This is a genomic window from Vibrio sp. 10N.286.52.C3 (genome assembly GCF_041468865.1).
Lineage (GTDB): Bacteria > Pseudomonadota > Gammaproteobacteria > Enterobacterales > Vibrionaceae > Vibrio > Vibrio crassostreae_C.
Genome location: NZ_JBFRJM010000034.1, coordinates 1 through 43,178, shown reverse-complemented (window position 1 = coordinate 43,178; position 43,178 = coordinate 1). Strand labels below are relative to the sequence as shown.

Annotated in this window: 25 protein-coding genes and 1 pseudogene; 14 read left to right on the top strand and 12 right to left on the bottom strand. The window is 45.1% G+C overall.

The genetic code is table 11. The features are described from left to right. Both AB4138_RS14315 and AB4138_RS14310 read left to right on the top strand, forming a co-directional pair. Nucleotides 1–15,249: tandem-95 repeat protein (locus AB4138_RS14315; RefSeq protein ID WP_372306514.1), on the top strand; the 15,249-nt coding region annotated here is incomplete at its 5' end. A 206-nt stretch (nt 15,250–15,455) separates the two neighbouring features. Continuing rightward, on the top strand, nt 15,456–15,809 hold the full coding sequence (locus AB4138_RS14310) for a hypothetical protein (protein ID WP_017060510.1): 354 nt from the start codon (nt 15,456–15,458) through the stop codon (nt 15,807–15,809). Nucleotides 15,810–16,002: 193 nt separating this feature from the next. On the opposite strand, the gene AB4138_RS14305 is transcribed toward AB4138_RS14310, so the two are convergent. The 5 genes from AB4138_RS14305 to AB4138_RS14285 all read right to left on the bottom strand — a co-directional run bounded on the left by AB4138_RS14305 (nt 16,003) and on the right by AB4138_RS14285 (nt 22,137). Beyond that, a complete protein-coding gene (locus AB4138_RS14305; RefSeq protein ID WP_017060509.1) occupies nt 16,003–16,899 on the bottom strand; it encodes an RNA polymerase sigma factor RpoD/SigA in 897 nt (298 codons plus the stop codon). Nucleotides 16,900–17,313: 414 nt separating this feature from the next. Then, nucleotides 17,314–17,646, bottom strand: a complete 333-nt coding sequence (locus AB4138_RS14300) for an Hpt domain-containing protein (protein ID WP_017060508.1) — start codon at nt 17,644–17,646, stop codon at nt 17,314–17,316. Beyond that, a complete protein-coding gene (locus AB4138_RS14295) occupies nt 17,640–19,229 on the bottom strand; it encodes a response regulator (RefSeq protein WP_017064673.1) in 1,590 nt (529 codons plus the stop codon). Before AB4138_RS14295 ends, AB4138_RS14300 begins: the two co-directional genes overlap by 7 nt. Before the next feature lie 289 nt (nt 19,230–19,518). Then, complete coding sequence (locus tag AB4138_RS14290; protein WP_017060506.1) at nt 19,519–21,069, bottom strand: DHA2 family efflux MFS transporter permease subunit; 1,551 nt, start codon at nt 21,067–21,069, stop codon at nt 19,519–19,521. Between the two features lie 3 nt (nt 21,070–21,072). Further along, a complete protein-coding gene (locus AB4138_RS14285; protein WP_372051745.1) occupies nt 21,073–22,137 on the bottom strand; it encodes an HlyD family secretion protein in 1,065 nt (354 codons plus the stop codon). 128 nt (nt 22,138–22,265) lie between these two features. On the opposite strand from AB4138_RS14285, the gene AB4138_RS14280 reads away from it, so the two are divergent. Further along, nucleotides 22,266–23,168 carry a LysR substrate-binding domain-containing protein gene (locus AB4138_RS14280; RefSeq protein ID WP_372306511.1) on the top strand — a complete coding sequence of 301 codons (903 nt, stop codon included), beginning with the start codon at nt 22,266–22,268 and terminating at the stop codon, nt 23,166–23,168. Nucleotides 23,169–23,236: 68 nt separating this feature from the next. Here AB4138_RS14280 and AB4138_RS14275 read toward each other — a convergent pair whose 3' ends face one another. The 4 genes from AB4138_RS14275 to AB4138_RS14260 all read right to left on the bottom strand — a co-directional run bounded on the left by AB4138_RS14275 (nt 23,237) and on the right by AB4138_RS14260 (nt 28,535). Then, nucleotides 23,237–25,585 (bottom strand): glycoside hydrolase, encoded by a 2,349-nt coding sequence (locus AB4138_RS14275; RefSeq protein ID WP_372306508.1) that lies wholly within the window; start codon nt 25,583–25,585, stop codon nt 23,237–23,239. Nucleotides 25,586–25,688: 103 nt separating this feature from the next. Then, nucleotides 25,689–26,501, bottom strand: coding sequence for a DUF2861 family protein (locus tag AB4138_RS14270; protein WP_017060501.1), 813 nt, complete (start codon nt 26,499–26,501; stop codon nt 25,689–25,691). Next, entirely contained in the window at nt 26,501–27,148 is a 648-nt protein-coding gene (locus AB4138_RS14265) for a response regulator transcription factor (protein ID WP_017066451.1), read from the bottom strand. Before AB4138_RS14265 ends, AB4138_RS14270 begins: the two co-directional genes overlap by 1 nt. Next, nucleotides 27,126–28,535 carry a DUF3404 domain-containing protein gene (locus AB4138_RS14260; RefSeq protein WP_017066450.1) on the bottom strand — a complete coding sequence of 470 codons (1,410 nt, stop codon included), beginning with the start codon at nt 28,533–28,535 and terminating at the stop codon, nt 27,126–27,128. Before AB4138_RS14260 ends, AB4138_RS14265 begins: the two co-directional genes overlap by 23 nt. A 243-nt stretch (nt 28,536–28,778) precedes the next feature. Between AB4138_RS14260 and AB4138_RS14255 the strand changes: the two genes are divergently transcribed. Next, nucleotides 28,779–29,312, top strand: coding sequence for a YbhB/YbcL family Raf kinase inhibitor-like protein (locus AB4138_RS14255; RefSeq protein WP_017060498.1), 534 nt, complete (start codon nt 28,779–28,781; stop codon nt 29,310–29,312). A gap of 56 nt (nt 29,313–29,368) precedes the next feature. Next, complete coding sequence (locus tag AB4138_RS14250) at nt 29,369–30,166, top strand: helix-turn-helix transcriptional regulator (protein WP_372306504.1); 798 nt, start codon at nt 29,369–29,371, stop codon at nt 30,164–30,166. 14 nt (nt 30,167–30,180) lie between these two features. Here the strand turns inward: AB4138_RS14250 and AB4138_RS14245 are convergent, their stop codons facing one another. Continuing rightward, nucleotides 30,181–31,374: a CynX/NimT family MFS transporter gene (locus AB4138_RS14245; protein WP_372306501.1), complete on the bottom strand. Its 1,194-nt coding sequence runs from the start codon at nt 31,372–31,374 to the stop codon at nt 30,181–30,183. Nucleotides 31,375–31,506: 132 nt separating this feature from the next. Here AB4138_RS14245 and AB4138_RS14240 point away from each other — a divergent pair. The 8 genes and pseudogenes from AB4138_RS14240 to AB4138_RS14205 form a co-directional block, all read left to right on the top strand. Further along, nucleotides 31,507–32,136, top strand: a pseudogene (locus AB4138_RS14240) (D-serine ammonia-lyase); the annotation flags it as partial. Between the two features lie 209 nt (nt 32,137–32,345). Next, nucleotides 32,346–33,146: a hypothetical protein gene (locus tag AB4138_RS14235; protein ID WP_065583740.1), complete on the top strand. Its 801-nt coding sequence runs from the start codon at nt 32,346–32,348 to the stop codon at nt 33,144–33,146. A 226-nt stretch (nt 33,147–33,372) separates the two neighbouring features. Then, a complete protein-coding gene (locus tag AB4138_RS14230) occupies nt 33,373–33,834 on the top strand; it encodes a hypothetical protein (RefSeq protein WP_372306499.1) in 462 nt (153 codons plus the stop codon). A gap of 357 nt (nt 33,835–34,191) precedes the next feature. Next, nucleotides 34,192–35,055, top strand: coding sequence for a delta-class carbonic anhydrase (locus tag AB4138_RS14225; RefSeq protein ID WP_372306496.1), 864 nt, complete (start codon nt 34,192–34,194; stop codon nt 35,053–35,055). A gap of 235 nt (nt 35,056–35,290) precedes the next feature. Then, nucleotides 35,291–35,917 (top strand): LysE family translocator, encoded by a 627-nt coding sequence (locus tag AB4138_RS14220; protein ID WP_372306494.1) that lies wholly within the window; start codon nt 35,291–35,293, stop codon nt 35,915–35,917. A 141-nt stretch (nt 35,918–36,058) separates the two neighbouring features. Beyond that, entirely contained in the window at nt 36,059–37,009 is a 951-nt protein-coding gene (locus AB4138_RS14215; protein ID WP_372075023.1) for a LysR family transcriptional regulator, read from the top strand. A 439-nt stretch (nt 37,010–37,448) separates the two neighbouring features. After that, nucleotides 37,449–38,504 (top strand): DUF1254 domain-containing protein, encoded by a 1,056-nt coding sequence (locus AB4138_RS14210; protein ID WP_136973497.1) that lies wholly within the window; start codon nt 37,449–37,451, stop codon nt 38,502–38,504. 413 nt (nt 38,505–38,917) lie between these two features. Continuing rightward, a complete protein-coding gene (locus tag AB4138_RS14205; protein ID WP_372306490.1) occupies nt 38,918–39,481 on the top strand; it encodes a type II secretion system protein in 564 nt (187 codons plus the stop codon). Nucleotides 39,482–39,578: 97 nt separating this feature from the next. Here the strand turns inward: AB4138_RS14205 and AB4138_RS14200 are convergent, their stop codons facing one another. Further along, on the bottom strand, nt 39,579–40,961 hold the full coding sequence (locus tag AB4138_RS14200; RefSeq protein ID WP_372306487.1) for an MATE family efflux transporter: 1,383 nt from the start codon (nt 40,959–40,961) through the stop codon (nt 39,579–39,581). Between the two features lie 460 nt (nt 40,962–41,421). Between AB4138_RS14200 and AB4138_RS14195 the strand changes: the two genes are divergently transcribed. Continuing rightward, entirely contained in the window at nt 41,422–42,255 is an 834-nt protein-coding gene (locus AB4138_RS14195; protein WP_017071757.1) for an alpha/beta fold hydrolase, read from the top strand. Nucleotides 42,256–42,515: 260 nt separating this feature from the next. Here AB4138_RS14195 and AB4138_RS14190 read toward each other — a convergent pair whose 3' ends face one another. Next, entirely contained in the window at nt 42,516–43,106 is a 591-nt protein-coding gene (locus tag AB4138_RS14190; protein WP_372306484.1) for a WYL domain-containing protein, read from the bottom strand. Between the last annotated feature and the right edge of the window lie 72 nt (nt 43,107–43,178).

The following is a 43,178-nucleotide window of genomic DNA, read 5'->3' as shown; positions in this document are numbered from 1 at the left end:
GAAAACTTCAACGGTGACATTGATATTCAATTCAACATCACTGACGGTACTGACACGGTTCAAGCAACCGCCGATCTTACTGTTAACCCAGTTAATGACTTGCCGGTTCCTCAAGACCAACAATTCAGTATCGCAGAAGACGGTACGCTTCAATTTACAGACGCCGACTTACTTACCGGTGCCACCGATATTGATGGCGACGACTTAACCGTTGAAGGTATTAGCTATACAGGTGGTGATGGCGTACTGACCGACCACGGTGATGGTACTTATACCTTTGCGCCAAATGAAAACTTCAATGGCGATGTGAACTTCAGTTTCGATGTGTCTGATGGCACAGAAACAGTCAGCGCTAACATTGATGTGAGTGTGACTCCTGAGAACGATCCGCCAGTTGCGGGTTCAACCTCATACATGGTCAATGAAGACAATGCCATCACAATTTCTGATGAACAGTTGCTAGCTAACTCTTCGGATATTGAAGGTGCGGTGTCGGTTGATACTGTGACTTACAGTGGCACTGATGGTGTGTTCCAAGATAACGGCGATGGCAGCTATACCTTCCTTCCTAATGAAAACTTCAGCGGTGATATCAGCCTTGATGTGATTGTTGCAGATGAAGAAGGTGCAATTGATGAAACCACAGCAGGTATTACCGTTCTTGAAGTGAACGATCCACCAGTTGCGGGTCCAACGTCATACACCATTGACGAAGATTCGGTTCTGACGTTCAGTGAATCTCAGATTCTTGTGAATGCTTCGGATATCGAAGGCGATGTAGAACTTGTTGGCATTAACTACGATGGCTCTGACGGTATCTTCACTGTAAATGGTGATGGTACATGCAGCTTTGCACCCAACGAAAACTTCAATGGTCAGGTTCAACTGGGTGTGACCATTCAAGATGAAGATGGCGCAACGGTTGAAACACACATTAACGTTGATGTATTGCCAATCAATGATGCGCCAGTATCGGGCGATTTGGCTTACACCATCAATGAAGATAGCTCCATCACGCTAAGCCAAGAGCAATTGCTAGCAAGAGCAGGTGATATCGATAGCGATAACTTAGAAGCTATCAATCTATCTACTGATGAAAATGCGACCATCCAACACAATGATGATGGCAGCTACACCATCACACCGAACGCAGATTACAACGGTGACCTAGATCTGAACTTCGATATCATCGATAACGATGGTGGTTCAGTTCAAGTTGGCCTAGACATTACCGTGAATCCGGTTAATGACTTGCCACAAGCGCAAGATCAACAGTTCACGATTGAAGAAGACGGTACGTTACTCTTCACCGATGCAGACCTGCTTGCAGGCGCGTCGGATATTGATGGTGATGAACTGTCGATTGAAAACGTGCTCTACACAGGTGCAGATGGTGTTCTTAGCGATAATGGCGACGGCACATACAGCTTTGCTCCAAACGAGAACTTCAATGGTGATGTTCAATTCTCATTCGATGTCTCTGACGGTACTGATTCAACATCAGCTGTTATTGATGTCAGCGTAACGCCTGAGAATGATCCACCGGTAGCGGGCTCGACATCTTACACAGTTCAAGAAGATGGGCAAATCACGATCAGTGATGAGCAATTATTGGCAAACTCTTCCGATGTAGAAGGCGATGTTTCACTGTCTGGAGTATCGTACTCCGGTGATGACGGCTCATTTGTTGATAATGGCAATGGTACTTACACCTTTACGCCAAATGAAAACTTCGATGGTGATATTTCACTAGACGTTGTTGTCGTTGACGAAGACGGTGCAACCGCAACCACAACCGCTGGCATCGATGTTATCGCTGTGAATGACGGACCTGAAACTTCGGGCATTCAGGCTGAAGTCGATGAAGATAATTCAATCACCATTACTCAAGAGCAGTTACTCGCTAATGCGACCGATGTTGAAGGTGATGAGTTAACGGCATCTAACCTACAAACCAACGATCCAGATGCGACAATTGTTACTAATGACGATGGTTCATTCACTATTACGCACACAGAAAACTTCAATGGCGAGTTGGACTTCACATACAGCATCAGTGATGGTGAGAATGAAGTTCTGACGACACTCGACTTGACGGTTAACCCTGTCAACGATGCGCCAGAAGCGGGCGATGAAATCTTCATCCAAGCGCAAGAAGACCAAACAGTTGGTGTGACACTTCGTGAAGAACCAGCACTACGTTTAGACCAAGCGCCAGAAAACGGCATCATTGAAGCAAATGTGAATGACGAATGGGTGGTACTGGAAGTAGGACAAGAAGTTCCTGCAGATACCGAAGTGCGCTTTGTTCCAAGTGAAGATGCTCTTGCTGAAGGTACACACACCACACAAATCGGTACGTTTGACGATAACGCGAGTGTGGATGATTGGGGTACAGAAGTTGACCCTTATACGCGTGAGTTCTCAGATGGTGACTTAACGGTAACTGTTCAAAGTAACGATGACCCTCTTGGTGCCTGGAATGGCAACACCCACATTGGTCATGGTATCGGTGATACTGACCGCCAAGGCTTAAGTGGTGATGAGAAACTGACGGTTTCAGTTGAAGGTCAAGACATCAATGAAATCAGTTTCCACCTAGATGGTTTGGGTGGCTGGTTCATGGAAGAGTCTCGTCACTTTACAGAAGTAGAAATCAAAGCGTTCAATGAGGATGGCGACCTAATTGACTCGATGACTTACCACAAAGAAGACCGTGGTACTTTCGAGACAGATTACACGCTAACGGTTGATCAACCAGTGTCCTACTTTGAGCTTGGTACCGTGCAAGGTAATGGTACTTACGTGGTTCAAAACATGACAGTGTCACAAACTTGTCATGATGAAGCGGTGTTTACATCGATTGGTGTAGATGGTTCAGAGATTACTGAAACGGTTGAGTTGAATATCCATGCGGGTGACAACGAAATCGAGTTAACGGCTGATCTTCCGAATATTACTGTCGATACCGATGGTTCTGCCCAGTTTGCTTCGGTTGTGATTACCGAAGAGCAACTACTGGCGCAAGCATCTGATATTGATGGCGACGACCTTGATATTGAAAATCTAGAGCTAGTGGGTGAAAACTCAGAGCATGCAACACTCACCGATAATGGTGATGGCACTTGGACGGTAACACCGGATGAAAACTTCCATGGTGAAATCGAACTTGGTTACCAAGTTACCGATGGTGAGCTGACAGACAGCAATATCATCAATATCAATTTCGAATCAGTAAATGATGCGCCAATCGTTTCTGGCCCGATTGTTCTATCGACAGATGAAGATGAAGGTATCACGTTCAGTGCAGATGACTTGCTAGCGAACACCACAGATGTGGAAGGCGATACGCTGTCTATTTCTGACATCACTTACGGTGGTGATAACGGTGAGCTAGTTGATAACGGCGATGGTACGTTTACCTTCATGCCGAATGAAAACTTCAATGGTGAAATCGACATCGACTACAAGGTGTTTGATGGAACTGATGAAGTTGCAACGCATCTAGACCTAACGGTCGTACCAGTCAATGATGTGCCTGTTCCGGGTGAACCATTGCACACCCAAATGCTTGAAAACGGCTCCATGATCATCGAAGCGAAAGACCTATTGTCTGGTGCTACCGATGTTGATGGCGACATTCTTCATGTCGAAAACCTATTACTTGCAGACCAAACGCAAGGTACGTTAACGGATAACGGTGATAATACCTTTACCTTCGAACCTGCAGAAGACTTCTACGGTGAAGTGAATCTGACTTTCGATATCAGTGATGGCCAAGCAAGCGCACCAAGTACAGCAAGAGTTGACGTTGAAATTGTCAATGAAGGCCCAGAGGTTGGTGGTCCAATTGAAGCCGCTGTTGATGAAGATGGTTCAATCACTATCACTCAAGAGGATCTGTTAGCGAATGCGACGGATGTCGATGGCGACAACCTTGAAGCCGTTAACTTAGCGACCAACGATCCAAATGCGGTTGTTGTAGAAAACCCAGACGGTAGCTTCACTATTACACCAAGTGCAGATTTCTTTGGTGAGATTGAGTTTACTTATGATGTCACTGACGCGATCGAAACTGTTGCGGCTGACCTCAACCTAACCGTAAACCCTATCAACGATGCTCCAGACGTGCCTGACATGTCTTTCACTACGGAAGACGGTCAAGCGATTACCATTACCGAAGCTGAACTATTAGCACAAGCGACAGACATTGAAGGCGACGAACTGTCAGTTGTGAATGTGACGAGTGCAAGCGACACGGTAGAAGTCACAGACAATGGCGATGGAACATACACATTAACACCAGAGCAGGGCTTCTTCGGTAACGTTGACTTAGCGTTTGATGTGAGCGATGGCACTGATGTGGTTGCCGCAAACATCGACCTAAAAGTTGAGTTCGTCAACGATGCGCCAGAAGCGACGCCAATGGTGGCAGATGTCGACGAAGATGGTTCAATCCTCGTTACACAAGAAATGTTGTTGGAGAACGCGAGCGACCAAGATGGCGATGAGTTGTTTGCAAGCGCGCTTGAAACTAACGATCCAAATGCCAGCATTGTAGACAATGGTGATGGCACGTACACAGTGACACCTTCAGAGAACTTCAATGGCGATATTGCATTCACTTATGAGGTGAGCGACGGTGAGCTGAGCACGTCTAATGATATGACATTGACCGTTAATCCGGTGAATGACATTCCAATTGTTGCTCCAGGAATGTACCACATCGAAGAGGATGGCAGCATCCTGTTCACTCAAGAAGATCTATTGAGTGCTGCAATTGATATTGATGGCGACGACCTAAGCGTTACCAGCATCAATTACTCTGGTGATGAAGGCACAGTAACCGACAACGGCGATGGCACGTTCAGCTTCGTTCCTGAAGAGCACTTCAGTGGTGATCTGCAGTTCAGCTTTACTGTGACAGACGGTACGGATGAAGTTGAACAAGACATTAATGTTCACATTGAAGCAGTTGCTGATGCGCCTGACTTAGTTATCACGGATGGTGATGGTGTTAACGTCGACGACCAGGCGATTTTGGTTGAGCCAGGCGGTATTGTTGAACTGAACATTGCTGCGGCACTTGTCGACCAAGACTTGTCTGAAACACTCACTGTTACAGTAGATGGTGTGCCAGAAGGTTCGGTTATTCAATACGATAACGAAGGCGTTCTGAATGACCAAGAGAACGGTATCACCAGTTACAACGACACTGAAATCACAGTAACGTTTGAAGGTGAGACGGCTGGCTACCAAAACGCTGCGGGTTACTACAAAGTAGACGAAGACGGCAACATCACAGGTGTTGAAGTTGTTTACGAAAACGCATCACAAGTTGGTGGTGGCGGCGACCTTGTTCCAGGGCAAGATCAATTCAGCTTCCAAGTCGAGGAAGGCGAAAGCTTTAACCTGTTCTTAATTCCAAACGGACATCAGCACAACGACTTTGATGCGATGCAAGACGGTCAGTACGAGTTCCGTGCTGAGGATGGTTCGCCTGCGAACATGGATACGGTTGATCCTCAACTTGTCTTTGTGGCTGCTGATGGAACCGAGACAGTGATTCAAGGCCAGAATGGTGACGCGATCTTCCATGGTGGTTCAAGCTCTCAGCTAAACCAAGATGGTATCGAACATACTCGTACTACGGTTAATGAAGACGGCGAGCTGGTTTACGGATTTGAAGATTTGTATGGCGGCGGAGATGCTGACTATTCTGACTTCAACTTCACAATCGATGTCGGTGAAGTGAACAGCCAAATCTACAGCGGTGAAGTAACGGTTGGCCCTGATGGTACGGTGAACTTACCAACAACGGCTATCGAAAATGCGTTACAAATCCAGTTACCAGAAGACTTCAATGAGCAGCTTGAAGTTCATGTAACCGCAACCGCAACAGAGCTATCGAATGATGATTCTGAAACGGTCTCTCAAACCATCTACATTAACGCGACAGGCGCGCACATTGAGCACGCACCTGAAGCGCTGCCTGTTGCAGCAACGGTTGAAGAAGATGGTTCAATCATCATTACGCAAGAAGACTTATTGGCTAATGCGCGTGATTTAGATGGCGATCAGTTGACGGCTCTGAATTTAGCAACCGATGATGAGAGCGTTACGATTACCGATAACGGTGATGGTACGTACACATTAACGCCAGATGCTGATTTCAATGGCGATGTGAGCTTTACGTTTGATGTGTCTGATGGTGATGATGTTGTCTCTACCAACCTTGAGTTAACAGTTTCACCAGTAAATGACGGTCCAGAAGCACAAGACCACGCATTCACAGTCGGCGAAGATGGCGTGTTAACGTTCAATGACCAAGACCTATTAACAGGTGCAACGGACATTGAAGGGGACGACCTAAGTGTTGAAGGTGTAACTTACACTGGCGCAGATGGTGTCCTAACCGATAATGGCGATGGCACCTACAGTTTCGCGCCGAATGAAAACTTCAATGGCGATGTGAACTTCTCGTTCAATGTATCAGATGGAACCGATACGGTAACCGCTAACATTGATGTGAGCGTGACGCCAGAGAATGATCCTCCGGTTGCGGGTAGCACGTCTTACACGGTTCATGAAGACAACTCTATTACGATCAGTAACGAACAATTGCTAGCGAACTCTTCGGATATCGAAGGCGAAGTCGCAATTGATAACGTGACTTACAGTGGTAGCGACGGTGTTCTGGAAATCAACGGTGACGGCACATATACCTTCTCTCCAAACGAGAACTTCAATGGCGAAGTTAGCCTAGATGTTGTCGTGACGGATGAAGATGGCGCGACTGAAGCAACAACGGCGGGTATTACAGTCCTTGAGGTGAACGATCCGCCAGTTGCTGGCCCAACGTCATACACCATCGATGAAGATTCAGTACTGACTTTCAATGAGTCTCAAGTTCTGTTGAACGCTTCTGATATTGAAGGTGATGTTGAGCTTGTTGAGATCAACTACGACGGTCCAGACGGTATCTTCTCTATCAATGGTGACGGTACATGTAGCTTCGCTCCGAATGAAAACTTCAACGGCCAAGTGCAGTTGGATGTGACCATTCAAGATGAAGACGGCGCTCAATTTGATACGTTTATTACGGTTGATGTATTACCAATCAACGACGTACCAGTATCAGGCGACCTTGCATACAGTGTTGAGGAAGACGGTTCGATTACCTTGAGCCAAGAGCAACTTCTTTCGCAAGCGAGTGATGTAGATGGCGACGACCTTACTGCTTCTAACTTGATTGTTGATGGAGACGCGACGGTTGTTGCTAACGATGACGGCAGCTTTACCGTTACGCCAGATGCGAACTTCAATGGTGACATTGACCTAACGTTCGACATTAGCGATGGTACAGATACGCTGGTTGCGACGGCTGACCTAACCGTTAACCCAGTCAATGACCTTCCACAACCACAAGATCAAACGTTCAGCATCGGCGAAGACGGCATCTTGAACTTCACTGATGAAGACTTGCTGACAGGTGCGACTGACATTGATGGGGATGACCTGTCGGTTGAAGGCGTTACTTACACAGGTGCGGATGGTGTTTTTACTGATAATGGCGATGGAAGCTACAGCTTTGCGCCAAACGAGAACTTCAATGGTGATGTGAACTTCAGTTTTGATGTGTCAGATGGCACGGATACAGTTCAAGCCAACATTGATGTCAGCGTGACACCAGAGAACGATCCACCGGTTGCAGGTAGCACGTCTTACACCGTTCATGAAGACAACTCAATTACCATCAGTGACGAACAGTTACTTGCTAACTCTTCTGACATTGAAGGTGATGTGGCAGTCGATAGCGTGACTTACACTGGCGCTGACGGTGTCTTTGAAGACAACGGTGACGGTACTTACACCTTCTCACCAAACGAAAACTTCAACGGCGAAGTTAGCCTTGATGTTGTCGTAACTGATGAAGAGGGCGCAACTGAAGCGACCACCGCGGGTATTACTGTACTTGAGGTGAACGATCCACCAATCGCAGGCTCAACGAGCTACTCAGTCAACGAGGACGAAGTTATCACCATCAGTTCAGAGCAACTGTTGGCGAACGCTTCTGATATCGAAGGTGAAGTGGCGATTGATAGCGTTAACTACACAGGCTCAGATGGTATATTTACCGACAATGGTGACGGAACATTCAGCTTCGCACCTAACGCTAACTTCGATGGCGACGTAAGCCTTGATGTTGTCGTTACTGATGAAGAAGGCGCAACCGTAGCGACCAACGCAAGCATTGATGTTCTGCCTGTTAACGATGCTCCGGTATCGGGCGACTTGGCGTACAGCGTGGACGAAGATGGCTCAATTACCTTGAGCCAAGAGCAATTACTTGCTCAAGCGAGTGATGTTGATGGCGATGACTTAACAGCGGCTAACCTAACCGTTGGTGGTGATGCGACAGTTACAGCAAACGATGATGGTAGTTTCACTATCACGCCAGATGCTAACTTCAATGGCGACATTGATTTGAACTTCGACATTACCGATGGCGATGCGACGCTTCAAGCAACGGCTGACCTAACGGTTAACCCAGTTAATGACCTGCCAACAGTCGGTGAGCCACAATTTGTGACTCAAGAAGACACCAGCTTTACCTTCACAGAAGAACAACTGCTGCAAAATGCGGGCGACATTGATGGTGATAACCTATCGGTTGAAAATGTGGCTTCAGATAGCGGTACTTTGGTTGATAACGGCGACGGCACTTACACATTCGCACCGAATGAAAACTTCGACGGCAATGTGAATGTGACGTTCGACGTGAATGACGGTACCGCGACAGTACCAGCAGAAGCGACGATTGATGTTCAATCTGTGGTTGATATGCCAGAGCTGTCGATTGCTTCTGACCTAGTGATTGCTTCAGACAACTTCGAGTCTGGCTCAAACGGTTGGAATACAGGCACAGAAAGCTCTCAAGGCTTCGAGTCGGGTGACATGCTAGGTCGTATTGGTGGAACGGGCGGTGATGAAGCCGTCAGCAAAACTTACGACATTCCAAGTGATGTGAGCGAAGTTAATATCTCGTTCAACTTCTACGAAATTGATTCTTGGGATGGTGAGTCGTTCCAAATCTTTGTCGGCGGCGAAGAGCTAACGACATTAGATAATTCTGCGTTCCGTACTCAAGATGGCACAACAACGCTTTACGATTCAGAAGGAAATGAAGTCGGCGAAGTGGTTCACGGCGTATCGCAAGGTGAAGGTTTCAGTGGTTGGAACGACCAAGCGCACCAAATCAACCTAACGGTACCCGTTGAAGACGGCCAACTTGAGTTAGGCTTCGGTTCAACCTTGAACCAAGGTGTGAGTGATGAGTCGTTTGGCATCGATAACATTGAAATCACAGTGTCTGACGCGGATTACCAAATCATTGGTACCGAAGATACACCTGTACCACTTGATATTGATGCGGCGCTTACTGATACCGATGGTTCAGAAAACCTTGCTATTTTGATTGAAGATGTGCCGGAAGGCAGCTCGCTTTCTGCAGGTACCGATAACGGTGATGGCACATGGTCATTGCAACCAGGCGAGCTAGAAGGGCTAGAGTTTATCCCTTCAGGTGACTTCAATGGTGATGTGGTTCTAACTGTAAATGCGACATCGACTGATGTTGATACGGGCACCACCGCGACGGCAACTCAAGATGTGACGATTCACATCTCACCTGCGAACGATGCTCCAGAAGTTGACGGTGATATTAGTGCCGTTACAGCCGAAGATAACAGCATCACGCTAACTCAAGAGCAGTTGCTAGAGCACGCTGTCGACATTGATGGTGATGACCTATCAGCAATCAACCTAACCACCAATGATGAAAATGCGACCGTTCAAATGAACGACGATGGCAGTTTCACCATTACACCGAGTGAAAACTTCAACGGTAATATCGAATTTAGTTACGATGTCACCGATGGAGAGGACATGGTCGCTGCTGGCCTAGACTTGACGGTAACACCTGTCAATGATGCGCCAGAGCCACAAGATCAAGCATTCACTATTGGTGAAGATGGGGTTCTTAACTTCAGTGACGCAGACCTGTTAACGGGTGCAACGGATGTTGAAGGTGACGACCTAACAGTCGAAGGTGTGACATACACTGGTGCTGATGGTGTGCTTACCGACAATGGTGACGGAAGCTACAGCTTTGCGCCAAACGAGAACTTCAATGGTGATGTGAACTTCAGCTTTGATGTGTCAGATGGCACGGATACGGTTCAAGCCAACATTGATGTGAGCGTGACGCCTGAGAACGATCCACCAGTGGCGGGTAGCACGTCTTACACTGTGCATGAAGACAACTCAATCACGATCAGTAACGAACAGCTATTAGCCAACTCTTCAGATATTGAAGGTGAGGTTGCGATTGATAGCGTGACTTACACTGGCAGTGACGGTGTGTTCGAAGACAACGGTGACGGCACTTACACCTTCTCGCCAAACGAGAACTTCAATGGTGATGTGAGCTTAGCGGTTGTTGTTACCGATGAAGAAGGGGCAACAGAAGCGACCACCGCGGGAATCACTGTACTTGAGGTGAACGATCCGCCAATCGCAGGCTCAACCAGCTACTCAGTCAACGAAGATGAAGTTATCACCATCAGTGCAGAGCAACTGTTGGCGAACTCTTCTGATATTGAAGGTGAAGTGGCGATTGATAGTGTTACTTACACAGGCGCTGACGGTATCTTTACTGACAACGGCAACGGCACATTCAGCTTTGCACCGAACGCAAACTTCGATGGCGATGTTAGCCTCGATGTAGTGGTGACAGATGAAGACGGTGCGACAGTAGCCACCAGCGCAAGTATTGATGTTCTTCCAATTAATGATCCACCAGTATCGGGTGACTTGGCATACAGCATTGATGAAGATGGTTCGATTACTCTGACTCAAGAGCAGTTGCTGTCTCAAGCATCGGATGTGGACGGCGATGATCTTAGCGCTGCCAACCTAACCGCGGGTGATAACGCTACAGTTACGGCAAACGATGATGGTTCATTTACCATTACTCCGGATGCCGACTTCAATGGCGATATTGACCTAAGCTTCGACCTTTCTGATGGTACTGAAACAGTTGTTGCAACGGCCGACCTTACTGTGAATCCAGTGAATGACATCGCGGTTGTAGAAGATGTCGCTTACACCATTGAAGAAGACGGTTCACTTACCTTTACAGACGAGCAACTGCTAGCAGGTGCTTCTGATATTGATGGTGATGAGCTTTCAGTTGCCGACGTGTCTTACACTGGCGCAGAGGGTGTGTTTACCGACAATGGCGATGGAACCTACACCTTTGCACCGAACGAGAACTTCAACGGTGACGTAAGCCTAGACTTCTCAGTATCTGACGGTACAGAGACGGTCGATGCTAACATCGACGTCACGGTAACAGACGTTAACGATGCACCAGTGGCAGGCGCAACGTCTTACCAAATGAACGAAGATGGCACCATCACATTGAGCCCTGAGCAGTTGATTGCTAATAGCTCCGATGTGGACGGTGAAGTGTCGCTTGATAGCGTGAGCTACTCAGGCGCAGACGGTATCTTGGTTCAAAATGAAGATGGGTCGGTAACGTTCGCACCAAACGAAAACTTTAACGGCGACATCAACCTTGATGTGACGGTTATTGATGACGACGGTGCAACGGCTCAGACTACCGCTGGTATTGAAGTTATTGCAGTTAATGACGCACCAGTGGCCGGAAACGTGGCTTACTCGGTTGATGAAGACGGTTCAATTACGCTATCTCAAGAGCAGTTGCTGGCTAACGCATCCGATGTTGATGGTGATGCACTAACCGCAAGCAACCTATCTGCAGGTGACAATGCGACCGTAACAGCGAACGAAGATGGTTCATTTACTATCACTCCGGATGCTGATTTCAACGGTGACATTGATTTGAGCTTCGATGTGTCAGATGGCCTTGAAACTGTTCAAGCTGGAGTCGACCTAACGGTTAACCCAGTCAATGACCTACCAACAGCAGAAGACCAAAACTTTACTGTTGAGGAAGATGGAACGCTAATCTTCACGGATGCAGACCTACTAGCAGGTGCTGCAGACATTGACGGCGATGACTTGTCTATCGTTGACGTGTCTTACACGGGCGCAGAAGGTGTGTTCACTGATAACGGTGACGGCACTTATAGCTTTGCTCCGAACGAGAACTTCAATGGCGATGTCAACCTAGGCTTCACAGTGACTGATGGCACTGAGACCGTCGATGCCAATATTGGTGTGACGGTAACGGATGTTAACGATGCGCCGGTAGCGGGTTCTACGTCTTACCAAATGAACGAAGATGGCACCATCACAATCAGCCCTGAGCAGTTAATTGCTAATAGCTCTGACGTTGATGGTGAAGTGTCACTTGAAAGCGTGACTTACTCAGGCTCTGACGGCACCTTGGTTCAAAACGATAATGGGTCTGTGACCTTCACGCCAAACGAGAACTTTAATGGTGATATCAGCCTAGATGTGGTCGTGACCGATGATGACGGTGCAACGGCAACAACAACGGCAGGTATCGAAGTTCTGGCTGTGAACGATGGACCTGAATCTGAGGATGTGAAACTAACCACAGCCGAAGACAGCACCATTCTTATCACACAAGACATGTTGTTAGCTCAAGCTACCGACATCGATAACACCGCAGACGAGCTGTCGGCTTCTGGTCTACAAATCGACCCTAGCTTGGGTGAGTTGCTAGATAACGAAGATGGTACTTGGTCATTTACACCAAACGAAAACTTCAATGGCGATGTGCCAATGACGTTTAACGTTAGCGATGGCCAAGAGACAATTTCAGTCGACGGCAACATCGATGTTACGCCAGTGAATGATGCACCTGAAGCGCCAACCATTGAGATGCAAGGCGAAGAAGATGTGGTCATGGTGATTGACCCTGCTTACATCGCGGGTCAAGTGACAGACCTTGATGGCGACGAGATCAGCATTGAGAGCATCACAGTACGAGCACCAGCGAATGCGACCTTAACTCAGCAACCAGACGGCATGTATCACTTAGTGACTACTCAAGACTTTAATGGCTTAGTAGAACTCGGTTATCAAGCGACTGACGGTGAAGAAGTGGTTGATGGCTCGCTGAATGTGGATGTCATTCCGGTTAACGACGCACCATTCAATGTCGGCAACGCAATGATGACCACAGACGAAGATGGCGCGTTCACCTTCGATGCTGGCGACTTGATGAACTTGTTCGGTGACATTGATACCGCAGACCTTGTTGTTTCTCGCATTATCACCGCAGACGGTGAAGATGGCGGAGAAGTTACAGACAACGGTGATGGTACTTGGACATTCACACCAACAGGCGACTTTGCGGGTGTTTCTGACCTACAAGTTGTCGTGAGTGACGGTGAGTTCGAAACGGTTCTCGATGTTCCTGTGTACGTACGTCCTGTCGCAGATGGCGCGGTTATTTCAACTGACCATGACGGTCCATTAGTCTTCGGCGAAGATGAAACGGGTCACTTGGGACTGAACGTTGGCCTAGTCGATGATTCAGAAACACTAAGTAACTTGGTGATGACAGGTTTCCCTGTTGGATTCGAGGTAACAGATGGTGTGAATACCGTGATGATCACCGAGCCGGGTCAATACATCGACCTGTTCGACTGGGATATCTCAAACATTCAAATGACGCCGCCTGAAGACTTCCATGGTGAGTTCTTCGTAACCGTAAGCGCAACAACGGTTGATTACGGAGATGAGCCGGAAGCGTTTGATGATGGTATCGATTCAGGTGATTTCGAAACTGTGGCGGGTGATTCCATCATCCTAACGGCGGACGACCTAATTGGTTTGGCTGAGAATGTGGATGCAGACAGCGATGATGAAGTGAAACTGGTTCATCTTGCCGACCGCAGCCAAGGTGAGATTGTCGATAATGGCGATGGCACTTGGACCTTCACACCAGCACCAGGCTTCACTGGCGAAGCAGATATAGCTTACGTGGTTGATAAAGATGGCGTGCTTCATGATGAGCAAACTGGCGTGGTCGTGAAAGAAGGCGACTCGCAAGAGAATGCAGCACCAGAAGTTAACAGCATCACAACGACGGAAATCGCAGCGGATGCAACCTTGTCGTTCACTGATGAAGACATGTTAGCGAATCTGAGCGATGCAGAAGGCGATAGCTTGAGCATTGAGTCAGTAAGCTTGATGGAAGGTCAGGGCGTAATTGAGAGCGATAACCAAGGTAACTATCAATTCACACCTGCTGAAGACTACACCGGTGATGTTCAAGTTGGATTTATAGCGACCGATGGCGAAAATCGCATCGAAAGCTTCTTCAATGTGGATATCCAAGGCGGAGATGAAGCAGCGGCGAGTGAAGGTTATGCCTTAGCTGATGATGGTTCACTAACTATCACGGATGCACAGCTGGTGGATGAGTTAGGCGTCAGTGATTCTGCACAAGTTGTTGATGTTGCAGACGCGAACGATGCTGGCTTCTTTGCCGAATCAGGTGAAGGTGAGTGGACTTACTGGCCGAACGAAGACTTCGATGGCAATTTAGCGATGAATGTTGAAGTTAACGACGGCGGTGAAGTATCAAGTCACAGCTTAAGCATCCAAGTTGAAGATGATTCAGTACAAAGTGATGAACCACAAGTCCAAGCTGCTCAAGCAACAGAAGAGCAACAAGTGGAAGTGGCTCAACAAGCTGATGACCAAGCTCAAGATGCTGAAACTGAAGACAGCGCAGCAGATGTAACTGCGGCGCCGGGCGATACTATCTCTATCTCGATTCCAGATGAGGTGAGTGGTAACGAATCGGTTGATTACGCTGATATGTCTGGCTTACCTGAGGGCGCTACTGTAAGTAACGCACTGGATAACGGTGATGGTAGCTTCACAATCAGTGGCAACTTAGAGCAGCCTGTATCTGTTGAACTTCCAGAAGGTTACGAAGGTACTAGCGAGATCCAATTCCAAGGTTACGACGAATTGGGTAGCTCAATAGACGGTGCTAGCGGTTCTGTTGAAGTTGAGGTCGATGATCAATACACCATGCAAGGCTCTACGCAAGAACAGCAACCGGACATGGCAGGTATGGAATCTGGTGGCAGCGACTGGACAAGTGCGGGAGGTCAAGACCAAGGTGTCGACTTCACGGACGACTCTGGAAGCTTCGATTCAGATTCTCAAACTGGAACCGATCAAGGCAACGACTTCGACCAAAGCTCGATTTAATCGAGAGGACTTGGTTTTAGTCTGAACCGACATTTAGTCTAAACCGACAAGTAGATAGGGCAGCGTAAAGTTGCCCTCATTAAAGCCATGTAGAGTTATTGATACATGGCTTTTTTTTATTTATTTTTTTGTTTCGCTAAATAAACTTGAGAACAGGTAAATATGTCCTTAATTATTAGAAGGGTCCGTTAGACAGGAGGGACGACATGTATCGTTATGTCAGTTCACCGCAAGCGTCGAAGTACATAGTGCCACCGCCTCAACATCGAGAGTTGTCGAGTGTGGATGTGCCTGAGTCTGAATTAGAGATGCGAGAAATATTGAATAATTGGTTTGCTGATGGTTTAGCGCCCATTATTGAAAGTGACGATGACTACATCTCTGCGAGCGATCACGTTCGATTTGAAAAGCTTAGCCGCACCGTTGGGATGTTGTTGAGAAACAAAGATTATTATTTTGCGGCTAAACGGATTTTATCAGTGTGGGAACAAGATTGTCTTGAAACCACTTATATCAATTATCTCATTTTGCGCAGTGAGCGAGTCACTTCTTTAAGGTAAGTTAATGGTGTGGCATTTGTGATTTTTCATTAGGCATTAGGCATTAGGCATTAGCGACTTAGGGTTCGTGTGCTTACGATTTTTTATTTTTCTAACGAATCAGCAAACAAAAAGGGCAAGCTTGGAGGCTCACCCTAAAGGTCTTTGTTTTGGCTTAACGTTATTTTCAACTAATTCTCAACTGGGCTACGACTTACACCCAACCATCAAATTTGAGTCGTTTTTGAATTCTTTCGACCGCTTCTTTCTGCATTTGTCTAACACGTTCATTAGAAACATTCACATCCAACATTTGTCCGACCTCAGACAGCGTTTTCACCTTGTTATCAAAGAAACCAAAACGGTGGATGAGCACCTTTTGTAATTTTGGAGGAAGTGTATAGATGATTTGTTCTAGAGCTTGGGTAAAGGATTGATCCTCACAATCTTGTTGAGGGTCTGGGATATATTCACTTTCGCATTGATCAAGCACCATAGGCGCATGGCTAGTTCCAACCGTTGTCGTCACGTCAATAAACCCGCTTAACGCCACCAGTTGATCGACGCGTTCGGCCTTTACACCTGAACTGTCTGATAGCTCAGAAATTGAAACCTCTTTACTCATTTTTTTGCTTGCATCGAGCTTTTTTGAGGCGAGGCTGTTTATTTCTTTACACACGTGGGCTGGCAATCGAACGGTTCGACCCGTGTTCATGAGTGCGGCTTCAATGTTTTCGCGGATCCACCAAACAGCATAGGTTGAAAAACGATAGCCTGGTTCTGGATCGTATTTGTCGATGGCCTTAATCAAGCCAATGTTGCCTTCCTCGATCAGGTCGAGCAGGGTGAAATTATTGCCTTTACGTTTTAGGTAACTCTTTGCGATTTTCACAACAAGGCGCAGGTTTGATTCGATCATGACATCACGCGCTTTTTTATCACCCGCGCGATTCAATTTTGCGTAATACACCTCATCTTCACGCGACAGCAGATCAATGCCAACAATATCTTTCAGATAATGAGCATAAGGGTCTGCACTGGTAGAAAATGATTCGGTAATGGGTGTTTCATCCGTGAGCCCCTGAAACGCAGCAAAACTATCGTTGTTCATTTCCTTGTCCTTATCTAGCCGACTGAACGTTTTAGTTTTTTTTATTATGCCACCAAGTGATTAACGCTTGGTTTCATTAGAGTGTAGATAACAATTTCTTCTTTACCAATAAATAAAATGCAATTTCGTATGTTTATGTCACAAAAAGATCTACAAATATTTAACTATTTTGCATCTCATCAAGTGTGTTGGTTTTTCGTTTAAAACATTAAGACGGATAGTTTATAAAGCATGTGTTATACATCGGTTTATCTAGATAAATGAAGTGAATTTATAGGTGTGGGTTAGAACTATAATTGAGAGGAGAAATGATGAGAAAAATGTTAAGAGTCGAGGTTCAATGTTTCCAAGCACCTCAACTCTTTTAGCTGTGTCGGCTGTTAAGTATCGCCATACACGTTTTAATTCTATCGACTAATAAGTGCTAAGAACCTCATCGATTTGCTGATTAATGATCTTCATTTCGCTGTAGATAACCGAAAGATCATCATCTTGCGGCGCAAGCTTATTGAGTGTGTTTTGTTCTACTCTTTCCAATGCAACTGTGGCCGTTTCTTCACCAAAGCTGGCTAAAATGCCTTTTAAGGTGTGCACGGTAAAATGAAGCTTGCCCCAATCTTGTTGTTGAACCAACTCTTCGATCTCTTGTAGCGAATTGCCATGGTCTTCTTGATATGTAGACAAAACGGCGTAAATGACGTCTCTGTCATTGTCTAAATAGGCGTTTAAAGCATCAAAGTCTAGCATGTGGACTCCTGTCGGCTGAATGTTGAAAATGGGCTAGGCGGCTTAGTGGAAAAACCATACCTTGATGAATCACTAATCCATTGATTCCATTTTGGAGGAAGTTCTAACTGTAAGATTTCTTCTAGATAGTCGTCGCTAAGTTTCTCATCTATATGAGCTTTATTGACAGCGTATATATAGTCAAGTTTGGCGGCAACTGAATATGGGTAACTGTGAATGTAGTCCTTTATTTCTTGGATCGAACCCAAATTTTCAATGTTTATACACGTTGAAGGGTCGACATTTTTGGACTCAAGTTGGTGATTTATGGCTTCTCCACGAGATTTGAGACATTCCACTGTTAAATGATAAAGAGAGTACTCACCAAAGTGGGCGAGCATGGGTAATAACTGAGTGAGCAAATAAGTCGGTTGGCTGTGGAAATTGTTCGCTAACAGTGTCGAAGCTCTAATCACTTTTTTGTGGGCAATCTGAGGGCTATTTTCGATGAGCAATATGCTGCTCTGAAATAGGGCAAGGCTGGCCAAAACTTGCTGCTGTTGTTTTACCGGAAGTTTCAGGTTTACCAACTCGGTGAATTGGTTGGCGTGCTCAAGCAAAATACGTTTGTACTTTAGTTGCGTCTCGCGCTGATACGTTGCTTTTAAGGAATTAAAGTGCGCACCAATGGAATGGATGACATCAATGTCAGCAGCTGAAATGTGGGTTGCATACATCTCACCTAACTTTATGATCATATGTGTGTTATCTGCGTTCTCAGCTAAGTCGATGGCCCTGATTGCACGATGGCTGATGCTGGGAGTCATCTCAAATGCACGAATCGCTAATTTAAGAGCAGGCAGCAGCATTTTATGTTTTTCATAGATACAGCTTAAGCAGTCAATCACGCTCAATGAGAGTGGCTGTGCTATTAGAAAATTGTGGAGCTTATCTATGGCTAAATTTGGCTTGCCTAAGCTGTCGAGAATCAGCGCCTCAGCCACCAATTTGGTTGGGTGCATGTTGGTTTTGGAGTTGTTAATGACGCTAGAGAGTAACTGCCATTTCTTACCTGCAATTAAATGTTCAATCAATGTCGCTTCGAACTGAACGCTAGTACCATTAGGGGAGATCGCCAAAGCTTGAGCTAATCTCTCTTGACTGGCAATGGGATACAAATCATTCAGTTGGGTGAGTTTCTTTGAAACGGACACGGCACTTTGGATCTTTTTACCCAACGTTTGAGTATTAATCGGTTTAGAAACGAAGTGGTGTGCTTCACCTGAAAGGGCGGTTAATACTGTTTCCTGACGCATATCCCCAGAGAGCAAGATTGTCGCCACAGTATGATCGATGAGGCGGTTTCGATACAGAATGCCCAACAGCTCAAAGCCAGTAAAAGACTGTTCTAAGTGGTAGTCAATGAGGAGTACATGAAAAGAGTGTGTCTCGACCGCTTTAATGGCTTTTCGATAGTCGGTCGCAATAAAAATACAGTCGCGCGAAACTCCCAAACTAGCCAGTTGCTGCTTAATAAGTATTGTTGCGCTTTTAGAGTCGTCGACGATCAAAATTCGAAGGTCTGTTGGTAAGGTCAAATCCATTTTCCTTAATACCAAATGTTATTTTTTAATTTAGGTGTCAAGTTGCACAATGTCAAGGTGCCTATATCACATACAAACACTCAATAAACTATTGGTAATTAAAGAGTATTAGATAACATTTATGAAAGCCTTCAAACGCAGGTGACTTTTACCTGATTTTAGTGGGGTTATACGTGTTTTAGAAATAAAAAAGAGGCAAGCCGATAAGCTCACCTCTCTGTTTTATTGTTCGAGTTTTTATTCGAAATGTTGTTCTTTGCTTGAAGCTTTATTTACCGAAACTCTAGCGTTAATCACGCATGTTTAGAATCAATACTGCCGCTAGAGCCAAGAACGCCGTCATCATTAAGAACACATCGTTGTAAGCCATGATGGCTGCGTCACGTTGCATTGTGCCGAGCAAACTTGCTTGTGCTTGTTGCATCGCAGTTGCGGCATCACTTCCTGACTGAATGAAAAACGCTTGTTGTTGCTGAAGCGTCTGCCAACCAAGTTGACTCACTGAAGGTAGCGACTCCTTGATGTGTGCTAAGTGCTCACGGGTTTTGTTATCCAATAGCGTAGCGATAATCGCGATGCTGAAAGCGCCCCCTAAGTTCCGCATTACGTTGGTTAACGTTGATGCGTCTGGCGTGTCCATTTTGCTGATGTTCTTCATGGCAACCAAAGACAGCGGAACCATGATGAACGGACTACCAATAGCACGCAGAACCATAGATAAAATCAGCTGTTGCCCGCCAAAATCGATTGTCATGTGTGTATTTACGTAACAACTAAAACCGAACATCGCGAAGCCAAAGGTAACCAAGTACTTAGGCTTAATGATCTGTGTTAGCTTTGGCACAATTGGGAATATCAGAAGCTGTGGGAAACCCATCCACATTAGCACTTCACCAATTTCCATCGCGTTATATTGCTGAATTTGAGTGAGATACATCGGTAGAACATAGATAGAGCCGAGCAATGCCATTCCTAGAATCAAATAGGCGATACAAGACATCGCAAATTGCCCATCCCGCAATAGCCGCAGGTTAACCAATGGCTTCTTGTGTTGGAGTTCGTTTATCACGAAGTAAACCAAACTCACCGCCGACACGATACTCAAGCCAATAATAAAGCTCGAACTGAACCACTCTTCACGGTTACCTTCTTCTAACACCACTTCCAAACAACCTAGCCCTAATGCCATGGTGGCGATACCAAACCAATCGGCTTTTTTCAGCGTGCCAAGGTCGAGCTTTTCATCGTCCAAGCCATATCGGATCATGGTGATCACAAGCAAAGCTGGCGGAATATTGATGTAGAAAATATAGTGCCACGAGAAGTTCTCCGTCAGCCAGCCACCAAAGGTAGGGCCAATCGATGGAGCAAAGGTCGCGGTTACACCAAACAGTGCCATACCCACAGCACGCTTGTTGACCGGCAATAACTGAATCACCAGCGAGAAAGCAAGCGGGATTAGAGCACCACCACTGAAGCCTTGCATCGCGCGGAAAACGATCATCGAGGTCATGTTCCAAGAGAACGAACACAACAAAGATGAAATGGTGAAAATGGCTGTCGTCCACGTGATATAACGGCGTTTACCGAGCGCTTTAGAAAGCCAACCACTGAGTGGGATAGCGATCATCTCTGCGACTAGGTAAGACGTAGAGATCCACGAGCTTTCATCCAAGGTGGCTGATAGCGCACCTTGAATATCTTTGAGAGACGAGTTGGTGATCTGAATATCCAAGATCGCCATAAACGCGCCAATCAAGCCGCCAAATAGGGCGATCCAATGGCGTCTCGAAACCTCGTCATCATCATTTGTTTGGGTGACAACACCAGCGTTACTCATGGTCTAGCCTCGTTTATCGATGGTCGCTACCACAGACAAACCAGGAAGCAGTCGACCTTTCAACTCTTGCTGATCTGGAATAGTAATTTTAACCGGTACACGTTGAACGATTTTAGTGAAGTTACCGGTCGCGTTTTCTGGTGGTAGGAGCGCAAATTTAGCGCCAGTCGCAGGGGAGAAACTGTCTACCACACCTTCAAGAGGCTGCCCCGGGAACGCATCCAGCTCTACTTCAACCGTCTGACCTTTGTGAATACCACTTAGCTGTGTCTCTTTGAAGTTGGCTTCAATCCACACTTGGTTGTTTGGTACCAAGCTCATCAGTGGTGCGCCTGCTTGAATCAGCAAGCCTTCACGTACGCTGCGTTTACCAATCACGCCATCTGCTGGCGCGTAAATTTTGGTGTAATCAAGGTTAAGCTGTGCTTGATCTCTTTGTGCTTGAGCTTCAGTCACGGATGCGTTTGCTTGTTCGATTTCACTCGCAATCACGATTAGCTGATCATTACTTGCGACGAGGTTTGCTTTTGCTTCTTCAAGTTCTGCTTGGGTGACTTTTTGTTGTGCAACCATGCTATCGACTTCATCTTGAGACGCGTAGTTACGCTTTAGTAAGCTACGAGAACGTACCACTTGTTGAATCGCGCGTTCGTATTCAGCTTGTGCAGAATCAACGCGGCTTTCTGCTTGATTGATCTTGCTACGTTGTAACGTTTGTTGTGCCACTAGATTTTTGACGTCTGATTGCACGACGCTTAAATGGGCGTTTGCTTGAGCGAGTGCTGACTGGTAATCACGGTCATCGATTTGAACCAGCAAATCACCTTCTTTAACCGATTGGTTATCACTCACATAAGACTTAACAATATAGCCAGAGACCTTAGGGCTAATATTCGTGATGTCGCCTTGTAGGTAGGCATTGTCGGTAGATTCAAAGTACTGGCCATAGCCGTACCAGTATCCAGCACCGGCTAAACCCAATGACAGCATGATCGCAGTAGCAATAAGCGGAGCTTTTTTACGTTTTTTTGTGCTTACTGTTTGCGAAGCGTTGTTGTTCTCTGTCATTTTTTCTTTCTCATTTTGTTTTTATTTAGATGTAACGAATTGTAAATGAATTCGATTGATTGATAAGATAGGAAAAAAGGGAAACACTGTTGCAAAAATCTAACTAATGGCGCTTTGGGAGAAGTACGATGGACTTAAATGCTGTGACTGTTTTTACACAAGTTGTTGATTGTGGGAGTTTCACGCACGCAGCTGAAGCATTGAACATGACCAAGTCGACCGTCAGCCGAAAGCTAGACGAGCTGGAACAGCATCTAGGTGTGAGGTTGATCACTCGTTCGACACGAAGTTTAGTCTTAACGCCAGAGGGTGAGCGCTTTTATCAGTCGAGCATGCAGATGCAAGAGATCATGAACCAAGCTGAGCTAGAGGTTTCAGCCAATCAGGATTTGATCCGAGGGCAGTTAAATGTTGTGTTGCCTGTCGAATTGGGGCATCAAGTATTAGCTAAATACATCCACAGCTTCCTAAAAGAGCACCCAAACGTGACTTTGAACTTAGAACTGTCGAATCGAGAAGTCGACATCATTGCGGAGGGGATCGATCTTTACGCACAAATTGGTGAGCTAGTGGACTCGAGCTTGGTTTCTCGCTACCTCACAACATCAAAGCGTGTATTGGCAGCCAGCCCTGAGTATTTAGAGCAGTTCGATGACGTCTCTTCACCCGATGATCTTGAACCGCCATTCAGAATGATTGAGGTGGTGAACAAGGCCGCGCGTCTACCCAAGTGGCATTTACAATTAGAAGGCGGAGAGTCGATTTTGATCGATCTGCCGTGTCAGTTGCGGGTGAATACCATCACGGCATGCCTAACAGCGTGTGTGGATGGGCTCGGCTTGGCGGTGCTTCCCGAATTCATTTGTCGGGAACACTTCAAGACAGGTAAGCTGATTCGTTTGTTACCTAAATATGAGATGCCGGAAGTTTCAGTAAGCCTAGTGTATGCAGACAGGCAGTTGATGCCGAAACGTAAGAAGGTCTTTATCGACTATCTACTGACTGCCTTTCAAAATAGGAAGCAAAAGTAACGGGGTAAACCTTAGTGGTAAAGTGCTTAGGCTTCCTATTATTCGTTATTGTCTAAACTGTATCGAAGCTAACTATGATTGGGCTGCCAGTCGACGACTTGTCCATTCGCTAATATAGCTTTGACTGATAGGCCAGCAATATCGATACCGTTGTGACGAAATGCCTTGTTAGAGAAGTTGGCAATGATCTTACTCCCGTCACTGAACTCGGTTTGTTGAACGTCTCCGCTTTTGTCTAACCATTCGAAATCGACTAACTGTTTATCCCATAACTGTTCGTGCATCGGTTCAAAGCCATCTTGATAGTGTTTGAGTGCTTTGATTCTCTGGCTTGAACTTGATAAAGCTTCATCTCTGGTCAAGTGAACCATCGGTGGTGTGTTGTATAGCATGGCGGTTAAGTCACGTTCTGCTTGTACATTAGTGAACTTGAGGCTGTCTGAATGCCAATGGTGCGTATTTATTACTTCATCATGGAAAACGGCTTGGTAAAGTGGAATTCGATATTGTGGCGAAAACAGTAGCGACTTATAGGGCTCTTTAACCTCGGCCGGCTTAAAGAAGAAGTCAGGCTTGTGGTCTGGGTACCAACGACCTAAGTAATAGGGAGATTGGCGGTTCTCTTTCATGTCTTTGTCTGTCCATCCAAAACCAACCGTTTCTAAGCCGTGTGCAAACGCGATGCCTTTTGTTGTTAGGCTGTTGCCGTCTTCAGAGCCTAATACTAACGAAGGTTGCTCGCTAAGCCACTTCATTCGGTTGTTGAACGCAGAAAGCATGTCTGATTCGTCGTTTGTATTGCCATTACTGTCTATAGAGACGCGGTAATCTTCACGTGCCATGGCGGTTGCATCAACATCTAAGAACAAGCTGTTGAAGTTGCCGAATCTCATAATGTCTTGAGCACGCTGTTTTACGTATTCTAAATGGCAGTTCGGGTTTAAGTAAAAGCCGTTTCCACGAAATCCTTTTTTCAAACTCCCATCCGCTAGTTCAATCGCACAACTTTGACGCATCGGCTCTGGTAATTGAGCGGTTAGCCAGTTGTCATTGAGCTTCGCAGGAATTGCGGTGTTGTAGGAATCGTAAGTACCGACCAGATATCCGGACTGTTTTGCCAGACCCACAGCGTTAGGTTGATAGAATGCTGGCATCCAATTGTCGAATCCTAGCCACAGTTTTTTTAAACCTGCCTTATTTAGATTAGCGACCATGTCTGAAGACAACGCTTGTCCCCAAGTATCTGACGAGTTTAGGTACGGGGAAGCGTGCTTTAGCAACCAGTTCTTCTTATCCTGTGCTGCTTTGTATTGCGCTTTAATCGTGTTGTCTTCGAGTGTCGGATTACCAACAGGATATAACACCTGCAATGACTGGATAATAGAGTCCAACAATAGTTGTTTGTGATACTGACTGAACCAACCTTTACCCTTAGATAGTGACGACAGTTCTCTTTTCGCTTCCGCAGAAACGCTTAGTTTAGAGCCCTCTAGATACCATGTTTTCAATCCCCACCAGTCACTCACATCTTGGATGCTTAATGGGTCTTTGCCAAATAGGTAAACGTGGCTCGCGCCGATCAACTTAGTCACATCTGGATTGCGCTTTTGCTTTGCTACAAGCGTATCAGACTGGTCATTATTGATGCGCCAATCTCGGTATTGTTTGGCACCATCTAACCACGAGTCTCCGAGGGTGATACGAACAAGAAAAGGTTGTGACTGATTGAGCATCGTAAATTGGTGTGCTGCCTTCATATCAATTTTGGTTTTTGTATTTGAGGAAGCATTAGAGGATGCATCTGAAAAGAGCAGTTGATTGTTGGTTGCATTAACCATTTGATAGCTTATGAAATGATTGTTTTGCTGTACTGTCCAAAAAGGCATCTTCAAGTCTTGAGTAGTGTTACTTCCAGAATGGTTACCGACGAGATAACTTGCCCAAAGCTTGTTGTCAGTAGGCACGCGCATACCTTCACTAAACGGAAGAAATAGTGTCTGAGTTTGTTGTTCGGCAAGATCAAACCACGCCAATTCGATGGGTTTGTTTCGTTTCACCTGTATATTTGAAGGTAAGCTGAACTGAAAAGTGAGCTGGTCTTGATTAAGCTCTGCCTTAACGTTTATTCCACTGGGTACTAAGGTCCAAGTGGCGATTTTTGCTGAGTCAGCTTTATCGGAAAAGCCAATGACCAGATTGGTCGCTTTCTGTGGTTGGCTATCAACGGTGAGAGCAGCACTGTTAACGCTTAAGCCGTTCCAATCGACCTCTAAAGTATTCGATGAGGTAGCGACGGTATTGTTGTTACTGGTGAGCGTTATTTGGCTCGCTTGTGCGTTGGATGAAAACAGACAAGCTGTTGTTAAAGCCACAATGGCAAAATTAGAAAGATTGAGTGGGTGACGTAGGCTGAGCATATTTAGATTCCGTAAAGGGTAACTACGGTTATTACACCTAAGTAGCGCTAGTGCTTTGTCACCTATATGTCTCTATTTTCTGTTTGGCTTTAGTGGTTTTCCATTAGAAAGGCACGGCGACGCGCTGCACATATTGGACTTCAATAGCGCCTTGGTATTCAAACATTTCAACCGAAGCACTCAAGTGCTTGGCTTTGGTTCCAAGTGGACTTTCTGTGGGAACGGGTGCTTGCGCTGTTTTGATTGGCACTTTGTAACCCAGCAGGTTGTAGTTTTCATCAAACCATTGCCAACTCACGTTAGCGTCGGGGCAGTTGTCGATCACCTTTGGAGGCGAGAGCACGATATGTGGTTCGCTGAGTTTACTTTCGAGCGTCAGCCATCGATTACTGTTATTTAAAGCGACAATAATAGGGTAGTGATTTGAACCTATCTTTAGTTGATAAACACCAGATTCGGGTTTGATGAACATTTCATTGGTTTCAATCTCTTGATACTCATTATTGGAAGCGAGTTGTCCATCGAGAAGGACTTTACCTTTAGGCGATACCAAAGAAAGAGTTTGAGTTTCTGAGCCTTTGCTGAGTTGCTCGGCAGAGACTTTGATTTGATAACCGTGCGACGACAGGCCATAGCGTCGAATGAAGCTGACTTGGATGTGGTGTTTTGGCTCAGCACTTTGTTTGAGTAAGGTTCCACATTGAGTCTGGCTCAGGATCTCTTGTTTGACTGGCAGCCAAAGCTCACTATCGAGTGATTTGTGATCGAGTGCGATTTGCAGCTCTTGCCACGCAACTTGAGGTTGGTCATCAAGTAGAGATTGATAGGTGTGCTGCAATGGCGTGTCGGTAAACCATGCCGCATGACTTGCGAGCGGCAATGTGTAGATCAGTGCGGTTAACGAAGTAACTTTCATTATGATTCCCCGGCCAAGCGGTAATCAACGCCACGATGTGTTTCTATATTCAATGTTGGCAGCTTCTGGCGTAAGCGCAGTATGTGATTATCAATAGTTCGGGTACTAGGAAAAGCCTGATATCCCCAAATCTTATTGAGTAATTCATCTCGGTGAAACACACGACTTTGGTTCTGAACAAACAGTACCAATAGCTGAAACTCTTTAGGTTTTAGTGTTACAGGGCTTTCATCCAGATAAGCGATCCGTTCCGACAAGTTGATTTGGATATTTGCGTAAGTTAAGAGGCTCACACCTAACGGACGTAGCTGGGTAATGACTCGAGCGAGTAATTCGTCGTTCGAAAATGGTTTAGTCACATAGTCATTGGCACCCGCCATTAAACCTTCAACACGTTGTTGAACTTCTACTTTAGCGGTCAACACAATCACAGGCAGCGCTTTGAGGAGCAACCAGTTTGGAAGGTGTTGCAAGCTGTCCCCATCTTCAAGCTGTCGATCCAGTATCACAAGATCGGCTCGAAACCATTTCTTACTGGCATTCTCTGAATCCTTCGCCCAAAGGCATTGGTAACCATTGGATTCAAAGAAGCTGACGAGGCCTTGTCCAAGCAGTTGGTCGTCTTCAATCAGCAGTAGGGTGTTCATAAGCAATTTCCAAAATACATCGGGTTGGGTTACGAAGAATAATGAGGCGGCCATTCGCTTGCTTCATCAAGTGCTCGACAATAGTCAGGCCAATGCCCATGTTATCCAGTTCGTGCGTTTCACTTGGCGTGACACCAGACATGAGCCGTTGTATCGGTGAAGGGAAGTGCCCCTCGTCTTGTACCTCAATCGTCAGCTTGTCACCGAGTTCGACCTTTACCAAAACCTCACCTTTACCATGTTGTTTGGCATTCTTGATTAGATTATCCAAGCAGATGGTTAGCCAGTAATAGGGAAGGTTCAGTTCAACTTCACGCGCTTCACATTGATAAGAAATATTGTGCTTTTCACAGACATGATCGAGCCACTCTTCTAATGAAGCGTTTTGCTTCAACAAAGGCTCTGACTGATCCGAACTTAGGTACACTTTGCTGTTTTCGGTGAGCTGAGAAAGCCTTTGATAGTCAGATATTAAACGCCAAACCGCACTTTGAGTTTCATCAGAAAAGTCATCGTAGCGATTTCTAAACATTTCGACGGTTAAGCCTAGGCTAGTAATAGGCGTGCGCAGTTCATGAGTAAGAAGCTGTAAAACGAACTGCCTCTCTTTTCGTTGTTTTGTTCTTAGGTATAAGACTCTAGCGAGCCCGGAAAGCAACGTTAGCAGCAATGTAAAGATCAACGTTTTCATGATCAGATTGTCATTGCTAGGCTCGTTTAAGCACACGTTACTGTAACGAAAAGTACAGGTTTCACCTGCCAAAGATACCTCTTGTTGCTCTGCGATAGGTTGCCAAACATCTAAGGGAATAGCTTTCCAGCCTTGTTCGCCACTTAACCAAAGCACATCATCTTGTTGCCAAGCGCGGTATCCATTGAGCAGTGCTTCTCTGCCTTGTGCACTTAGGCTTTCTAGTTTGTTATATAAAGGGTGCTGAGGGTTGGTAAGACTCAAAAATGGGCGTATCTGCTCGGTCACATCTGGGTAAGCGGCTAAATAACGACCAGCAAAGCTGCCACCGGCAGGGTGACGTTTGGAGTGTGCTGCAAACCAAATCGAATCCAATGTTTGTTGCTGACACAGAGCGAGCTCGAACTCGATGGCTTCATGTAATGAAGGGTTACTGCTTTCAATCGCTTGGCAGTGATCTTGTATTGACGCTAACGCTGCGATGTCGTCCCAACTGAATTGGTTGAAATCAGGATAGCGGCTATTTTCATGGAGCAGAACTTTCGGATACTGAGCCAACTCTTGTTGAGATACTAAGAGTGGGGATGATTGCCAGCTCAGTTGATACAGAGTTTGCCACTTATCTTGCAAACTTTGGGCATTGACTAGGGTTGGGAGCCAAAAGATCAAGCAAAGAGCTAATGTAAACCTGCGCATCCAATCATTCTCGTTAAAAGTCGTGGGGCGAGTCTAAAGAGTTTTGGGCGCGATTTGTAACCTGAATGTCAACAAGTGTTCTTTTAACAACAAATTGTCGAGTGGGTCATGCTTTTAAATAATAAAGTACAAATACAGTAAGTATCATTTATTTGAAATAAAATAGATAATTGTGTACTTACTGTCATTATTGGGCGAAATGAGGGGACTATACTGGGCTCATACCTAATAAGAGGAACCATCATGAAACTCATCATCAAATCAGTATTGGCAATCAGTATTTTGGCTACAGGCTCTGCTCATGCGTTCGAATTAACCAGCAACGATATTCAAGAAGGTCACCCAATGGCAAAGACTTTTGAATACTCTAGTTGGGGTTGTGACGGCGATAATCAATCACCACAATTGATGTGGAAAGATGCACCAGCAGGTACCAAAAGCTTTGCTATCACAGCTTATGATCCAGATGCACCGACTGAAAGTGGCTTCTGGCATTGGGTTGCGTTTGATATCCCTGCAACTGTGAACGAGCTACCTCGCGGTGTCGACATCTCTAAAGTCGGTGGCAAAGAAGGTCGCATTGATTATGGTACAGTTGGCTACGGTGGCGTTTGTCCTCCAGAAAAAGATGGTATGCACCGTTACCAGTTCACGGTTTGGGCATTACCAACGGACAAACTTAACCTCGACGAAAATACGCCGTCGGCTGTGGTTGGATTCACGTTGAACAGCATGGCTTTAGACAAAGCTAAACTGACCGCAACTTATACACGTTAATAGCTTATGTACGTTAAAGCTTATACACGTACATAATAAGTAAACAAGGGGATGAGATGAATCATCAATATCAAGTTACGATCTTTCGTGCAGAGCAGTTACAAAAACTGCGTAATGTGAGGATTCTATCCCCTAGTATCATTCAGATTATTACAGGCAGTAAGCGCCTGTTTTGGAAAGATTCAGCGGCAGAGCTCTCACATTCTGAGCTGTTGTTGTGTGAGGCATCAGCTTCACTAAGTTTTGAGAACATGCCCCACAAAGGGCGCTTCTTGTCGCGAGTGTTCAGCTTTCAATTCCAACCTTCTCAGGCGATGCTTGATTTAAGTGAGGAACGGTCGAATGATCTGGGACTGCCTACAGTAAAAGCGGATCGAAACTTACAAGACTCACTCAATGCTCTGTTCTCTTTTGATACACAGAGCATGAGCAAAGAGACTCAACAGTTTTGGTTGCAGGGCTTGTACCAGCAATTAGCTGAAAAAGGGGTGTTGCATCTATTGTTTGTCAGTGCCAACGTCTCGTTTAGCCAAAAGCTCAGCCATTACCTTTCACATTCACCAGGTGAGAAACATCCATTAGAGTCGGTGGCGGAGCGTTTTGCGATGAGCCGAGCCACATTGATTCGGAAGCTCAAACTGGAAGGCATGCAATATCGAGAGGTACTGGCTGAAGTTCGCTTGAGTCACGCGCTTTATCTGATGCAAAACGGACAGCAGAATGTGGCGATGTTGGCTCAGTCTTGCGGTTACCAATCGGAAGGGCGTTTTAGTCAGCGCTTTAAAGGCAAATTTGGTTTGTCGCCAAGTGAATACATCAAAACCGTCGTCAGCCATAGAGTCGCGACGCCATAGTCATTATGTTTGGCTTAAACGCTCACTTTCTTATCTCGTGCTGCCAATGCCGCGAAAATCGTACACGCAAAGGCAACAGATGCGATCAGCAGAATCGGCACACTCCAAGAATCTGTCTGGGCATGAAGCTTACCCACCAGCGTTGGACCAGTGGCTGCCAACGCATAACCGATTCCCTGAGCCATACCCGACAATGATGCGGCTTGGCTACTATTCGAAGTACGCAAGCCAACAAAAGAGAGCGCGATAATAAACGTCGAGCAGTTGGCTAATCCGAACAGTCCCACCCAAAAAATCGCAAACTCAGGCAAATACAGAAGACCAATCAATCCAATAAATACACTCGATGCACACGGAGTGATGAGCCATTGTTGATTGTCACTTTTGGCTAAGAATGGCAGTAACAGCAGCCCTGGAACCATAGTCGAAAACTGCAAAAATCCATAAATGTAGCCTGCATCGATTTCGCTGTAGCCAAGGTCGTTCAAGATCTGTGGCAACCAGCCAGCCAAAGAGTAGAAGGTAAATGAGTTAAGCCCAAGCGCTAACGTTACTTGCCACGCTACGCCGCTTTTAATCATCTGTTTCATCGGCAGAGGTTTGTCTTGTTGCTTGTTATTGTTGGCTGAAGGTGAGCGTTTTCTGATTTTAGGCAACCAGATCATCAAAGCTAATATTGGGAATATTAGGTTCATTAACAGTGCTAATTGCCAACCCGTGATCGTAAATAAGGTTAGATTTGAAAACGGCACCATCAAACTTGAGCCTAACGTCGACCCGATGCCCATCGTAAAGATGTACAGAGAAGTCACAGTAGCGATGCGTGTCGGGAAGCTAACTTTCACTACTACAGGCAACAACACATTACCAATCGCGATACCAAGCCCGATCATCACCGTGCCGATATACAAGGTTGGGGTTAACCCAGCAGAGCGCAGTGTAATACCCGTAGTGATCAGAACTAAGCCTAATAACAGGCTAGGCTCTAGACCAATTCGTTGGGATATCTTGGTGACTAATGGTGAGAATAAGGCAAAAGTTAACAGTGGCAAAGCTGTTAAGAAGCCAGCAGCCGATGACGTAAGGTTGAGGCCTTCCATAACCTGAGAAAGCACAGGAGCCAAGCTCGTAAAAGGCCCACGAAGGTTAAGTGCTAGGAATAGAATCCCTAACATCACGAAAATGCTATTACGAAGAGAGGCGCTCATAGGTTGTTCTACTGTTTGCTTATGAGAAGACAGGCTAGCCTACAGATCATTGAATGATTACACAAATACCGTTTAAATAGGTTTACTAATGATTGAACCTGCGCAGTACGCGCTTAGCCAGAAAAGTCACCCATGACTGTATTAAATATCGACAAGCTCATCTCGGACTTCCCACTGCTTCAACAATTGATTGCATTGGAAGAAGTGGTTTGGTTTAACCCAAATGTGACGACTCTGGAGCGCGGTTTGCCTTATGTGGGATTAAGCGAACAAGATATTCATGATGCGAGTTTGAGGTTACAAAGGTTTGCCCCTTATCTAGCCAAGGCGTTTCCTGAAACTCAAGCGACCAATGGCATCATCGAGTCTGAGCTTGTTGACATTCCATCTATGAAATCAGCATTGGGAGCACATTATCAGCAGCCAATAAAAGGGCGTTTGATGATGAAGAAAGACAGCCATTTGCCAATTTCAGGTTCAATCAAAGCTCGCGGTGGTATTTATGAAGTACTAACGCATGCCGAGAAGCTTGCGATTGAAGCCAGGTTACTGTGTGAGAGCGATGACTATAGTAAGTTGCTCGAACCTGAATTCCGTGACTTCTTCCAACAATACAGCATTGCGGTAGGATCCACGGGTAATCTAGGCATGTCGATCGGTATCATGAGTGCCAAATTGGGTTTTACGGTCTCTGTTCATATGTCGGCAGACGCGAGATCTTGGAAGAAAAGCAAACTTCGTGAGCATGGCGTCAACGTTGTTGCAAATATGAGCTGCTAAAAAGATAAGTCATGATAGAAGAGTGTTGTTTATAGCTTGTACACACTCTTTCTCACCTCTAAATCCCACCTTAATTCAAACAATAACTTGCGCAGATCGTTATCCAAAACACACATTTTATAAATTAAGCTTCTTAGATGTTCTAACTATCAGTTAGGTTGAGTGGCATTCAACTTGATAGGGATTGAGCAATGCAGACGGACAAAGTGATACAGACAAGACACATAAACACACCAGAAAAATTACTCCAGCGTTTAGATGCTATTGGGGAGTCTTTGGAAGCATCGGGTAAGGCTCATGCTTTGCTGGGATTGGGCTCAGTAGGTATTGAAACAGAACGACTTGATCAGTACTCAGATGTCGATTTTTTCGCAATAGTGCAAACAGGGCACAAGCAGTATTTCTTAGACAGTTTGCATTGGCTATCTGATATTCACTCAATCGACTACGCAGTGAGAAATACCGTCGATGGCTATAAAGTTCTGTACGCTGACGGAATCTTTTGTGAGTTTGCAGTGTTTGAACCCCACGAGTTAGCGCACATTCCGTTTGCTGAAGGGCGTATTGTTTGGCAGCAACATGAATTTGATACACAGTGTTGTGTTTCACCAATAAAAGGGGAGACAGACACTAATTCCCAAGATTGGATCATTGGTGAGGCTCTAACCAATCTTTATGTGGGTATGTCTCGTTATAACCGAGGCGAAAAGCTGTCGGGCAGTCGGTTCGTTCAATCTTACGCACTCGATCGTTTGATCGATCTTGTGGATCAAACTGAACAGTCTGAGCCTGAATTCGTTGATGAATTTATGTCGGATAGAAGGCTAGAAGCACGCTTCCCTAAGTTTGCCCAATTGCTACCAACCTTTACCCAAGGCTACGAGCGCACTGCTGAATCGGCACTTGCCCAACTAGCATTCCTCAACACCCACTTCGCAGTCAACCAAGCCATGTGTGACCGAATCTCTGAACTGTGTTCCAGTAAAGATTAAGCTTATAGCGTGTGAATCCTCAAGCCTAACTGACACCACCTTTCAGATGATAAGCGGCGGGCAACCTAATTGAGCTCTCGAATTATTATTCTTAAGCACTAAACCCGTACGCTTTTGTTTACTCTTCAAGACCGTGACTGTTCGTGTTTACTCCGCTTATCACTGGATGTCGTCAGCCAAATAAAATACAATCGAACAATGTTTTATTAATTCGTGCTTTATCATTATGATGAGACACTTACTCATATTCATCGTTAGCCTGTTCTTCTTAACAGCCTGTTCTTCAACGAGTAATCATCAGCTAGACGATGAGACATTGAGCAACGAAGATGCTATGTCGAAAAGCGTAGAGGGAGAGAGTAATCTCGAGACTTCAAAGGATACAAACGCTGAGACCAGCGTTGATTCTTCCCATGATTCAATCGTTAATCATCAACCACTCACTAACCTTGATTCAAATAAAGACACGATAGCTCACGCCAATGCAGAGCCAGAATCAGTGGAGCCTTCTCAAATAGAAGCGACAGAAACAACTGAAAGCGATGCTAAGAGTGGCGGTGAAAAAGGCATCGGAAGCTATTTTATTCGTCATAATAAACCGACTAAGACGGTGATTAAATCACTAGAGGGCGTGACAGATGCATTGAACGTCATGACGTTTGGGATATTTGCCACCGGTAACGGTTAAATCGTTAACTTAGAACCACAACCTAATAGATAGAATGAAACGTGAAGGCGAGCCAGATGGTTCGCCTTTTTTGATCTTCTAAATCTGGCCACCGTTCTTCCTAAGAATCGTGCTCACTTATCTGAGCGCTGAGTCAGGCGACGGTTAACGTAAATAGGAAATTATTCGTTCTGGAAGGGACTCGCCGAATTTACCCTGTTTGACTTGTTATATGCATCAAGGGTTCTAATACTCATCCCAAAGTAAGTAATGAAATCTAATCTTACAAAGACAAGTCTTATATTCACTTACGAGCATAGTAAGATGTTTGCTGTTATGTCGGTTTAGGTTTAGTTATCAATATTCTAGGGAAGAAAAATGAAGAATAAGAGTGTGTTTTTAAGTGCCGCATTGGTGATGTTGTCAGCTCATGCAAATGCATCAGACGCGAGCCATGAGTCTGTATCAGATGGTGTTATCGCAGAACAAAGAGCTAAGCTTTCTGAAAATACCCAAGGACAAGGTTTTGGCCCGCAAGCCCCACGAGATTTGGGTTCATTAGAAGGAACCAATATCAGGCTGTTCTCGGATGCCCCTGATTCAACAGCGATGAACTTATGTAATATTCACTTCCATAAAAATGCTGAGCATAAAGGTGGAGAGTTTACTCAATACGCTGGTAACGGTGATGGTAAGGGATTCCAGAGTGGCTTTAAATACACAGGCAAGCTGAGTTCTGCTGAGCTGAAACCATTTGAGAGCAAGGTTTGTCCGAGCGAGCATGGTTCTTTGCATTCGGGTGACACCATTGAAGTTCACTATGTTTATTCAACGGCGCAAGTTGAACCGGGTGAAACACTGGGTGCTTGTTTTAACGATGCAATTACCAACCCGCAACTGCGTGTAGAAACCCAAGTTTACGTATTAGTGAATGACGACAGAGCACTCGACTTTGAAGCGCTCGCTAAACATTCAAAAGTGAACGGCTTACACCAAGCACCAAACATCCCACAAGATACTGGCTCAGCGATCCAATACGCAGGCTCTACAACGGGCCCTGGTTACAATGAGCAAGGTTCACCTTTCCAAGTAACATGGAGCGTTAGACCACAAGTCGCGAAAGTAAATATCGCGACAGTAGGTAGCTGGTGTGAAGGCAATGACTTTAACGAAGATCACGCCCACGGTGTGAGAAACTTGGTGGTTAACCCTGAGCTGTTATCACCTATTCGTAATGACTAAACGGTTCTGACGAATAAAATGATCAAGGCGAGCCAATAGGTTCGCCTTTTTTATGCCCTAACGAAAAGCACTTAGGTTTTAGGTTTAATTAAGTCTGGTGGGTAAATTACGTGCGACACTTATTCAAAACATGAGTTGTGTAAATAGAACTTAGTCAAAAACGTTCTTTACCAGAATCGAAGCTCCATGATACGTTCATGATCAATTATGTTGGGTTATAGAAAAGGACAGTCCAATGTCATTAGAAAGTGCGATTACATTCTTTATTGCCATGTTTGTATTTGGTATTACTCCGGGGCCTGGCGTCTTTGCCATTTTAGCTCGTGCTATGGTTCAAGGATGGCGAAAGTGCGTCACGCTTTCGTTAGGTATGATATGCAGTGATCTTATTTACCTTGCGCTTGCCTGTTTCGGTCTAGCAACGATTGCCGAGAATTGGTCGATTGCGTTTGAGGTGATTCGCTACGTTGGTGCAGCTAATTTGATTTACTTGGGCTATAAGATGTTTAAGATCTTACCTGAAGTGCAAGGCTCAGCTGAACTCGCCGCCAAACAGAGTCAGAAATCCGAACTCGCGAGTTTCGCGCAAGGCTTTTTGATTTCAGCATCAAACCCTAAAGTGATTCTGTTTTATATTTCGTTCTTGCCGACTTTCATTGATTTGACGGTTTTACGCTCACAAGATATCGTCTTGGTTTCCGTTTTAGCATTTGTTGCTTTGATGTCTGGTGTAATGCTGATTGCGATGGGTGCGGGCAGAATGGCGAGTTTACTTAAAACGCCACGCGCACATAAAAGACTAAATCAAAGTGCTGGTGGAATAATGATTGCGGCTGGATCATATTTGGCGATCAATCGATAAATACGAATCTTTAAACAAAAAGGCGAACCGATGGGTTCGCCTTTTTAGTTGGATATAAATGCCATCGTTTAAACAGAGACTTGTTTGTTAGTCACAATGGTGCAATTATTTAACGAGTGATATTACTCAGATGCATGTCTTATGATGACTATCGAACAACAGCTTTCTCGGCTGGATCTAAACTTATTGGTGTCGTTAAGTGTTTTAATCAAAGAGAGGAACGTAACGCGAGCTGCCAATACCTTGTATCTGTCTCAGCCTGCGATGAGTCGTACCTTAAGTCGCTTGCGAGAGTTGTTTGATGACCCACTGTTCTATCGAGAGTCTAATGGCTTAGTGCCCACGCAAAAAGCGTTAGAACTGCAAGCACCTTTAGAAGAGTTGCTATTGGCGATGCGAAGCCTAGTAACGAAATCTGCGTTTGATCCTGCTGAGTGTGTTCAAACCTTTGTTGTTTCTGTACCGCCATTAATGAGTCGGATGCTTTCTGTGCCCCTTGCTGAACGGTTCATGCACGATGCTCCAAACGCCAGTCTTATCGAATATCCGATTGCAAAAACGCCTACTAGCCAGCTGTTATCACGAGATGTGGATTTTACGATTCACATCGAAGCCCCGAGCAATCCAATCGAATTTCCATACGTGAGTCTTGGGCAGATCTATCCAGTATTTTACGTTTCTGAACATCACCCTTTAGCCAAAGCTGAAAATGTCACACTTGAGCAGTGCCTTGAATCTCGCTTTGTCGATCTCACGCTCGATATTCGCTCGAATTACGGACTGCAACACCCTGTAGACTCTTTTTTAGCTAAGAATGGAATGCAAAGAGACATTGCTTTTAAAAGCGGACAGCTTCTTACGTTAGTGGAAGTGATGCAGAGTTCGAATACAATTTTGGTTGCGACCCACAAATTGACGGAACTAGAGGGAATAGGCGACAAGATAGTGCCGATATTCTCTCTAGATAATGTTCCCGAGTTAATGTTCGAGCTGTTTTTAATTGAGCATAAAAGAACTGTTACTAGCCCAGCCCATCAATGGTTCAAGAACTTAGTCGTGTCGGTGATTGAAGACGTTGTTTGTGACAGTTGATTAAGGCTACGGACTTTAGAGCTGGCCTAAGCAATAACCAGCTAGAGCAATAACCGACCTCCAGTTTTCATATGGATCTGGTTTAGATACTTCAGCGCCTGTGATTCATAACATGACGTCTTCCTTTCCAGCTTTATTATTTCTAATCATCAGTTGGTTTGCGCTCAGCCAATTTCAACGACAGCCCTAAACTGGATTAATTACCCTACCTGTCTATTGTTAAGCAGTGAGCCTGTTGAAGGTAATCGTTCATCTTAAGAATAAATCGATAGTGGTGACATAACTTTCATGCATATCTCTTATACGGCGATGTCATTTGTGAATTTATGCTGCCTTGATAACATTGTTCACAAGTTGAGCGGTTAACGAACTAACTGTTCGAACAAAAACAAATGGACTATGTATTGATTTAGCGTTATCGATTTATTAGAGGTCAACAATGAAAAAATTAGCATTAGTAGTTTTAGGTTTAAGCGCAGTTTCTCTTTCTTCTTACGCAGCTGAAGAAGTTTCAACTCTGACAGAGTTCTTCAATGCCGATGGTGAAGTGACTACCGTCGACAATTACGCGGTGTACGAAACGTCACGCCAATATTTGAAAAACCAAGAGCTTGTTGGCGTTAATAAATTCCTACACAAACGCGAACTCACGCCAACCGATAAACAGCCTGTGGTTCGAATGAACCGAGACACTTACTACTCAATGGCTGTGATTAACGTTTCGCAAGGCGCGACGATTACGCTACCTGAGATTCCTGAAGGCAAATACATGTCGATGGAAGTGATTACAGAAGACCACCGCATTCAGCCAATGCAATACGGTTCTGGTACGTTTGATCTTTCTACTCATAGTGGAGACCACGTGTATGTCATCGTTCGTACTGATGCGACGTTCACCAAAGATGAAGTTCATAAAATCCAAGATCAGATGAGCATTGATGCAAAAGCAGACGGCAAATTTATGGCAATGCAAGTGGATGAGAAATCATTCGATGAGGTAGAGAAAAACCTTAAAATGGAAATGCCGAAACTACTGAAACGCGATGGTGCTCAGGCGACGTTTGGTATGTTTACCAGCCCTGAAGATGCTTCAAAAGAGATGTTTACCAAAGAGAAGTACGCAGTGGGTGCGGCTATCGGTTGGGGTGGCGCGCAGTTAGATGACAATATTTACGAAGTCTCTGGCAACTTCCCAGCAGACACTTGTCATCAGGCAACCTTTGATGATCCTAAGAACCAAGCGTTTTGGTCGGTAACGGTCTACAACAAGCAAGGTTTCATGTTTGGTGAAGTGGCGAACGTAAGCTCAAACACGGCTGAGAAAAATGCAGACGGCACTTACACCGTAAGCTTTGGTTGTGGTGATGATGCAGTAAACAACATCAAAACAGAAAACGATTCTGGTGTGTTTAACTTAGCTTTCCGTCATTACATTCCAAGCCAAAAAGTACGTGATGGATTCCGAGTGCTTCCTTACGTGAAAGCAGTGAACTAATGTTGCGATAGTCGTACAACGATTATAGATGCGCGTTATTACCAAATGGCAATAACGCGCTTTTTTATGGATTCTATTTCATTTCTTGCTTTCTTAAGTGTAGAAACACAAAGGGCGACTCAAAAATGGTCTAACTTTGATTATACGCAGCGAGCCTCAGTTCAAATAAATCAATTAAACCTTCTTCCATCGATACTTTCAGTTGCACCACGCATTTGATCGAATTTAAACCCGCTGACACCTTATGTGATAACGCTTCCAGTTATCTTTTCAGCCTCTAAAGGGAACAAATACCACAACCAGCGTTATAAAAAGCGATAGCCGTGGAGTGTTATGAGTCCTATTTGAGGTGTATAGTTATAGGTAATTCATTGGGTTATTGAATATTTAAGTTATCAAAAGATGCGGATGTCATGAAGAAAAACGGATTTACTTTAATGGAATTAATCATCGTGATCGTGATACTCGGAGTATTAGCGGTAACGGCTGCTCCAAGATTCCTTGGTATTCAGGAATCAGCGAGAGAAGCGGTACTTGAAGGTGTTGCGGGTGCGATGGAAGGCGTGATCACGCAAGTGACTTCTAAAGCTATTATCGCAGGGCTTGATCCTGACGCAACAAACCCAGGTGATCAGAGCAACTACGTAATCGATTTTGGTATCGGTAGAGTTGAAGTCGACTGGGGCACACTTTGTCCTGAAAGTGAAGGTGAATCAGGAGATGCGTTAAATATGCTCGATTTCCTAACTTTTTCGGATGATGACAGCATCATCTCTGAATTAGGTAACAGACACACGGTAGTGGGATATACTCAGCCATTTAGTCAAGCTGACCTTAACAGCAATAACATAACTGATGATGCCTTACCTTCAGGTTGTTATGTTCTTTATGACTCTTTTGGCGGCAGGACAAGTGGAGACACATGTCCAGTAGATGGTTGTGAGTGTACAGTTCGGGTAATGAACGATGAGTGTTAAACCAAGGACATTATCTGGTTTATAGAAATTTAATAAAAAAGCGCGTTATTGCCGAGTAGCAATAACGCGCTTTTTTGTATTAGCTTATAGGTCTATCTTAGTTTAACAATGGAGTACTTGCTGGTGGCAAGTCACGCTTCTTAATCACGTAACGTAAGCGAAGTAGCATCAGAGCGGCTGACACACTCAAGCCCGTTAGAATACCAATCCAAAAGCCTTCTTCACCCATTGCTGGAACAATGTGGTCTGTTAAGCCCAACACCATACCCAGTGGTAACGCTAAGCCCCAGTATGAAGCGATAGCTAAGATCATCGGGATCTTAGTATCTTTATAACCACGCAGTGCGCCGTTAGCAGAGGTTTGCAATGCATCACTGAATTGGTACATAGCGGTAAAGGTCAATAACACTGCCGCTGTTGCACTGATTACTGGGTCAGTGGTGTAAAGCCTAATGATTAATTCAGGGAACAGTAGGAACATCGCTACCGAAAGCAACGAGATTAATGCTGCCACCAAAATACCGACTTTACTGCGCTCAATCGCGCCAAGTTCATCTTTTTCACCCAAAGCGTGTCCAACACGAATCGTAATGCCAAACGAGATACTCATCGGGATCACATAAGTTAGGCTCGATATATTGAGAGCGATTTGCGCGGCTGCTACGTTCTCAGCGCCAATACGACCAATCATCAGTGCGATTACCGCAAAGATACTGCCACACACTGCAATGTTCATCCCGATAGGTAAACCTAACCTTAAAAGATGAAGCATCTCTTTTGCTTTTGGCTTAGCGTCTGCAAAGCTGATGATGGTTTTGTAATGATGATGGCCTTTAATGTAGGAATACAGCATTCCCGACATTAGCCAATACACTAAGCTCGTTGCCCAGCCACAGCCAACAGCACCCATTTCAGGGAACCCAAATTTACCGTAGATAAGCACGTAGTTGACCGGAATATTCACCAATAAACCAACCACAGAAATGATCATTGGTACTTTGGTGTTGTTCATACCTTCACAGAAACCATTCAAGGTGTAGAACAGGGCAATCCCCGGCACACCAAAGGCTAAGGCAAACGCATAGTCACTGCCGATAGGGATGATCTCAGCGGCAACCCCAATCCATTCTAAGATCGGTTTCGCACTCACCAAGTAAGCGATGAGTAATACGCTAGCAATTAATGCCAACCAAACCATTTGGAAGAATTCAACAGAGATACTTTGAAAGTCACGTGCGCCACGGTGGTAAGCGACAACAGGCGTTAGCGCCATAATCACGCCACGCAGTAGCAGCAATACAGGAATCCAAAGGCTAGTGCCGAGTGCAATTGCGGCGAGGTCGGCAGGGCTTACTTGGCCAGCCATTGTCGTATCGACAAATCCCATCGCTTGGGTCGCTATTTGAGTCAAAATGATTGGAACCGAAAGATGCATAAGTGCACCCGATTCACGAGTAAAAGGACGAAGTTTCGTTAGCATGGAAGTTCACAACACCAATATAAATACACGAATGATGGCAGGATGGCCGGTGTGTATTTTAGGATGTGCCCCGTTGGGCGGGCGACAATATAAACACCTTACCGTATAGGGTCAAGCATTGGATTTATTGAGTTCAAGTTGCTCTGATATATACCGCCACGTCTTAGCTTCAAATCTAGTGCTGGATAACTCTCCTATTGCCACAATGCCAGCAGAAACACAAATAACCCAATTCCAAGCGTGACTTTTAAAAGTAAGCCAAGAGGGGCTCCACCTTTTGGCGCTTTATTGCAACATCCCATAATCGTTTCCTAGTTATATTGAGCTCGTGAGTTGACCTTAAACCTTCCCCTTACAGTAAGGTCAATAAGTTTATAAAACTTAACCAAATTAACCTTTCTTATCGTGTTGGATTCGTTAAGATAAATCCAAAGTCTGCGATTAGAAGTGTGAGGATAATGTGTTGATAGAAAAGTGGTTAGAGATCGATGGTGATCAGCTTTATTGCTTGTCGACTGATATCAAAGAGTCTCAGGAAACACTGGTGTTGATTCATGGGTTGGGTGAGTCGCATTTATGTTTTGCCGATGTGTTTGACTGGCTACCGAATTACAACTTAGTCATGTTCGACCTGTGTGGTTATGGCTATTCTCCTGCTTCGAATATATCCCACTCAACAGAAACTCAAGCAAATCGAATATTGAAAGCACTCGACTTATTGAGCATCCATGGTTGCTTTCTACTTGGGCACTCTTGGGGAGGCGATACATCGACGTTGATTTGTGAATACGACACGAGAGGCATCGTGCGTGGTTTCATTAATGCTGAAGGCGGACTGCACGAAGAAAGCATCATCCTATCCCAGATTATTGCAGATACATATTCTGAACTAAGCACTGACGAGTTTGCGAACTGGGTGAAAGGAGAAGGTTTCTCAAAACGTTTTCCCATGGCTTGGGGACACGGAGCAGGTGTTAAGTATCTTTCGTCAGTTAGAAGATGTGAGCCAGAGGTTCTTGGTCAAACCGCCAGTGAAATCTACGGACAACATGCGACTCAAGATATCCGTGGCGTGGTTGGCTGGGGACAAATTTTCGAAAACTTATCCATACCTAAAGTATATTTTTGGGGTGCTGACAGCCTAGAGGGTTGTGAGCGTGCGAAAGAGTTTATTAGTACGTTAGACAACGTTTCATTTGAGGGCGCAAACCACTGGGTGCAAAACGATCCGGCCAAGTTCTATGCGGAAGTAGATAAGTTTATTACTGGCGTTACAAATAGAACCAAAACTTAGATATTCAACAACGATAATAGAAAGTCTATATGTGGATTGTTGGTTAGCTGGTGTCGTCTTATAATTAAGTTTGTGACCACAAGGACTGATTCCAAACAGCAAATTTCATGGAAATCTGTGATTAAGATTGTGACTTACCTGTCAAGCGACCTGAGATCACCTTGATACTCACTTAATTAAGTTTGTGACTAGTAGACTTGGTTGTGAAGTCAACGACCTCGAACCTTTGCTTATGAACTGGACTACCCTAGACAAAACGCCTATGCAATAACACTATTAATCATATGAGGTCGAATAGCCTCACGATCCTTTACAGTAAGCTGAAATGCTTTCGGACTCTCACAAAGTTGATTTTCATCTAGACATATATTGAGTCTTTGAACAATGTACTTCACTAGTGCGTTTCGTGATTTGATAGCCAGGTGTCCGTCGTTCATGCCATAGTCCTCCGCAATAATTTTTTGCTGTGCCGGCTCTAAATAAGGGTTAGGGATGACCTTTATCTCTGCCATTTCGTTCCAGTCGGTATCCCGATCGCGACCATAGTTCGATCTGTCAAGCAGATCAGGTACGTTGCGAAATCGGCTGAGTACAAAATCTCGATACTCGCTACGGTGCTCACAGTAAGCCCGTACATGCCAGCGGATACCATCATTCACAATCGTATGAGGGACAATATTACGTCCGACGATTTTTGGAGTGGAAAGCGAGACATAATCAATATCCACCCGACGCTGTTCACGTGCAGCTTGAATCAGGCTGCGCACAATAATTGGCGATATAGATCGTTCTGGCACCATAAGCACAGCAGATTCTGCATGCCCCATCTCAAAAAAATCAAAAGATTCCACTATCTGGTTTTGCTGGTGTAAGAATGTTAGATATTCGTTTGCAGTACCTTGGGGCTTTGTTTCCTAATTGGA

Bases quoted from the DNA above. Each gene is read 5' to 3' on its own strand.
- AB4138_RS14220 (WP_372306494.1), top strand. From the start codon at position 35,291: ATGTCATTAGAAAGTGCGATTACATTCTTTATTGCCATGTTTGTATTT.
- AB4138_RS14290 (WP_017060506.1), bottom strand. From the start codon at position 21,069: ATGAGTAACGCTGGTGTTGTCACCCAAACAAATGATGATGACGAGGTT.
- AB4138_RS14300 (WP_017060508.1), bottom strand. From the start codon at position 17,646: ATGCTAGACTTTGATGCTTTAAACGCCTATTTAGACAATGACAGAGAC.
- AB4138_RS14200 (WP_372306487.1), bottom strand. From the start codon at position 40,961: ATGCTAACGAAACTTCGTCCTTTTACTCGTGAATCGGGTGCACTTATG.
- AB4138_RS14305 (WP_017060509.1), bottom strand. From the start codon at position 16,899: ATGAACAACGATAGTTTTGCTGCGTTTCAGGGGCTCACGGATGAAACA.
- AB4138_RS14245 (WP_372306501.1), bottom strand. From the start codon at position 31,374: ATGAGCGCCTCTCTTCGTAATAGCATTTTCGTGATGTTAGGGATTCTA.
- AB4138_RS14210 (WP_136973497.1), top strand. From the start codon at position 37,449: ATGAAAAAATTAGCATTAGTAGTTTTAGGTTTAAGCGCAGTTTCTCTT.
- AB4138_RS14310 (WP_017060510.1), top strand. From the start codon at position 15,456: ATGTATCGTTATGTCAGTTCACCGCAAGCGTCGAAGTACATAGTGCCA.
- AB4138_RS14235 (WP_065583740.1), top strand. From the start codon at position 32,346: ATGCAGACGGACAAAGTGATACAGACAAGACACATAAACACACCAGAA.
- AB4138_RS14255 (WP_017060498.1), top strand. From the start codon at position 28,779: ATGAAACTCATCATCAAATCAGTATTGGCAATCAGTATTTTGGCTACA.
- AB4138_RS14260 (WP_017066450.1), bottom strand. From the start codon at position 28,535: ATGCGCAGGTTTACATTAGCTCTTTGCTTGATCTTTTGGCTCCCAACC.
- AB4138_RS14285 (WP_372051745.1), bottom strand. From the start codon at position 22,137: ATGACAGAGAACAACAACGCTTCGCAAACAGTAAGCACAAAAAAACGT.
- AB4138_RS14215 (WP_372075023.1), top strand. From the start codon at position 36,059: ATGATGACTATCGAACAACAGCTTTCTCGGCTGGATCTAAACTTATTG.
- AB4138_RS14280 (WP_372306511.1), top strand. From the start codon at position 22,266: ATGGACTTAAATGCTGTGACTGTTTTTACACAAGTTGTTGATTGTGGG.
- AB4138_RS14270 (WP_017060501.1), bottom strand. From the start codon at position 26,501: ATGAAAGTTACTTCGTTAACCGCACTGATCTACACATTGCCGCTCGCA.
- AB4138_RS14230 (WP_372306499.1), top strand. From the start codon at position 33,373: ATGATGAGACACTTACTCATATTCATCGTTAGCCTGTTCTTCTTAACA.
- AB4138_RS14250 (WP_372306504.1), top strand. From the start codon at position 29,369: ATGAATCATCAATATCAAGTTACGATCTTTCGTGCAGAGCAGTTACAA.
- AB4138_RS14225 (WP_372306496.1), top strand. From the start codon at position 34,192: ATGAAGAATAAGAGTGTGTTTTTAAGTGCCGCATTGGTGATGTTGTCA.
- AB4138_RS14275 (WP_372306508.1), bottom strand. From the start codon at position 25,585: ATGCTCAGCCTACGTCACCCACTCAATCTTTCTAATTTTGCCATTGTG.
- AB4138_RS14265 (WP_017066451.1), bottom strand. From the start codon at position 27,148: ATGAACACCCTACTGCTGATTGAAGACGACCAACTGCTTGGACAAGGC.
- AB4138_RS14205 (WP_372306490.1), top strand. From the start codon at position 38,918: ATGAAGAAAAACGGATTTACTTTAATGGAATTAATCATCGTGATCGTG.
- AB4138_RS14295 (WP_017064673.1), bottom strand. From the start codon at position 19,229: ATGGATTTGACCTTACCAACAGACCTTCGAATTTTGATCGTCGACGAC.